Here is a 57,671-nt window from a genome sequence, read left to right as displayed (position 1 = left end):
ATATCAATACCGTGTAGTCGCTACAGGAAATTGCTCACCAAGCGTGACATCTAGCAGTGCTACATTGACAGTGAATGCTGCACCTGCAATCACATCTCAACCTTCTGCAAGCACAATTTGTGCAGGAGCAAACACAATATTCTCTGCGACTGCAAGCAATGCAACTGCTTACCAATGGCAGGTGAACGAAGGATCAGGATTTACAAACATCAGCAATAACAGCATTTATTCTGGTGCTACAACTGCTACTCTATCGATTACAGGCGCAACTGCCGGACTTAATGGATATCAATACCGTGTAGTCGCTACAGGGAATTGCTCACCAAGCGTGACATCTAACAGTGCTACATTATTAGTAAGTACAACTCAAGCACCGACCGGTGCTTCTGTTCAAAGCTTCGAAGCGGGCAATACTTTAAGCGTATTAGTCGTTACCGGTCAAAATATTAAATGGTATGCTACACAAAATAATGCATCTAACCATACAGGAGCGCTACCATTAACCACAATGATTGTTAATGATACAACTTATTATGCCACTCAAACAGTGGATGGGTGTGAATCATCAGAATCATTAGCCGTAAAAGCTTTCAATGAAACATTAAATGTTATGAATAGTAAGATATCAACGGTAAAAATTTATCCAAATCCTGTTAGAGAAACTTTGAATTTCAATAGTGAAATTAAAATTAATAAGATTGTTGTTGTTTCGATAGACGGTAAAAAGATTTTCGAGAAAAATCTGAATGGAGAAAAACAAGTAAATGTTCACAATCTAATTCAAGGCACTTATCTGGTTAATATTATAACAGAAAACGGAACTGAAACAATTAAATTTATTAAAAATTAATTATATCAAACTCTACATAATAAGGGAATAAGTAAAAAATAGAGCTCGGATTTTTATCCGAGCTCTTCTTTATAACAAAAATCAATTGGTTTAGATATGTGACAAAAAATCAACTTTTGTAAGTATTTTTGAAAAACTAGTATTAATTGAAAATTTTTCAAACGAAAATATATACAAGAGCAATACTGTAATACATAATTTTATTAGTATGTGTAAAGATATTGGTGCTCTCAAACGATGGACAGAATTAAAATAATTCTACCCATAACTATTCTTCAATTCTTTTTTTAATCTGTTTAATATCACTCTTAATCTCTGACATAAAATCTTGTATATTACGTTCAGAAAATTTATCAGGCTCATATTCTTTTGTATTAATGCTACAAGCAAACTCCCAAATCTCTTTGATTTCTGCTAATGGAATTTTATAAGGCTCATAAAAGCTATTATCTGCCTTAACCCAAATTGCATCTGCTTCATGAAACTGGAATCTTTTATAGCTGATGCCGTCATTAGTTGTTATGAAAACATAAGTTTTATCTGTTTTCAAATCTGAAAGATTTTCTACATATTTTCCTACAATGTAAGTTCCATCTTGATAGGGAGGCATTGAATCACCACCAGCTGGAAACGCTCTGAATTTCCCGCCTTTTAAGAAGGGTAAGGATATGATATCTAGGCTTTCTATATATTCGGGATCGCCATAACCATTTAAATAGCCCATTGAAGCCTTTTGTGGAATGATCTCAATTTGATCATTGCCGTCATTATCAACCCTAATGGGCAAAACAATCCTATTGTCTGGTAGCTCCATAATCTCATTGATGGAGTATTTACTGACATTGACAGTCAATAGCAAATCGATACTGACATTGTAATACTTGGAAATTTTAAGCAAGATCTCAAGGGGTGGCTCTGTTGCTCCGTCTTCGTACTTACCATACCTGCCTCTGGTAATTGATAAATCATCCGCAACTTTCTGTTGTGACAGATTACGCTTACTTCTTAAATACCTGATGTTTTCTGATAAAATTGACATTGCTATAATTTATAGCAACAAATATACAAAATATTGCTACAAAACGTAATAATTTTGATGCGTGGAAAAATCAATAGTTCATATGGATCTGGATACATTTTTTGTCTCTTGTGAGAGGCTGAAAAATTCCAGCTTGGATGGTATTCCTGTCATTATCGGTGGTGGTGACAGGGGTGTCGTGGCTTCCTGTTCCTATGAATCACGATATTTTGGGGTCAGAAGTGCAATGCCTATTAAAATGGCTTTGAGATTATGTCCTGATGCAAAAGTCATCAAAGGCGATATGGAATATTATTCCAATATGTCGCATACGGTTACAGAGATCATACAGGAAAAAGTACCTGTGTTGGAAAAGGCAAGTATAGATGAATTTTACATTGACCTTTCAGGAATGGATAAATTTTTCGGATGCTATAAATGGGCAAACGAAATTGCAGGTGCTGTCACAAAAAATACAGGATTACCGATCAGTTTTGCATTATCCATGAATAAAACCGTTTCTAAGATTGGAACTGGTGAATCCAAACCTACAGGAAGATTAGAAATCCCCCCACAGAATATTAAACCTTTTCTGAATCCATTGTCCATCAAAAAAATTCCAATGGTAGGGAATGTGACATTTCAATTGCTTTCAAGGCTCGGGGTGCGAACAATCCAGACCCTATCAGAAACACCTGTTGATGTGTTACATCAGCTAATTGGAAAAAATGGTACTGAACTTTGGAAGAAAGCTAATGGCATAGATGAAACACCAGTTATTCCTTATTCCGAAAGAAAGTCTATATCATCAGAAAATACCTTTTCTCAGGACACGATTGATATTCGAAGCATCAAAAGTATTTTATCTGGGATGGTTGAACAATTGTCATTTCAGCTGAGAAGTGAAAAATGGCTGACTTCAGTTGTAGTGGTTAAAATAAGATATTCCAACTTTGATACGGAAACCAAACAATGCAGAATACCTTACACATCTGCTGACCACACATTGCTCAAGTATGTTTTAGATTTATTCGACAAACTATATTCCCGAAGAATGAGAATCCGTTTGATTGGTATTAAGTTCACAGGATTGGTACACGGCTGTCATCAGATGAATTTGTTTGAAGACACCGAAGAATTAATCAGTCTCTATCAAACAATGGATCAACTGAAATTAAGGTTTGGAAGCACAAGTGTAGGAAGAGCATCTGGCTTATTATAAAAGTAATTATGTTTTTAAATTGTCACTCATACCATAGTTTACGCTATGGGACTATATCCGTGCAGGAATTGATTAAGCAGGCGGTTGAACTGAATGTTGGCGTATTGGCTTTAACAGATATCAATACGATTACAGGCATTTATGAATTTCACAAGCTTTGTAAAGCATGCAATATTAAATCGGTTGTTGGTGTAGAAATCAGGGAAGAAAACGAAATGTTATACATCTGTCTTGCCAAAGGCAATAAAGGCATCGGCGAGATCAACAAACTTCTGACAGAACATAATTGTGATGGTAAAGAACTTCAAAAATACCATCCTTTATTTTCTGATGTAACGGTTATTTATCCGCTTAGTGATTTTCCTGAAAAACTCAATCGTAATGAATATATAGGAATCCGACCTGAAGAGTTGAATCTTTTGGTAAAATCAGAATTGAAAGTATATATTCCGAAAATGATCATTTTACAGCCAGTTACGGTTAAAACCAAGACGGATTATAATCTGCATAAGATTTTAAGAGCCATTGACCTTAATACACTCGGGTCAAAGTTAAAACCAAACGATTATTGTAAAGATTCAGAGGTATTTATTCAGCCGGCAGAATTATTAAATAAATTCAAGGCATATCCTCAGATCATTAAAAATACAGAATGGATTTTGGAACAATGCCATTTTGAATTTGATTACTCAACACCGAAGAATAAAAAGTTTTTTACAGGCAGTAAGGAAAGTGATTTTGAGCTTTTGACAAAGCTCGCCTATGAAGGGTTAAAAAAGCGTTATCCTGACTGCAACCGTTTAGCCATTCAACGAGTAGAAAAAGAGTTAAAAGTCATTGATATGCTTAATTTCTCAGGTTATTTTCTGATTACCTGGGATATTGTTAAGTACAGTAACCGAATGGGATTTATGCACGTTGGACGAGGAAGCGGAGCAAACAGTATTATTGCCTATTGCCTTGGTATCACTGATATTTGTCCTTTAGAACTTGACCTATATTTTGAAAGGTTTCTTAACCTTAATCGGAAAACACCGCCTGATTTTGATTTAGATTGGAGCTGGCAGGACAGAGACACCATTTTGCAGTATATTTTTGATAAATACGGAAAAGATCATGTGGCTTTTTGTGGGACTAATGTTGAGTTTAAATACCGGTCAATATTCAGGGAAGTCGGAAAAGTATTTGGTCTGCCAAAAGAAGAACTGGACGAACTGGCGACAAAACCTATAGAGGCGTACGATATAAATTCGGTTTCGGCTATGGTTCACAAGTACGGAAAACTTTTGGAAAAATTCCCGAATCAAAGAAGTATGCACGCCTGTGGAATTATTATTTCAGAAGAGCCGATTACCAATTTTACCGCTTTGGAAATGCCACCCAAAGGATTTCCGATTGTCCAGTTTGATATGCATGTTGCTGAAGAAATTGGCTTTGAAAAATTTGATATTCTATCCCAACGTGGATTAGGAACAATCAATGATACGGTTAAGCTCATCGAAGAAAAGCGAGGTGTAACTATTAACATTAGAGATACGTCAATTTCAAAAGATGAAGCAAAATGCAATGAGTATTTAAGCAGAGGTAAAACGATTGGTTGCTTTTACATAGAAAGCCCTGCCATGCGTGGATTGCTGAGAAGGTTAAAATGTGATAATTATAAAGTTTTGGTTGCAGCTTCGTCTATTATCAGACCAGGTGTAGCACAAAGCGGAATGATGCGTGAGTATATCTTTAGACACAACAATCCAGATAAGTTCGAATATTTTCACGAGGTTTTTAAAAAGGAATTAGGAGAAACTTATGGCATTATGGTCTATCAGGAAGACGTCATTAAAATTGCACTACATTTTGGTGGATTAGCAGCATCGGATGGCGATGTCCTGAGGCGTGCTATGAGTGGCAAAGGTCGTTCACTATCAGCTTTACAGAAAGTTAAGGATCATTTCTTTGAATCCTGTAAAAAGCTTGGACATCCTGAACAGCTATCAAAAGAGGTTTATCGACAAATTGAATCCTTTGCAGGATACTCATTTTGTAAAGCGCATTCAGCATCTTACGCTGTAGAGAGTTATCAAAGCTTATATTTAAAAGTCAATTATCCCATCGAGTTTATGGTGTCTGCCATTAATAATGGCGGTGGTTTTTACAGGACTGAGGTCTATATTCACGAAGCCAGAATGTCTGGAGCTAAGATTCTAAATCCTTGTGTAAACAAGGGTGAATATAAAACCACAGTTTATGGGAAAGATGTCTATCTGGGATTAATGCACGTAGAAAGTTTAGATAGTAAAACAGCAGCTTTAATTCCTGAAGAAAGAAAAGCTAATGGAGATTATGCATCATTGGAAAACTTTGTCAAAAGAGTTTCTATTGGAATTGAAACACTGCAAACTTTGATATTCATCGGAGCTTTTAGATTTACAGGAAAACCAAAACACGAACTTTTAATAGAAGCCAGATTTTTGCTTGCAGGCGAAAAACAAAATTATAAACATTTAACTCTACTTGATGAGCCTAAAAAAGAATATAAATTACCAGAAGTTGCACGTCATCCCTATGAAGATGCGTTTGATGAAATAGAAATTTTAGGTTTTCCTGTTTCCGTAAGTCCATTTGATCTTTTGCAAACCAAGTACAGAGGAAACGTAATGGCAAAAGATTTAACCAAATACCACAAAAAAGAAGTCAAAATGCTGGCTTATCTTATTTCAAGAAAACACGTACCTACTAAAAAAGGAACGATGTTCTTTGGAACTTGGATCGATAATGAAGGGGAATATTTTGACACAGCTCATTTTCCAGATAATCTTAGTAAGTATCCATTTCAGGGAGGAGGGTGTTATCTTCTTTTTGGTACTGTAGAAGTAGATTTTCATTTTCCTACAATTACAATATTGAAAATGCAGAAAATGCCATTTATTCCTGATCCAAGATATGCGCTCGATAAAGACAAATCATACGAAGCTTATCAAAAAATAAAAGAAGATGTCAGTATGACACAGAGAAAACCATACCCACAGGAACAGGAAATTGGATTGCCCAGGAATCGGATGATTTGAAAGTATTAAATAACAATGACTTTTCATTGCGGCAGCAACAATATTAACTCCAAAAAATGGTCACTACAATTCGGAAATGATTAAAAAGTAAATTACAGATCACTGAATATATTACATTCTTAGTGCAAAGGAGAAAAGGCTTTATATTGTAAATCCATATTTAGTCAGATATGACATGGAAACCTGAAAACTATTGAGCTTTTCTCTATTTTCGGTGGAATTTATTGTCAGTCAGGACGCCTTATCATCGGAATCTCGCTGATTGAAGTTAATCCATCCGCATTTCCGGGATTGAGAAAAGGTAGAATATTTTTTAAGGACGCCCGCCAATTGGTAATATATCTTCCCGATGAGTTTTTCCAGCTACTCTCCTTCCAGCTGCGGTATTTTCCCAAAATCAGAGGATCCATTTCAGGTTTATATGATTCCAGACTTTTAGCATATTCTAAAAAATCAGCAAGTTCAGGCATATTTTTAGAAATATCTAAACACTCCATAACTATAACTGAATTCTCAGATATTACTTTATCATCTGTCAAAGATTCCTGCACTAAAGGCAACTTCACATTATCTTCCTTTTTAACCAATTCTGATGTCATTGGAAACTCCCCTACCAATTTCGATTTTTCTAATTCAAGTGGATAATCGACCAGAAGCCTATACCTGCAGGGTGAACCACTAACCATCTCAAAACTGATCAAGCCACAATCCCTAAGTTTCTCTTTGGCTTTTTTTATGGTCGCCCTGTTCAAGTTCAGCTGTTTACCAAGCTCAATATCGGATACTGCAAACTGGTAATGATTAAAATGCTGAGCCCTCTTCAGCAGGTAAAAGTATAAAGTGGTAGAAGATGGACTTAATTTAACGCTCTCATTAAAAGCCCAAAACCTATCAATCAGCTCAAGATAATACATATCTTATTTCTTGGCGAACAACTTCAGAGCTTTTTCTTTATCGATAATGATGATATTACGGTTCTGAATAATGGCATCATCCAGGATACCTGAAGATTTGACCTCCGAAGCCTTTGAAACGGAACAGCCCAGTATCTTCGCCAGACCTTTCAGACCATACTCATACTTTTTTTCAGGACCAAATCCTTTTGAAATAGTCATAAATTCTTCAACAGTAAGCTGCCATATCGGTGTTTTAGGATCAATGTTATTCATATTTTTTTGTGTTTAGGTTAACATAGAAAAGTTTGCGCATCGTACTACGACATTTCAGGCACAGCAAATCCTGGCCGTATACTCAACTGAACTTTACTGAACAAAATTGAACCATACGACCCGGACTTTTTCAATACCTCCGCGGTAGTACCGAAAGATTCCTTTATAAACCTTATGCGTAGAGCATTTCTAAAAACAATGTGGATAACCCACAATACATTTCGGCATTTTTTCACTCATCACTGTCCGTAAAATACTGATTCAGGTTCTTCTCCAGGAAATTCAAAAACTTTGTCCTGTTGTGTTTCCGGTATTTTATTTCAGTTAAGATCTTATGAAAATTATGGAGATCGACATTACACAGGTTTTCAAATACTCTGATCGTTTCCTTCAGTTCCAGCGTACCTGAATTAAAGCACCTGCTGATATGAATAGCATAGATCAGCTCAACCAGATTGACTTTTGAAGACGACCATTCCAGCTTTTTTGAAACGAACTGATGAATCTGCTGATTTTCCAGCCCTTCAATTTGTGTATTGATATAAGCCACTAGTTTTTCGTTGGCCATAAACCTGGCCACGTTAAAATCATGCGATGTGGTGAACTGATCATCAAAACTGTACAACAGTTGTGGTAACTGCATTTTCAGGTCATAGGAATACCGGACAAAATATTTCTGATCAAGATAGCTGGCACCCCTGATATAATAATTGTAAAAATGCCTGTCGTCATCGTATTGGGATTCCAGTTTTCTGACCGTCTCCATATAATATTTATACAGAAACTTTTTCCCCCGATGGGGCTTGCCGGACTCTAGATCCAGAATACCATGATAGAACAGAAATTCAGCAACAAAACAGGGCTTTAGTTTCTTAAAAAAGTAAACCTCGTCAGCCATCGAATCAAACCGGTGTTTCCTTACCTGCTCTTTCAGTTTCCTGATAGCTGCATCAATCTCCAACAGGCAGCTTTCAGCTTTTAACAGGATGTTGTCTTCACTCTGATTAATGCGTTCCAGGACCTCAAGAAGGTCTTTGTAATCTTTCTGCACATTTTTAAAAAAAATCTTACTTACCATGTCCTTTTCAGATAAGATACAAAAAATAGGTAAAATGCTACTTTCTGATCTCCTGTTTTCGCTGGCGGATGTAATCCTGGGGACGGATGCCGTTGATTTCCTGAAACAAATCTGAAAAGCTCTGCCGTGTAGCAACGCCACATTCTTCAGCGAGGGCTTCAGTCGTATAGTTCAGGTACTTTCTGTCATTATTAAGCAATTCTGTGATATAATCTATCCGAAGCCTGTTCAGATAGTTTTTGAAATTGACCCCTTTGATCTCATTAATGTAAATAGAAAGGTACTTGTAATTAGTACCTAACTGAGACGCCAGATCATGTTGTGTCAGGCCTGTTTTTGTGAATCCTCTGCTAGCCTCAAATTTCCTGATCTTTTCCGATAGTTCCCTGATAAGCTCCGGTGAAAGTGCAGTTATCTTTTTCGCTTCTTCTGCTTTATCCTTGATTTCAGGGCATTCAGAATGTCCGAGTAGCCGTTCCTGAAGCCTTTCATATCTAAGCCGGATGTTCCGCTCCCTATAATACCGCCAGGTCAGAAACATTATCAGAATAATGGCCAGCAAGGATATAACAATCAGCAGGTAAAGCCTTAAAGTACTTTTCCTTTTCAGGAATTCCTTTTTCTCCAAAAGATCTTTGGTATCATACTCCTTATGAATTCTGGAGGATAAATAAGTAAAATCTTTTGCTAATGCCTTATCGACCTTAAGCAGCTGATTCGTATAATACAATTCTTTGCCAATATCTGCTTTCTTCCTGTAATAATTAATCAGAATCTCAAAATTCTGTCTCAGTTCCGGGAGAATAAAGCCATGCTTCCGAAAAACGGAATCCACCTTCTGAAGCTTTTCAACGCCTTTTCTCTCGTCTGTTACCATCAGGCACTGACCAAGATAAAAATAAACAACAGAGGCATAAGAAAAATCTTTCTTCTCAAGTTCTGGCAAGGCCGTTTCAAAATCAATGACCGCACTGCGGTAATTGCGGTTCTTAAAACCGGAGATCCCACGGCATTTTAAAAGGTAACTTCGTTCCAAGGAAAACTCAGATTCCCTGTTAATTTTTTCTATACCTAGGGTGAGCAAACTGTCCGACAAATGCTGCCGGTTAAGATTCCTGTAGCAGATGATGATCTGATGCAGAGAATTGTAGTACCCCCTCTTGTAGTTATAAATTTCATTCTGATGCTTGCGTTTTTGACTTTCCTTTTCAAAAAAGCTAAGGCAATTGCTGAAGTGCTTAGCCGCATCCTGATAATAGCCGAGATAACTTTTAACCACTCCCAGGTGGTAAATCACCTTATATTTCAGATATAAGTCCTCGGTTTTCTTGGAATAATCATACGCTTTCAGGTACTGATCCAATGCCGGCTCAAATTTTTTATAATTAAAATAATAGATGATCCCCTTACCCAGATATGCTAAAGTAAGAAGTGAATTATCCCTTGACTTTTCGGCTGCATAGATCATACTGTCGGAATAAACCAGCTTCATTTTTTCATCGGGTATATAAAGGACAGCATCCCTGTAGCCCTGTGTCAAAGCTTTAAAGTCTGCTGCTTTTTTTGCTTTTCTGATGTAATCACTCACATAAGGAAGTGCACGGATATCATTTTTTGGAAGATTTTGATACTGTGACCGGATATCATCGAATGACGGACCGTCGATTTGCTGAGAAGACAGTCTGATGAAAAGCAGAAGAACCAGAACAATGAATTGCTTTTTAAACTTTTTCATAATCGTATCCTACCAAATTTAGCAAAAAAAACGTTTCAAAACCCCACTAAAAGGCAATAGCCAGTCCTTACATACTCATTACAGGCATACCTCTCATTAATAAAGCTTTTCCAAGAAATTGTATCTGTCGTAATTGATGAAATACGACGTCTTGGTTAATGAAGCCCTCCCACAAAGTTTTTTTTCATTATTCGCACACTTCTACTTTTGAATCACAGAATCGATTTGAACGGCCGGGATAATCACAAATGAAAAAACAATGAAAAAAGTTATCCTTTATCCATTTTTGGCTTTGAGTGCCATAATGCTTCAGCATTGCAGACCTCAGGATGAGGTTGAGAACGATCAGCGTAATCATGCCGTCAGTAAAAAGGCAGAGACTGATTCTGCCGGATCCCGATCGGTACAACCTGTCGACCCTGACCCTCCGGTAAAAGACGGACAGGATTGGAAACACCAATAACAATAATTATATTCCTATGATTCCTCATACAACTACCATCACGTGCAATTCAGACTTACCATGTCCTGTGAGCGGGATTTGGGAAAGTATGGGGAATTTTAAGACCACCTGCCCTATTAGTAAGGGAACAATAATGCCATTATACGGTAACCAAAAAACCATTTGGCGTCTGCTACAACCTGGATAAACGTTCAACTTACTATTACACTGATTCTATGAAAAAGCTATCCTCAAATATTCCGCTATTGTCAAGCTATTTTTTTATATTATTGTTTGTATATGCTGGCGTAAGCAAAATGCTGGATTTCGAAAATTTTCAGATTCAGATAGCACAGTCCCCATTACTTAGTGCATACGCCAATTACATCCCTTACGCCGTCATTATTTCGGAGATGGTCATTGCCATTCTGCTATCAGTACCAAAATTCAGATTAATCGGGCTATATGCTTCATTCGGAATTATGTCAGCCTTTACAGTGTATATCTATCTTATCCTCAATTTTAGTGATTTTATACCTTGCTCCTGTGGCGGCATCCTGGAAAAGATGGGCTGGACAGAACATTTGATTTTTAATATCGGGTCTGTAATACTGGCAGGATTTGCTATTTTAATTCAGAAAAAAGAACAAAGAGAAAAGAACAGAGATGAAAAAACTTTGTTAAAGCGGGGCTTTTTATTGATGGTTATGGGTGCAATCAGTTCCATATTGGTGATTTATCTTTTTTATTCCTCAGAATACATCATCAAAAAGGAGAACAATTTTACAAGACGTTTTATCCCCCACGCTATCAGAAATCCTCAAAAGATAGATCTAGGTGTCAATTCTTATTATTTTGCAGGACAGCATGGAGACACTATATTTTTAGGTAACAGAACTGCGCCTTTACTGATCGGGCAGGTCAATCCAGGCTTTGACAAGCTTTTAACAGATACACTCCATATTGACAATGCCTCGTTGCCGTTCAGGGAAGTTAAACTCCAAGTGCAATATCCCCATTACAACTTAAGTGACGGATACACACCCGTTATATTCGAAGGAATACTGCCCAATTTGACTGCCAGCCTCGCCATGTACAGGAAAGCCTATTTTTCAAAAGCAATTATGGTACGCCCACATCTTTATATTTTCCGAGCGCAAAGCAGTAAGACCAGGGAAACTGTAATGGGATCGCTATCTACTCGAAATAATAATGCGGTAAAACTCAACGACAGTTTTTTAGAAAAACAAATAGACGGGATCTTCGATACAGATGGTAATTTCATTATGGACAGTTTCAACCAGAACATCATTTATACCTATTTCTACCGTAATGAATACAGAATTATGGATTCTACCCTAAGATTAACCGGAAAAGGCCGAACTATTGACACCGTAAGCCACGCCAAACTAGATATTGTAACACTAAGAGACGGCAGCGTGAAATTAAAATCCCCGCCATTTAAGGTCAACCAAAATCAAGCTGCATATAAAAACCTGTTATATAATGAATCTAATCTCAGAGGGCAGCATGAATCTGTAAAAATGTGGCAAAACTCCAGTATTATAGATGTTTACCACTATCCTACTGCTACCTACCAATACAGCTTCTATATCAACCGTGAAGGGCAGGATAAAATGAGGAGTTTACTGGTAACATCCAAACATCTCTATATTCTTAGCGGTAACCAATTGATACGATATCAGCGTACGCGATAACTTCTGCAGGCCAGCAGAAGCAGGAAAAGCCGAAAACCTGTAAAAGAGAGTAGGCAAAACCAATTTATAAATCATTTTTATTATGAAAAAATCAATTTTACCTTTCTTCGTGATCCTGATCGGAGGAGGAAGTGCTTTTGCTATCCAAAACACAAAACATAACGATAGCAAAAAATTTGTAGATGACGGATACATCCACAATGTTCTGACCAATTCCTGCGAAAAGGTTTCAGAATGTAATGCCAGCTCCGGCGAAGTATGTACCATTGGCAATGTTGACCCAATGGAACCGGGAGCGGTCCAGGTATTCGGACTAGATGAAACGGGAACCTGCAATATCCCGTTGTACCAACAAAGAAATTAACAAAAAGACAGTCTCCAAAATGGAGACTGTTTCTTTTAAAGCATTGGACGAATCCAATCTGCAGGGGGATTATCTTTGAGAAAATAATCAAACCACTGCCAGACCTTGATATTAAGATCTTCTGCTGCTAAGGGGTCAGTAATGTTGTGTCCCTGCTTTGGATATTCTAACAAAACGGCCTTTTTCTGCAAGCGTTTTAGTCCAATAAAAAAAGACCTTCCCTGATCAGGATTTACATTATCGTCATCTTTTCCTATCCATATCAACATCGGCTCGTCTATATTTTTCATATGATACACCGGAGAATTCGATAGATAGGAATCCCAATTGTCAAAAAGGTTTTTGCCCATTCTCAATTGATGTTTTTCTACCCTCCAATATTCCGGTTGGTTCCGCATTTTCCCAAAAGTCAGATAAGAGCTCGGCAAGTCCACCACAGGAACCCCCGCTATTGCTGTTTTAAATAATTTGGTTTTCCCCATGAGCATCGTCACCTCATATCCACCAAATGAACCGCCAATCAAACCAATCCTATCCTTATCAATATCTTTTAGCTTCAGAACTTCCTGCATTACATTCGTCACAGAGGAGGTGACCGAATTTTCGAGATCTCCAACTTTAAAACCGACCTGTGGCAGTAACACGAAGTAATCCTGATGTACATAATGCATATGGTTGAAGCCCAGACCATCATTGAGTTTCGGGAGTTTATTATTAGTAATAGCCCTGCTCTTGTTCTCATATACCTCGACCACCATAGGAAATTTCTCTCCACTTTTATAGTTTTTGGGGTACAATAGTACAGCATCCAATAAAACACCATCCGCATCAGGGTATTGAAAGATGCTGTAGCGAAAGGCGTTTGTCTCAGCTTCCGTCGTATTTTCTCTAATCAACCCAGACCTGCCAGAATCTACCAAACTAATTTTAAGCGGTTTGTTATAAAAAGATGACGTGTAAAATACTTTGTTCTTAAGTCTCTTCGCATTTTTGATATAAGCCTCTTCCTTTACCTGCCATTTTTCTTTTCCATCAGCTGTAATCAGCGCAACACCCGAATAAAAATCTGACCTATCAAAAAACTGCACCATTAAACTTTGACCTTGGCATTTCCTTTTATTTGTGACCCAATCTGAAGCCTCTGAAAAGTCTTTTTCTTTTATCAGCCGGTATTGTCTGTTCTTTGCCCGTCCGTCTGTCAGTTTTTTTAAGACAGAGGTTCGCAGGTTAAAGCTGTACAAGTCATATTCCTCTGTAAGAATCACGGTCTCATCATTAATCAACTCCACTTTATCCCAAGGTTCATCTGTGAGACCGCTTTCCTTATCATTCAGAAAATTAGTACTTTCCGGCATCCTGACAGGAAGAACCATTCCCTTTTCCACATCTTCTATCATCCATCTGCCCTTATCAAAGAAAAGCAATCTTCCCAAGCCTTTGTGATAAAAGAAATGTGACCGCTCTGTGTTCGGGCTTTTCAAATGTTTTTCTCTCCTGCCCCAATCTATGTGTAACTGTATATCCACTTTAGGCGTGCCAATGGTATCATAATTCTTACTGACCACATCATAGCTTATAAAATCAGAATCGCTTATGAATTTTTGAGTTCTGTACCAATCCCCTTCTCTTGGCAGATATTGCCATTTTTTTTCCTGTATATCACAGACAGCCCATTGCTTCATCTTTTTGCGGTATTGGTAACTGAGTGATGTGTAGAATATGTCCGCCAGTTCTTTATTCTCTTTTTTTCTCTGAGCCACCGGCAAGAGCAAGTATCTATCTTCCCTAATATCTGCCTGCCAACCATCTTTCTGAAAAACCTCCAGATGCGGCGGTAATTCCAGATCTATTGTTTTGATCTTCGAATCCCCCTTATATCCCACAGAAAGCCTCAACCGATCATCTAATGTCCAAATCCTATTGTTTGAGCTTCTTATCCATGAGAATTTCTCTTTGACAGGCATCTCTTTTTTCCTCAATGTCAGAATATCGAGATCGATCAATGTATTGTTCTGTAAAAACACCATACTCTTATCCTGCTCATTCACATCATAGACCTCCACTGTACCGCTTTCCCATAATATGCTGAGACCACTGTCCAATATCATCATATTTCCTGATTTGTTATTGACCATCAATAATCTGTTATCCGATATCGCAAATCCTTTGAAACTACCATCCAACCGGCTTTCTTTGTTCGTCTCAAGATTCCGACAATAGGTCTTTCCATTCTTAAGCGGCGCTATCAGCCATCTTTTGCTCAAGAACTTAAACCAGAAGGCTTCCGGTAAAATCGTGGGGATGTCATTGTGTATTGAATATAATTCGGAACGTGAACGGCCTCCTTTTTCAGTATTCAATACGTACCATTCCAAATCCTCACTGATCTCCAAAACAGCCGAATGCCCATATGCCTTGTATTCCTCTTTTACCCTCGAAACAATGTCCGCTGTAATTTGTGAATCGTAAAGCGTCCCGGTCAAAAGCATTAACCATACTATCAAAAGTCTAAAAACCCTCATTTTGCGGACCTAGTTTAGGGTTTAACAGCAATTCACTTTCGGGGATGGGGAAGTTTTGAAATTTGGAAGTCCAGTTAGGTTTCGCATCAACCATAACAGCCTGTATTCTTCCCGTTCTTTTCAGATCAAAAAACCTCAATCCATATTCCGTAAAAAACTCCAGTTTTTTCTCTTTTGATATTTCATCCAATATCAGCTGCTTATCCAATGTGGTATAGAGTGGAATCCCCGCCCGTTGTCTGATCACATTAATATCCTGCAAGGCCTTAGCTTGTTCCCCTAATTGAGCGTAAGCCTCCGCCCTTATCAGATACTGTTCTTCTGCGCGAAGAACAACAGAACACTCTTTAGGCGTACCAGCCGGTTTGTTCTGTTTGTACTTGTAGGCATAGTAGTAAGGTCTATTGCCAGAATCTCTGATCGTCCCTATCCATGCTAATGCTCTTTTATCCCCTGTACTAAATGCAGCAACCAATGACGGCGATAAAGATATGGTGGATGGCGGTGCACCCAATAAAATGTAGGTGATCGCTTCTCTGGTATTGCCTAAAGCTACGGGCGGTTCAAATGCCCAAATCACACTCCTGCCCTCTTTGAGAAATACAGTTTTCACGTCCGGCTCCAAGGTATAAGCTGGATCAGCAATGATCTTTGAGGAATACAAGACGGCATTTTGCCAATCTTTCTGATAAAGTGCAACACGAGCCAATAATGCATAGGCCGCGGCTTTCGTTGGTCTTATCCTAAGTCCCCTTGCCGCATTATCCGGCAGAAGGGACAAGGCTTCTTCCACATCTTTTCTGGCTGCTGACAAGACAGCATCGATCGGCTGGCTAGAAATGGACTGATTGAGCTCATAACTGATGGATGTCACATATGGAATTCTATCGTAAGTGCCTGCAAGATAAAGATGCAGCAATGCCCTCAGGAAAAGTGCTTCGCCCCTCAGCTGTTTTTTAACGGCTGCTGAAACACCCGCAGAATTCTCCAGACCGTCTATAATACTGTTGATACTGTATATCTGGTTGAACGATGTCTGCCATAAATTTTTAACCATTGATGAGCGGGCGTTAACATCCATATTGTACAACTGATATTCTGACGAAGTCGTGTTATATGCTACCAGTTCATCCGAATAGCAGCCCAAATACACACCGCCTCCCGACGCTCCGCCGAATAAAAAACCACCGGTCTCCAATGATCTGTAAACACCCGCCATTGCAGACCTCGCCAGATTATCATCGTTGAACACCAGATCTTTTGTCAACTGATCCTTTGGAAGGTCGACATTTAAGAAATCACTGCAAGATGTTATGACACTTACAGAGATCAATAAAAATATTTTTTTTAACATCATTTAAAATTTTATGGTTGTACCTATTGAAATCACACGAAGCGGCGGAAGAAAATCTGCCAGAATATAATCCGGATCGGAGCCTTTGAAGTTGGAAACCGTGACTATGTTCTGCCCTTCCAGATATACAGAAGCCCGCAGTGTCCCTAATAAACCATTAGGGATGTTATACCTTAACGACACATTTTTGAGTTTCATGGCAAAAATATCAGACACTGAGGCATCGCTGTTCAAATAATTATTTGCCGCCGCAGTTGCGACAGGGTTAGCACCCGTGGTCGGCCTCTGGTATTTGGCGTTGGGATTATCCGGTGTCCAGTAATCCAAGAATTCAGCAGGAAGATTGCCCATATTACCCAGTAAGCGCGCCATTGACAACTGGTTGAACTGCGACTGCTTGCTGAATTGCAATAAAACACTCAGTTCGAAGCCCATGTACCTCAAATTGTTCGTGATCCCTCCAAACCATAAAGGTCCTATTTCTTTTATCACCGTCCTATCATTAACATCGAGTTTACCATCTCCGTTTTTATCCTCGAACTGGTATAATCCCGTTGTGGGATCTACCCCCAAGTAATGGTAGTATTTGCGGATATTGGTAGAATAACCCACCATCAGACTACTTGCGTATGTTGAAGTTTCCAAATTGGGGAACGAGATCAGCTTATTTTTAGGCAATGACAGATTAAACGAAGACTCCCAACTAAAGTCTTTGTTCTTGATATTCTGCGATTGCAGGGAGAACTCCCAACCTGAATTTTCCACCGTTGCCGCCATATTCCCCTGATAAGAGTTAAAACCAGTTACCGTTGATAGCGGAACTCCTACCAACTGATCCGAAGACCTGTTTCGGTATCTGTTAATCACAAGATTGATGCGGTCTTTGAACAAGCTCACTTCCAAAGCCGCTTCAAGCTTAAGGGTCTTTTCCCAACTGAAATTCGGATTGTAGAGCCTGCTTGGGTTCATGCCGGAAGTCCCGTCATATACCGTTGAAGCAATCAAGTACGTATCATAAAACTGATAGTTGCCAATGAGATCACTCCCTGCAGACCCGTAACTGAACCTCAACTTACCAAAGCTCAGCCAGCTGACATCCTTCAAGAAACCCTCCTTTGAAAACAGCCAAGCTGCTCCCAATGCCGAAAAGTTGGCATAACGCCTGTTGTCGCCGAACCTGCTGGAACCATCTCTCCTACCCGTTACATTCAGGATATATCTGGAATTGAACTGGTAGTTGAGCCTCCCATACACTGCCTGGTATCTATAATTCGAAGAACCTGAGCTCATCACTTTCAAAGCTGCAGCCGAAGAAATATCTTCTATGAGATCATCCGATGGAAAATTACTGGCATTCAGGACCTTATTTTCTGTGGACTGATCCTGAAAAGTCCCTCCTATCAGCACATCAATCTTATGCTTCCCCCATTTGGTATTATAATTAAGCTGAGGCTCCAATATCCAATTCGACTGCTGCGGTGTCGCAATGCTCAACGCCGACCGCTCGCTCCCTATATTGAACTCGGGATTATAAAATGTTTTGGGGTACAATCTTTTTTCTTCTGTTGTGTTTCTAGAATAACCGCCGTTAAGGCTTATCTGCAAATCTTTAGTAATGGCATAACTCAGGTTGAGATTGCTGAGGAGCTGCTCCCCTTTTGTCTTATACACCTGAGAGGCCTCTGCCATAGGGTTGGCAAACGTCTTGTTGGCCCAATTGATAGAGCCATCGGGAGAAAACAAGTCGGGCGCATTGGGTGCCAGCCTGTACACCCTGCTAAAATCTGTAGGCGGCAGAACATTGTTCTGCTGCGTATAATAAGCACTCCAACTGATCCTGAGTTTTTTGTTCTCCGTTTCGTGATTCAGGTTCGCTCCAAAGGTATTTCTCTTATATCGGTAAGACCCCGGAAAGGTTGTGGTCTCTTCATCATGACCACCACTTATCATAAAACGGGTATTTCTGCTGCCTCCGGAAATCTGTACTCTAGAAGTAGAACGTTCTGAGGTATTGCCAATAAAATATCTTTGCCAATCGGTCTCCTTCTTCAAATCCCAGGTGCCGTTGACATCGAATGACGTTGCGGGATACTGGGTGATGCCATCATTGGCAAACGCATCCCTGCGCACCTGCAGATACTGCGAGAGGTTCATCATCTTCGGCAGTCTGGGAGCTGAACCCAGCCCATAGGCATTATTGATCAGTACCTCCGTCTTGCCTGATCTTCCTTTCTTTGTGGTCACCAAGACCACCCCATTGGCTCCTTTACTCCCATAAATTGCTGTGGCATCTGCATCTTTGAGCACCTCTATGCTTTCTATATCATCAGGATTGATGGCATTGAGCGGATTACTGTCCTGATACGGCAAAATGGAAGTTGTCTGGTTGGATTTGAACTCGTTAACAGCCGACACCGGAACGCCATCAATAATATACAGAGGCACATTGGCATCTATGGCACCATTGGAATTGTTCCTCAGACTATTCCTGCCCCGAATCTGTATGTCGAAACCACCACCCGCAATGCCAGAACCCTGAATGATATTGACCCCCGCCAATCTCCCCTGCATTGCTGCAAGGGCATTATTGACCGGTTGGTTCTCAATTTCCTTCGATGTTATTTTAGCAATACTCCCGGTACTCTCCCGTTCCTTCACCTTATAATACCCTGCATTCAGAACCACCTCTTCAATTTCACTTTCCCCATTACCGAATGAGACATTAATCGTGATCTTACTTCCCAGAAAGACCGTCCGTTCCCCAAATTCAGGATGACGGAACACAAGGCTCGGGTTCTCCCCTGACACCTGTATCCGGTACACCCCAGATTCATTGGTCATTGTTACGGCATCACTGCCCTTTTGAAATACAGAAACCCCTAAAACAGGTTTCCCCTGATCGGTCACAGTGCCTGTCACAACACGCATCTGTGCCACTGCTACGCCGGAAGCGAGCAAGGTTAAGCCAAAAGCCATTTGGATATGACCCAGGCCGCAAAAGTTTTTTTTCATACTTTTGAAATAGATTTAATTCGTTAAATTCTAAGGCTCTCCAATGCATTGTGTCACTTCCAATAAACTCAAATGCAAGGAGGGCTCTTTTGTTTCCAATGGTTACGTTATGCTTTACGCTCTATTACCCTTAATTCATATTGTCAAAAGAGAATGAGAAGAGAAAGAGAAGAGAATGAAATAAAAAAGAAATAACTTAATATCTCAATTAATAAAGAATTAAAACATAAAATCCCCAACTCTAACAATTCCCGACATGCCAGGCAGAAAGCAAACTACAGACGTAGCAAAAGCCTTCTGCCACAACACATCTTGAATTAATATGAATGAAAAATAACGTTTCCCAAGTAAGCCTAAAAACAGCCGCAACAGGTTGTACACCCTATTGTATCCAACAGATACCCTATGTTGTAAGCGTCTTAGAATCTAACAAGACAATGTAGAAAAACAGAACTGCATAAAAAGAAAACGGCATGGAACTCTACATTATCCAATTCGGGGTACTGGTATACCTTGTATACAGATAAGAGAGCCCACGCCTAGGTCGTGAGCTTCTTGCTTACCATCTCGTATACTAAAATTACCAGTTTTCGAATTGAGATTCTAAGCAATAGCTTCTAATATTTCGTTGAAGTATCGCAAAGTTACATTGCAGTAACTTATTTTACAAATATAATAAAAAATAACAAAAGGATACCTATATGTATCCTAAAATTTAACTCCAAACTTGGAATTTTACACTTAATGAATGAAATTGAACTTAATAACTTTAAAAAAGCTCTCGGTTATAGAATTTCTGAATTAAGAAAGAAAGTTATAAATATTGAGACTAATAAACCTATCTCCCAAGAAGAATTGGGTTTAAGAACTGGACATGCAAAAAAGACAATTGGTGAATTAGAAAGAGGTCATACCAATCCTCGATATGATACCTTGCTTATAATATGTAAAGAACTTAATGTCACAATACAAGAACTCTTTGATTTTGATATGAAAAACTATATTAAACTATCAAATAAGCACTGAAAAAATATTTTTTCCGATTAAAAAAAACATTATTATTTTATTAAATATATTTATGTATATACATATTAATCTTTAATCATAATTTCAAACTAAAATTTACTATGTCGAAAGTCACGGAAGTGAGGTTAACGCTTGCTGCTTTAATTTATGGAATTGAAATCGATTTAAAATCTATAATAATTAAGAAAATAGTTCCATACAACTCAGATTTAACTTTTTTTCAAAATTCTGATTTAGTCCAGAAAGTGAATGAAAGATTTTTGAAAGAAAACCCTGGTGTCGACATTTTATTAAATCTGGAGGATGCTATAGATTATATTGACTTTAGCGATACATTTACAATTCTCAATAAAAACAAAGCTTTTCTAACTAAAGATGAATCAGACTATTTAAAAAAAATATTTTCAAATCTTTCAGATCTCACGCCTATTAGAAATAGAGTAATGCATACAAGACCACTTCTTGGCGGCGATTTTACCTCTCTATATAATTTTGTTTCGGAATTAAAATCTACAGATCCTTTTAATTGGCCTACTACAATAGAAACTAGAAAGAAAATTGAAAATGATCCATCGTATGTGTTAACATTATCATTACCATCTTTAGAATATCAAACACCCGAGACAAAAGTAATACATAACTTACCATTACCTGACTTCGACGAAACTGGTTTTATTGGTCGTAAGAATGATATAGATGATATAAAAAAATTAGTTTTTTCAAATAAAGTTGTCAGTATTATTGGTGATGGCGGGATAGGCAAAACTGCATTAGCATTAAAGATTGCTTATGATATTGTAGATATGGGAAATAGCAGCCCCTTTGAATTAGTTATTTGGACTTCAGCTAAAACAACAATGTTAACAGCAAAGGGTATACAAGAAATTTATGATGCTATTACAAACTATACTGGTTTAGTTGATGTTATATCTGATACCCTAAAACTCGAGAAAAATACAAAAGAACAACTCTCTGATATTTTAGAATATTTCACTTTATTTAAAACTCTTCTTATAATAGATAATTTAGAAACTATTCAAAGTGAAGAAGTTATTAGTTTTATCAGGGAAGCTCAAATGCGATGCAATATCATTATCACTTCTAGAATTGGATTAGGTGAGCTAGAATATAGAAGAAAACTGAAAGGTTTTTCGGATACAGAATCGGCAAGATTGATTAGAGAAATTGCAAGAATAAGAGACAGCGAGATACTACTAACATTACCTCAAGAAACTTTAATTGACATATCAACAAAGTTGTATCATAATCCATTGGCTATAAAATGGTTTGTAAATACAGTTGAAGCAGGCATTAGTCCATCTGAAGTACTAAATAATAAAGAAGATTTATTAAATTTTTGCCTTATAAATGTATATGATAAATTAAGTGATGGAGCTATAAAAATTTTAAATACTATAAGAGCGTCAAGAAAGACGCTTAGATTAGCCGAGATAATATACCTATCTGAATTAGAGCCTATAGATGTAAGAAAATATTTGTTAGAATTATTTAAAACCACATTGATTAGCTCCGAAATAACTGAGGGTGGTAATATAGAGGAAACAAATTATTACATCTCTGATTTTGCAAAAGATTTTCTTACTAAAAATTATACAATTGACATAAGATTTATAAAGAAAATCTCAACCAAGCTACGCGATTTGACATTAAGTGCTTCTCAGCTCAAAAAAATAAATAATTTTAATCCATTTGAAATTAATGCAATAACTTACAGAAATTCGAATGAAAAAATTGCTGCTAAATTTTTAGAAGAAGCTTTACATTTTTCGTGGAAAACTAATTATGAGGAAGCATTAAAAAAGGTTGCCGAAGCACGGAATATTGTACCTAGTCATTTTGAATCTTATAGGGTAGGTGCTTTTATAAAGGCTACTTCCGGAGATTTATTAGGTGCGGAAGATGACTACAAATTGGGTCTAGAAATCGATCCAAAAAATCATAAATTAATATATTTCTATTCGCAGTTTCTCTTATTCTCTATGGAAGATCCAGATTTGGCATTAGAATATGCAGAAAAGTTAAAAAATGATAATGTCGAAAATCCATCTGTATCATTTCTATTTGTCAGAATTTATAATTCTAAGAGAGAATATAACTTTGGAATTGCAAAATTAAAAGAGTTATTAGAAACTAAGCTTGATTCTAAAAGTGAAAGAATAGCTTACACGGAATTGATTTCAATGTACAATCATATGGGGCAAAGTTATGCAACAATTGAAAAGGATTATGATAATTCTCTACGACATTTCAAACGAGCAATCACAGTTTACACAGAATGTAACAATAAAAAAATTTTAGATCCCAAAATGATCAAAAATTTTTGCGAAACTATACTCGCATGTATTCAGATGATTCCTTTAACAACATTGCAAGAAAATCAAGAATATTTAAAAAATGTTATTATAGATAATGATAATAAAATTAGTTTAACAAATATCAAAGCAAAAATAATCCACAAATATTATGAAAAATTTGATGATTATTCTATCAGTAATCTTTTAGAGGAAACTTCAATTAATACTTCGAAGCACATTGGAACGATAAGTCGAAATCATGGTAATGCAACTAAACCATTCGTTTTCTTAGAAAAAGAAGACAGGACCAAATACTATGCTAATATGTATGATTTTATAGATGTGAGAAATAGAAATGATTGGAAATCGTTAAGACATGGTCAGTTAGTAAGCTTTGAAATCGGAACAAATCCATTAGGAGAATGTGCAAAGAACATCAAAATTATAGAATAGAAAAAGAATATGTTTCGATGATTTTAAAAATTATGCTTATGGCATGATGAAAAGTTATTATTAGCTATATAATTTCTTTGAGGTCTTTATACTCTAACAGTACAATACAATAAGAAACCTGACAAGATTAGGTTTTTTTGTTGATTATGGGAATAGTAAAAAATATCCTCAACTGAGTAAATTTTTTGGCTAAGTTAAGTGCCTGAAGTTTCAGATAATTTGAAAATTAATCTATTAGTGTTCCAGATGGATTGTAAATAGAGAAGGCAAAATAATTTGCCTTTTCTATTGATTTTACTTCGCAGATTGCTATCTGAGTTCATCTATTAACAACAAGTTTCCAAGGTTGTCTCTTGCTGTAGAATCTTTATCAGTTCTTAAATATAGCACTGAGCCTACTCTTACAGTTCCAATGTTTGCACCCTCAGACCACGAGCCACGAAGGTAATTATAAGTTGCTGTGGAATAAGTATGCCCTAGATGCATCGAAGCAATCACTTCGTTTTTAGTTAAAATGCGACCTTTAGTAAGTCTTCCTGTCGATAATGGAGAATGCACTAAAACGTGCGTAATAAATGATGGATAAATTCCTTCTCTGATTGCTGTAACATAAAATTTACTCATAATATAAAATATTTCTTCTGGCTTCTTTCATCCAGGCCGGTCACCTCTCATTTATTTTGTGTCCGGAGATATTAATGTGTTCATTGGACTTTCCATTACGGATATGAACTATCCGAAGCCATAACAAATAATATTCATCATTTTGTTTTTATAGCAATGGCTTAGTGCTATTGTAAAGTGACCTATATGCAACTGGTTGTTTAAGCCGTATTTTTTAGTTGAAAATATATCAAACTCCTTTTTTGTATTTGCAACTTATTCACTTTCACAATACAAAGATATTATTGAAGTGCGCAATCATTTTGCGTACTTTGATAATTTTAGATTATTTTTGAAAAAAGAATAATTGTTTTGATTACGGTAAACCTCATTTTTACAATTAATAAAATCACTATTATTGCTTGTCAACTTTTAATTAAAAATCCATGAAATTATTATCAATTAAGCTTGAGAACTGTTTTGGCATTGGAAAACTAGAATATGAATTTGATTTTGGTCACACATAAAGACACAGAAGACTTTACTAAAAAAATTAGCAATCTACTTACACCAATCTCATTACGTAATACTACGTTTTTCATTGATAAGAAAACTTTTTTAGAAAAATTTGAGACGTTGAGAAGTAAAAATCATGGTGATTAACCTAAAATGCTATTTGTACTTTTTTGTTACCAAATTATTATAAAAATACAGACAAAAGTTTGGATTTTAATAACTACTCTACTGATGATGAGAGAGATTTCACATTTAATTTAAATGGAGAAATTAATAGAGATGATCAAAAAAATGTCAATGAGTAGATATTTTTTAGAAGTACATACTTCATGAATAATTGGCCTATAAATCATTATATTTAAAAATTAAAAACTATATACTATGAATGAAATCAAAATTCTAACTAAATCTAAATTAGATAAAATTAAAAATAATTCTGAATCATCTGGATTAGCATATAAACTTTACGGAAAATCAAAAAACATTCTTGATTATACAGATAAAGAAATTTCCGAAATGGCATTTGGAATTTACTTACACAAAAAAACTTTACTAGTTGATGGTGATTATTTCATTTGTCTAAATGATGTAATTAAAATAGAATGTGAACTTCATGATGTTTCGTACATACAGAAACCTACTTTAGAAACTTGGAAAGATAATAGTTGCAATGCAATAAGTAATATTAGAACATTTTATGTTAAAGACTATTTCTTAATTACCGACAATAATAAAGATCCTAATTTCAATAGACATAAGATAACAAGATATCTGACCAGAATTGGTTTTCTAAGACATGGCAGAGGAAAATTCAGAGGATACTTCAGTGTTGCCAATGACTATAAGACCATTCAAAATGGATTATTTCCTAAAGATTTATACCATCCAATAAAGAGATATATTAATGGGCTTTTCTTTTATGATGACTATAAGATTTCAGATTTTGAAATAGTAAGTTCTATAAAATTCATCGCCCAGTAAGTAGAAGATTAGGTAGTCACCGTACCTTTGTAACTAACGTTACAAAGGTACGGTGACTACCAATAAACTCCAAATAACCCATTAATTTTGTCCAGTTTTTTTAGTAAATAACTGGACATTTTATTATATTTGTTAAAAATATTAATAGATGAAAACATCTGATATAGTTAAAGATAAGATTAACAGATTACCCACGGGATATATTTTCACCTATAAGGATTTTACCCTATCGGTGGAAAACAAAGAAGCTGCTATAAAAGCTTTGAATAGATTAGCAGAAAAGGGCAAAATAAAAAAAATATCAAAGGGGAAATTTTATAAACCAGAGTCAACTGTATTTGGAGAATTACTCCCAGATCAATATCAGATTGTAAAAGATTTACTAGAAGAAAATAATAAAATCACTGGATATCTCACCGGTTATAGCATCTACAATTCTTTGGGTCTGACGTCTCAAGTAAGCAACACCATACAAATTGGAAAAAATAATACAAGACCCTTTTTAAGAAGAGAGAGATATATAATTAATTTCATCAAACAACCGAATGTTATTAACAAAGAAAACATCCCCTACTTACAGTTTCTAGATTGTTTAAAATTCATTAAAAAAATTCCCGACACCTCAAATGAGAAAGCAATTGGACGTTTACTATCTATAGCTTCTGATTATAAAATAAAAGATATAGAACAATTGGTAAGACTGGTTCAAAAGTATCCACCTTCTACCCGAGCATTATTAGGAGCATTATTGGATGAACTTCATTTGGAAACCTATTCTAACAGTATTCTTAAAACCCTGAATCCAATCACAAAATATAATTTTATGGGAATTGGAAATATTTTAGAACAATCAAAAAAATGGAATCTAATATGAACTTACATCACAATAAAAAATTATTTGAACAAGCTATACGATTCACAGCTGATAAATTGAAGATACGCTCAATTTATGTAGAAAAGGATTACTGGGTCACATTGGCTTTATATAAAATCAATCTTAATAATATTGGAAAATATGTCGTATTCAAAGGTGGCACTGCACTTTCTAAATGCTACAAGTTAATAGAAAGATTTTCAGAAGATATAGATTTAGTTATCCTAAGAAACGAAAATGAAACAGATAGTAGAATGAAAGCTAAACTTAAAGAAGTCAGTCTAGCAATTGAGGATGAACTTCCAGAAATTGAAATTGATGGAATAACTAGAAAAATGGGAATGAATAGAAAAACAGCTCATTCCTATACTAAGCTATTTAAAGGCGACTTTGGACAAGTCAGAGATTTTATCGTATTAGAATCAAGCTGGTTGGGAAATCATGAACCCTTTAGCAAAAGGAAAATCCAATCACTTATCGGAGAAACACTAGAAAGAGAAAACCAGCTTGAGACTGTAAACAATTTTGAAATACAGGCATTCGAAATGAATGTACTTGAACCTTCAAGAACTATTTGTGAAAAAATCATGAGCCTGGTTAAATTTTCATATACAGAAAATCCTATTCAGGATTTTAAAAATAAAATAAGACATCCATATGATCTTCACCAGCTACTACAACAACCCTTTAACGGTAATTCCAAAAGTAAAGGCTAAAACGATATAAACAACATAATTTATCATCATTTTATAGTTATAATATCATCATTTCTAGCATTCAAAAATGATGATATGTTAATTTAGGATGTTATTATGAGAATTTTATATTAATTAGTTTTGTCAAAAAAACCGCTTTAAAGCCTCTTATTTGGGTATTTAAGTAGAAATGATGATTAGCGTTTCTGAGTGTGCTATTAAAATTTTTAATGGTAACTTTTTTTTACAGTTTTAAATTAGCCCCATTTAAAAATGATAACTTTTTTTCAACCTTTGGTTAAGTATCAAAAAAGTTATCATTGATGTTATCAAAAAAAATGATAACTTTTTTTATGCTTTTGGTTTTATAGCAATGATGTATTTGTATAACTTTTGCAGACGTGTATCGCTTAAATCTTTTATTGATTCCAAATTTGACTTTAAAGCGAGTTTCTGCTCGGCAAATATAAGCAAGTCTTCTTTAGTCATATTTAGCGATTTGATACGGGCATAAATGGCTGTATATTGCTTTTTTCTCCACTCATCTGTATTGCCTTGTCTTAGATTTTTTTTGCCGTGATATGCGGTTCTTTTGTTAAGCCACAAAATAGCATCGTCAAACTGTTCCGCTGGAAGTAAGTTATATTTAGGTATTTTAAACTGTTTTCCAAACGCTATGTATTCTCTTTTAAATGCAGAAGCTTTGTCGCTTTGATTTGTAGCAACCATTGAAGCAATATCCGTTATTTTCTGCTTTATTTCGTACGCCTGGTTAACTGTTATATGTGTACTTGGGTCGTGTACTACTTCTATAATGTTTTTAAACTGTTTTGTATTAACAATTTTCCCATTATTTACGGCTACTTGTAAATTGTTACTACCTGTAATATTTTGTTCTATTTCTTTCATTTTGAACTCATTAGATTTACTAATTGACTTATAGTCTTATCCTTTTCTTTTAACTCGCCCTCACATTTATCCAATTTCTTTTGTAATTCTTTTACAAGCTTTTTATTATCTCCTGTAATGATGCTACCGTAACCTGATTGTGTATTACCATCTCCTGTAATATTTTGGCTTATACTCCCTTTCTTATGTTCTTTAAGCATAGGACCTTTGTCGGAAAATAACCAATCAAGATTAACGTCTTTGTAGTACGAGAGAAATCTCAATAAATTTTCTTCAGATAAACCGCTTTTTTGTGACAAAACGCCATTTGAAACACCAGTGTTTTTATAAAATTCATATTTCGTAACTCCTTTATATTCAATATATTGTAAAATTTTTTCCTTTAAAATTGAAATTTCTCTCATAAAAATTTGTTTTAATAGAGATTTCTCTCATATATTTGCTTTAGAAATTTAACGAGACAAAGTAATGAAAAAAATATTACTACACCCCGAATTGAAACATAAAATCAAAGATGAATTTAATTGCACTTTACAAACAGTTACCATGAGTTTAGATTTTGTGTTCAATTCTGAAAAGGCAAAGAAAATCCGCCAGAGATCGGCAGAACTATTAAAGGAACAAATTGAAAATTGCAAACAATAGCATGGAAGAGCAAATTAAAAGTTTACAAAAAGATAAAGAATTCTGGAAAGGACAATCTGAATTTTATCAGAATCTTTTTGAACGTCAGTTAGATTTGATAAGTAAATTATTAAATAAATTATCAGACAGTACTTCTAAAAATGAACATCTACAATTAATTAAAAAATACTTAAGCCGTCAGGATGTTTCGGAAGTGGCAAAGAAGTTAAGAGTATCTTTTGCCTATGTCGAAAATATTTTAAATGATGAATGTTTTGACAATAATGTTCTTAATGAATTGTATAACAAAGCTTTAATTAATAAAAAATCTTTGTTAGCTGATTATGAAAAGATGGTAACAACACTCAAAAACTAAATAGATGACACAACTAATCAAAATCACAGAACAAAATGGCAAACGTGCCGTATCTGCAAGAGAATTGCACAATTTTTTAGGAAGCAAACAAGAGTTTGCTCATTGGATAAAAAACCGAATCAATGAATACGGATTTATTGAAAATCAAGACTTTGAGGTTTTTGATAAATTTATCAAAAACTCTAACGGAGGTCGTCCACTTAAAGAATTTGTGGTAAGTATCAGTATGGCAAAGGAGTTGGCAATGGTAGAAAAAACAGAACAGGGGCGACAGGCGAGACAATATTTTATCGAGATGGAGAAGGTAGCCATCGCTAAAGCCTTAGTAACGCCACAATTCAAAAGAACAAATATCAATAGCGTATCTGCAAAGCGTGTGGAACTTATCAATACGATAAGAAACTATTTAAGATGGGGCGATATGCACAAGGTAGCCAAAGAATTAAATCTTACTTCTGCGTATGTTAAAAGAGTAATGGTAAACAAAGAATTCAATACCGAACAAGCAGACACGGTAGTAAACGCCCTTTATCAAAAAGCCATGCAGAACAAAAATGAATTACTATTCGGCTATCAGGACATGATAGATATGCTTAGGAACTAAGATAAAAAAAAGACACCCCACCAGTGGGATGTCTATTCACAAAACTTAAAGATTGTACAAATATACATTTTTTTATATGTCCTACAATCGTAAAAACTATTTAGCAAGAGTAATTGAAATTCAAAACATAGTATTGGAGAAAAAAAATGAAGACCTTTTTTTAAAAAATATTTACTGGGAGCAGATAGAACCCAAATACAAAATATCTCAAAGGACTTTCCAATCTTACTTAGGAATCAATGCAAAAAAACAACTTAAAGAATTAAATACCAAACAAAATGAATAACGTAATAACACACAGCATCATCAGTGAACAAATCGATTTGATTCCTGAAAAGATTAATGCGCTAGTAAGCACAATCACAATGAAAAATGGAAAGAAAAGTAAAATACTTACTGTCTTTGACAATTATTGTGTTGATTTTGAAGCCATAGAAATAGGTGTACGCAGAGGATTGGAGTTTATGGACGATGTAGATAGCGTAGCAAGCGAATTGTTTTCTGTATCAGAGAACGGTATGAGAAGTAGCAGGATTTATTATAGAGAAACAAAAAATACTTCCATATACAAAACTAATTAAGTAGGATTTTCAAGGCGTTTATCTTCTTTCTGAGGTGTTAACTCGGGAAGAAGATAAAAACCGAAAACAAGAGAGTTTAAACGGTGTTTAAAGTATAAAGAAATGAATTTTGAAATCAAAGAAAATGTTTTAGAAGCATTCGGCGATATTTACGACGGTGACGGTTCTTTATTTGTATCGGCTCTTTCACAGCTGGAACAGAAAGAAAAACATATTAACATCAAACTGCATACCTATGGCGGTAGTGTGTTTGAGGGAAATATAATGTGTAATGCTATCAGTAATTGTAAATCTGAAATAACCATAGATATTATAGGGATAGCGGCAAGTATGGGAGCGGTCATTTGTGCTTCCGTGGAAGATGTCTATATGGTCGAAAATGGTTATTTGATGATACACGCCCCATCGGGTGGAGGGTTCGGAACTGCACAGCATTTGGAGAGTAACGCAAAACTATTACGTTCCATAGAAGCCAACTTTATAAAAAAACTAACATTAAAAACAGGCAAAAGTGCTGAATATGTTCAGAAATGGTTGGTCGGAGATAACTGGTTCAGTGCAGAACAGGCATTGGATGAGGGATTGATAAGCGGTGTTATTAATTCTGAAAATAATATAAATGCCAATTTCAATCCTCAAGAATTACCTACAAAAGAAGCATTTGCACGCTTCGATGCTTTGTACAATAAAAATTATTTTAACAGTAAAAATATGGACTTAAAGAAAGAATTAATCAAGAAATTTAATTTCAGTGCCAATACTTCCGACACTAAAATTATTCAGGAAATTGAGGATGCAAATAATTTAAAAACTTCAATAATTGAGTTGTTAGGACTGGCAGAAGACGTATCGAATGACGATATTTTGGAAGCAATCAAAAATCAGCTGAATGAACAGCAAACCTCAACTGATAGCGAAGCCAAAGACCTTACAACACAAGCAATCAGAAACGGACAAATAACGGCAAAGCAAGAAAAACACATATTGGGAATGTTCAAGAAAGATTTTGCAGGAACAAAAAGTTTTTTAGAAAGCAGTCCTAGGAAGAATCCAATGGTCATTGCGGAGCGTATCGTACAGGGAACAGTTAATAATTCCAATACAGTCGCAAAACCTAAAAGCGAGTGGGATTTGAATGATTACAGAAAGAACGCACCAAAGGAACTGGAGCAGAACCCCGAACTATATCAGAAATTGGTTAAGGCTAAATATAAATAGAAATCAAAGTAATTTAAAAAAAATAAAAAATGTCAACATTAAACAAGCAAGTTTGGACAGGTCAGATTATGGAGGGTTTTTACCCTGCAGTAACATTTTTACAGTATGCACGAGATTTTAATCCTTTTGTGGATAATGATGTTATCAATCTGCAAGAAGCTGGTTTTAGTCCTGATGTATTGGTAAATAATGAAACTTATCCAATCATCGTTAAAGAGCGTGAAGATCTTCCGTTATCACTGGAACTGGATTTATTTGAAACTGAAAATACATTAGTGAGAAATCCGGAATCAGTAGAACTTAGCTACGATAAACTGGAGAGCGTTATATATGGTCATAGAATGGCACTGCAAACGAGAACAGCACAAAAAGCGGCGCACGCCTATGCGCCACTGGAAGATAGTAGTGATACTCCTATTGTTCTGACAACAGGGGAGGATAATGGAGAAGGATTTAAAAGAATGGATGTGAAAAATATACTTACTTTAAAACGTAAGTTTGACCTACAAAATATTCCAATTGAGAAAAGGTTTTTGGTTTTAGACCCATATCACACAGAGGATTTGATTCTATATGATTTGAAAGCCTTTAAAGACCTTACCGATTTTGTTGACGGGAAGCCGAAAAGATTTGCAGGATTTAATATTTTGGAAAATACTCAGAATCCAAAATACAATTCTACAAACTATAAAAAAGTTTCTTGGGGTGCAGTTCCTGCCAATACTGACACTTATTGTTCATTCGCTTTTTCATCTGATGAGGTCATGAGAGCTGACGGAACAGTCGGAATGTATGAGACTGTAAGAGACCCAAAATTAAGGGCTACGATTGTAGGTTTTGACAAAAGATTTATTGCAATGCCTATCAGAAATAAAGGGATTGGGGCGATTGTTTCTACTAAAATATAATCCTTATAAATATATTATTTAAACAAAGAACCCACATTTTCATGTGGGTTTTATTACAAAAAAATTAACATTATGAAAATAGGCGAATCAATTGTAATCAATTTAGCACAACGTTACGCATCTGCATTTGGGATAATGGCGGTAAATAATGCCATCAATAAAGCGGTTGTTACCAGAGAGCCAAATAAGTATAATGTCGAGATGTACGATGATATAGATACAGTTTTTGAAGAAACCGAATTTATATATGAAGTTTTTAGAAATAATCAAACTCAAGTCATTAATAAGATTTTAAAATTTGGAAGTATGTTACTAAGCGATGGTGACGGCACAATTTACGCACCTCCTTTGATGATTGACTTCAGTAGGGAGAAGAATTTAATTGAAACAAGCGTCAGCGGTGGCGATGGTGTTGTAATTGAAAGATTCGGAGCAAGACCATGGAACATTGACATAAAAGGTATTTTAATAGATGTAGAAAATAGAAATTACCCAACTGAAAAAATCAAAGAATTAATTGATGTATTTGAGCATAATGATATTATAACAGTCGTAGGACAACAATTTTACGAAAAGAATATTGATAGCATCTATATAAAAAGTATTTCTATCAATCCAATTGAAGGATTTACAGACACTGTACATTTCTCATTAACAGCATCAAGTATAAGTTCTGTCTCATGGACACTTTTAAAGCCAAATGAGTAGTTTAAAATAGTGTTAGGCTTTTTATTCAGATTACGGAAAACCGTATTTTTTTTAAGTTTCTTATTTGTAACGTTGCTCTAATATAACGTATAAAATGGAAACAATTAAAATTACAGGTAAAAACGGAACTTTAAAAGAATTAATTCATGATATTACATTTAGTAAGATTATCACTAAATTTAATATGAGAGTGAGAGTGTTTCTAAGTGGTGTAACAATCATAACCATTGAAGAAAAATTAAAAAACAAACCAACTGAATTTGATATGAAAGAATTAGATAATATATTAAGAGTTCATAAAAAAAAGCTTAAATTTGAATAATTAAAAACGTCTCACGATTCCTACAGTAATACCCGATTTGAAAGTCGGGTATTTTGTTTAAATTGCTTATATTTGTAATTGTGAAGAACAAAGTGCTCGTGGTCTGTATGGCTATGAGCCTTTTATTTTTTTGAGAGCATCTGCAATTTGTGTTTGTGGTGCAATTCTAAAGTCGGGTATTTTGTTTAAATGGTCTTTAAATAGCTTCTAAAATTAGTCTGTTTTTCCAGCGTGAAACTGGCGGGCATAGTATTTATTTTTTAAACTTTTGGATTTGCCGATTATGAACCAGAATTTATAAAATTTGTTGAATCAGAAGATTTTACAAAAATGCTTTTAAAGGTAGCTGAAGATGACGTTATCAGTTTCCGTAATAATAATGAATGGCTTAATAACCATCCAAATGAAAGTTTCTTTTTCAAGGAGATTGACGACATCTGGAAAAAAGAGTTAGTCCCTACGTATGAAAATGATTTTGTCAACTTACTGTATGGACCGTTACCTGATGAAAATGAGGTGTTGGCTACCATAAAATTATTAAAGAAAAGAATGGAGAAGATAGAATGGAATATAAAAACTAAAGATTAATTACCATTTAGGATTTAATTTTCAATCATAAATGTATTGTACTCTATTTAATTGGTCAGTTGGTCTGTAAGCCCTTCCAGATTGTGTAGTTCTTCCAGTTTCTGAGAAGAGATGAAGTGCCCTTTTTGATCTTGAACATATAACATAAAGCAATTTTTTAGCTGCATTTTCTGTGTTTTCATTCCAATTAGGTAGTTTACCATGTAAGAGTCCAAATGCAATTACGGTATCAAACTCTTCACCTTTAATACCATGACAGGTATTTACAACAACCCCCTCTTCATTCTTAAACATCTTTTTAAAACTTTCAATATCTTTTGCTAATGCAAATTCTTCATTTTCTAATCTTTTATTAGCTCCATCAAAAAATGATTCCCATTGACTGTGGAGCTGCTCATTTTGATTTACCTCTACATTCAAGTAATTGAATAATTTAATAAAACATTCCCTTAAATACTTTAAACCTTCATTTTCATCAGAACTAATAGAATTTATAATTTTTAATAATTTTTTACTTCGAAATTCAACATTTTCAAGTACCAAGAGTCCGTAGCTATCTAATTCATTTAAAAGTTCCTTGCTCCATTTTTTTCTGGTTAAGAAAGCTTTGGGTGATGGTTCAACTAAAAATAGTCTAGCCACTTTAAACCAAATATTCTCCCTGTTTTTCAATAAAGGAGAAAGCCCAACAGCATCAAACTTAACATCTGGAAGTAAAGATTTTAGCTTTCTTCCCATAGGAATAACTAAAAACCAAGTAGGAGCTAAAACACAAATATCTTTTTCAGGAATTCCTTCTGAAATTTTGTTCTTAATAATTTCAGCTATTTGTTTAGCAATAGCATCTTTATGTGTTACTTTATCATAAGTTATAATTGCAGAATGACCTGCATTAAATCCCAAAGCTTCAATGTTTATATCAGTCGTTTGAAAATTTGTATTGAAATCTATAATTTGTTGATTAGATCTATAATTCCCAGATAGTTCCATACCTGACAGCATTATATCAAATTCTTTTTCGATAGCCAATTTCTCTTTTGCTACACCTCCCAACGAACTATAAATTGCTTGATCCGAATCACCTACAAGAAATATTTTGCAATTACCAGATTTCTGTTTCAGTATTTGTGCAATTATGGAATATTGAAGTTGTTGTGTGTCTTGATATTCATCAACACATATTAGATGAAATAAATTTTTAAGGGTTCTGGCTATCTTAGGATTTTCTAAAAGGAGTTTGTATGAATAATATAAGATTTGATCAAAATCAATTAGTTTTTCGTCTGCAAGAATCTCATGATATTCATCGATTAAATCACGATACTTAACTTCTTCCTTTTCTAGATTAGGTAAATATCTAGTAGATATAGAATCAAAAAATGATAACCCATATTGGCTTTTAAGGTCTCCTAATATTCTCTCAGAATTGTATTCGTCTGATATTGTAAATCCATTCTTCAATTCACTTAAGTAACAATAGTATGGTCTAATTATCCATTCTAAACAGAATGAGTGAATAGTTCCTGCCCAAAGATTAGAGTCATCCGCATTAAATTCTCTAATCCTTCTTATAATTTCATCTGCAGCCCTATTAGTAAATGTTACTGCAATAATTACTTTTTTTAAACTTGTGTTTCTTTCAAGCTCGTAAGCAATTTTGTGTGTCAAAGTTCTAGTTTTGCCACTTCCTGGACAAGCAGTCAAAAGTACATTACCTTCATTTTTCACTGCTTCTATTTGCTGATTATTTAACCCCTTAAGCATTTTTTAAATCTATTAATTGGGATAGCGTATCGCTCGGAAAATTTGATATGTAATAATCTAAGGCTTCGTTATAATCTTCAAAAGAATTAAAATCCTGAGAAAGTTTTTCATAATCATTTGTATCATTATTAAATGGCTTATTTACTAATTTTAGTAGTCGATATTTTGCGATATAGTATAAAACATTTTTGTTCAATGTCGGACAAGCATAGACCAAGGCTTGCAATATATATGTAGGAATTTCGGTCAAATGATCAATATTCTCACTTACCATAATTGCAAACCAACCTTTACCAAATTTATTTGCAAGCCTTAGTATTTCTTTCCCTGAAATTGCTACATCACTATTTTCCAATTGTTCACTAATAGCTACAATATCTTTTTGCCTTTTGTATACTTTTTCGATTGTTTTTTTAATTTCAAAAATATTATTAGCTCGAAGGAACTCTATTTCAAAAGTATAGTTGGCATAAAAAGCTTCAACAAAATCATTATTTTCGCAAAATTCATCTAATAATAATTTTCGTGCCTCTCCTGCAATTTGAGAATTACGGCAATCCCTTTCGTAATTATTATCATCATGATGGTCCTCTGGTAGTGGAACAAAGGAAATATCATTATCTGTTAAAATACTGCATTTCCTACGAACTCTATCTTTATCAAATAATTGTGCAATATTAGTGAAACCTGTACTTCCGATATTTATTATGGAAACTCCTAATTCGTCAAGACTTACTCCGAAGACCTTTTTTATCATTTCAGGAATTAAAATATGCTCTGCATCACCTTCAACCAAAATAACACCCTTCGCAAATAATAGATTTGTTCTGTTAGCATCAAGATACCTCTCCAGTTTCATAATTTCGCCCCTTTCGAGATTATTTGATGGGCTATATACTTCAGCTTTCTTATTTCCACGTGCTAAAATATTCATGGAACCGATTGCTGACACTGAAGAAATATGTGTTGAGTGAGTTGTTATAAATACTTGAGTACTTTCTTTGTTCAGCTTATTGAACAAAGTTTTTTGAATATGATTGTGTATATGAGCTTCTGGTTCTTCAATCAATATGAAATTTGCTATTTTATCATCTTTCTTTATTTTTTCAAATTCCAATAGTTTTAAAGTGAGATAAATGAGATTTGCTCCTCCTAAGCTTAGTTCCCAAAGTCTCCCTTCGTAACCTTCTTCATCAGGATCACCTACCCATAACTTCAATGATTGCAGTAACCTTTCCATATTTGACGGTAGTTCAGATTTAATACTAATGTTAGGGGCATATGTTTCACCAACAGCTTCTTTCATTGTTTTTGCTATGCCTTGTGAAACACTTTTAACTTCTTGCAAGCTAGAAATCGAATCATTTAATTCATCAACCTTTTCCTCTATATCACTTTTTTTATCAACTGGAATATTTTTCTCCCTATCTCTTAATAAATTTAGTAAAGGATTATCTTTGTATGATTTTAAGTCTGATTCAACGTCTCTAAGTGCTTTTGCAAATGTGCAAGCGAATTCGTTCGGAATTGATATTCCGTACATTTTTATACCGTAGCTATCTGTTTGTTCTTCGTCTGGATCTGGAAATAAAATATCATCAAAATCTCCCACATAATTAGAATAGTTTAAGTCTTCTGAAAAATCAATATTTCCTCGTCCTGTAAATACTGTTTCATATTCATTTAAAGAAATAGAATGTAATAATAGTTGTAAATCTTCTTGTGTCTTATTCTCATCTTCAGAAAGCTTATATAAATTACGTCTTATATCAATCTTTGGACGAAAAAATAAGTTGTATGTCCCTCTGGTACTATCGTAATCATTAGCCTCACCAATTTTATGTATTGCTATTGATTGAGCTTCCTCGCCCGAATCTAAATCTTGAAATTCTAATTGAATTATGATCCAATGTCCTGCCCAATCCCCTAAGGAACGATTAAAATCATTTTCATAAAACCTTATTGAACGTGGCATGCTATCATCAATTAAGATTCGTATAGCTTGAAAAAGATTTGATTTTCCAGATCCATTCTCTCCAATAATTGTGTTAACACCTTTTTCAAATTTTAGAGAGACATTTCTAAAATTTCTAAAATTTCTTATAGATAGTTTTGAGATATACATAGTTTAATTGGTTTTCAGGTTATAACAAAAATAAATAAATTGTATGAGTCTACTATATATTTATAAACAATAAAAATCCCTTTTAATCAATTTAAATCGTTCAAAAAAATTTCGCAACCTTTTTTCAAATACATATGCCTTGCCGCACCAGGAATATTTTAGAAATAGGGTTTTTCCAAATCCCGCAAAAATGCGTTTCCGACCGCAGAGAGGAATTGCATTTTTGCCCCAAAATCTTCCCTATATCCACCACAAAAACCTGCAAAGCCTAAGACTCTACAGGTTAATATACACTATCAAAATCACTAAAAACAAGCCTTTTAGCACATTTCAGCAGGCAACAAAATTCTTATTCATCAACAAGGCTTCTTAAACGAAAAATCAATACTACCAGATTTCTTATCAAAACGAATATAGCCCTGATACTTCTTGCCATTTCTGCTAATTATACCTCTGATGTACGCACCCTCCCCAGCTTTCAGTTTCTCGAGCTGCCACCTGCGAAGCGTAACACCTCTGAAAGTTGGAGGAACACAAAATTCAAAACCATTGCCTTCCAACTTCCGGTTAAAGAAAAATTCAAATCCCTGCCGCTCGGCATTAAACTGCAATGTTGCATTAAAAAGATGGTTTCGTTTCGATACAAGATTTTCAACAAAGAGAGCTTTACCCGAAGCAAGAATTTCCCGCTGTTCCTTATTGAATGCTACCCCGCAAACCAATTCTGGAATCCTCACAAATTCCATCCGTAACGAAAATAACTCATTGGTCAATTTATCCAGGCTCACAAGCGACGGAACAACTTCACCCGTGACAGGATTCACAAGTTCTACCTCTCTCCCCATATTTCCGGTAGTTAGAAGGTTCATCCTATCCTCTTTAGAAAAGCGATGCCCGAGGAACTTCTTCCTGAAATCCACTTTATTCTGAACCTTATGGACATGCAGCACCACTTCCCCATTATCATCCATCCTAAATTGCAACCTGGCATCAATAATAGCATTTCCATCCCTAACCGAAATCAACATCGGTGTCTTATAGCCTTTCAGCAATAAGTCCAATATATCCAGTTCCTGTAATCCGGCTTTGTCCAGTCCCAGCTCTGCCATTTCAGTCCAATTGATGTCCTCAATACTGAAACGGTAATTGCTGGCATCATCCGCCGAAGCATTTCCAGAAACTAAATCCTTCCCAATCGTGTTATCAATCTCATTTGTTTTTCGAAGAGATTCGATTGTGTCTATTGAAACCTCAAAATCCTTTAATTCTAGTTTTTCAGAAGGCGTGGAAACATCCCAGTAAGCCTGAAGAACTTTAGCCGATTCGACGGCTTCAAATTCCCTGACCTTGAAAAACGAATAGTGTTCAGGATTTTTCAGCTGGTTATAGAATTCAGAAAAGCAATCCATAAATTCTTCCGGTGAAGATCCGATGCGCATCACCGTACAAGGTGCACTTTCATCAGGTTTCACATCAATAAGATTTCCTGAAGGGTCAACAGACTGGACTATACCAAAATTACCGCTGTTTTGTCGAAGAACCAGTAAGGTGCTATTTTCTGATACCGATGGATTAAAAGCGTGGTTTATCATAATAATGGAATTTTAAATATATAAAGGTGAATAGAGTTAAGATTTGACAGGCTAAAAACTGAAAGCCTAATTTTTTTATGGTTGAAACTTTAGAACAAACTTTGAAAATTGGAATTCTAACTGCCAGTTTCCTTGGAAGATTCAACCATTCACTAATGGCTAACAAAAAAGTGAAGAAGCAAGAATTTGAAGAAGGAAACATTTTCAAATGCTTTGATAATTCCAGCTCAAACGAATGAACATAAAATATGATTGGGTCTTATCACTGTATATTATCCATCCCAAAACTGCTTTACAAAATCGTACTAAGTTCAGGGATTATTCATCCTAAAGTTTGTTACTTAAATCAGCCCTTCATCGGCAAATGACAAGTAAGAATCAGAAGTCAGAATCACGTGATCCAACAGGGAAATATTGAGAATCTTAGCCGCTTCTTTAATCTGGGACGTCATTTTAATATCACAGGCGGAAGGTTTCAAATTTCCGGAAGGATGATTATGCGCAACAATCATCGCAGTCGCATTGCAAAGCAGCCCTGCCTGCATTACAATCCGCACATCCACCAGTGTAGAAGAAATTCCGCATTCCGAAATTTTCTTGATGCCCAATACCTTATTCGCCTGATTAAGATACAGCGCAAAGAACGATTCCCTGTAATCCATTTCATCCGCATCAAAATGTTCCCTGAAAACTTCCCCCGCATCCCTTGATGACGATATCGATCTTTCACAATTTCCCTTTCTTGAATAGCTCAGTTTAATTTCGTTGACAATATTGAATTTCATCTGATTTGCTCCGTGTGCGGCGGAGACCTGTTTTTCCCGCACCTGCTGTTAAAAAACCTGTACATTGCAGCTTGAAGGAAATCTTGACCTTTCTTTTTTACCTTATCATATCATTCATTTTACGAATGGGTATTTTATATTTTACAGATGGCAGCATCCATTTTACAAATAGAATATTATGATATAACTTGTATAATATATCTGATGATGAATACTCTATCCTAATTTCAGATATACGGATTGATACCAAGGGTAATCATAAGGATCAAAATTTCAATGAACTGCTTTTGCATCTTGTGAGGTTTCTGACTTTTCTATGCTGATACACCATTCAGGCAGGCACAAGGAAAACTGGAATCAATTCCAAAAAACAATAAGTAACAATTGATGAAAGCCAGAAATCTTTTTGCGGAGGCTTCGGGATCTCCGATCACGGATACCCAAAAAGATTTTTTTCCGCAGGGACAACGGAATACATTTGCTATAGAAAATGAGACAGCCTCACAGGCATAGCGGGTATTTGGAATGACATCCCCTTAATTCCATGTAATCCTATAAGAAAGAATGTGTGTCAGGAAGTTTATCAACTTTATATCTGCGATAATATGATTTTTCGGAGCCCGATACAATTATTAAAAAAAAAAGATAATCGGAGGTACTGATCTTTAAAATTAAAGTAAAACAGAGTACTATTTTATTAGTATACCATGATAAATCATGTAATAAAAGGTAACTTGTAATTGTCTAATTATTATGAGAATCTACTTTTTACTTCTATTTGTTTCAGCACAGTTTTTTGCTCAGCAAATTAAAACCAATGTTGATGAGATCATTCAAAGGGAAATGAAGGAACGGAAAATACCGGGATTGCAGATCGCCGTTGTAAAAAATGGAAAAATTGTTTTAAGCCAATCCTATGGAATGGCCAATCTACAAAATAATATACCTGTTACGAATACAACTGTTTTCCCAATCAACTCCAATACAAAGGTTTTTACAGGTGTTGCCGTGATGCAATTGGTTGAGCAGAACAAAATCAAATTGAATGATCCGATCAGTAAGTATTTGAATGATTTACCTAATGAATGGCAGAAGATCACCGTTGACCAGCTGTTGACCCATATTTCAGGATTGCCTGACATTCTGCAACTCCTTGATCCAATGACAGGAAATATCGGACCGTTGAAGACAGAATCAGCCATTTGGGAAAAACTTAAAACACTCCCTTTGGAATTTAAAACAGGGGAACAGTTCAGCTATAATCAAACCAATTATTATCTGCTAGGTAAAATTATTGAAAAGTTAACCAAAGAACCTTTTGCCAAAAATTTCGAGGAAAATCAACTTAAAATTGTTCATCTTAAAAATACGGTATTCGGAGATTCAAGGGACATTATTCAAAATTACGCGCCATCCTACCGTTACAACAGTTACTATGACGGAAAACAAGGTGAAGCAAAACTGACTAATACCTATACAGAATTTCCAGATTTCGTTCGGACCGGATCTGGTCTCAACAGCACTGCTGAGGATATGGCCAATTGGCTCATCGCCTTACAAGCTGGTCGTTTATTGAAGAACCAGGCCACTTTAGATATGATGTGGACACCTGGTCATTTCAATAACGGAACAGCTACCAATTGGGCAAGAGGCTGGGGAATTACAAAGCCACGAAAAAAACACAGCGCAGTAGGAATGTCAGGAGGAAACAGATCTGTCATAATGGTATATCCCGATGATAATCTAGCCATCATCGTGCTAACCAATCTCGCTGGATGTAGCCCGGAAGATTTTGTTGAAGAAATTGCAGGATGCTATAATCAGGATATAGTCAAGGCCGACCCGCTGACTTATTTGAGAAAAAATCTGCGGGAGAAAGGATTTAGTAATGCTATTGACTTTGTAGAAAAAGAACAAAAAACAAATCCTTCATTTAATCCCAACGAGTCCGAGCTAAACGACTGGGCATACCGAATGATGGCCAACAAAAAAGAAAAAGAAGCCTTAGAAATTTTCAAACTAAATGTCTATCTATTCCCAAATAGCTGGAATGTGTATGACAGCTACGGAGAGATCTTATTAAAGATAGGAGATAAAAACAAGGCCATTGAGATGTACAAAAAATCCATAGAACTAAATCCGGAAAATGAAAACGGGAAAAAGATTTTGGAAAAATTATCTTCTTTATCAAATTGATATTGTAATTTATAATTACATCAAGCTCTTTTTATAGCTTTACAGAATGGATCCGATCTATAACGAATACTATGTCACTGGGATACTCACAAATTTCGTTAAAAAGTTATGGATTTTAGATAACCTAAGCAGCCGCTCTCCCATATTACAAAAAGGAGTTCCTCCTAATGGATGTTTCACAATGGCTATAGTACAGGGAAATGGATTGCATATAAGGCATAAAGACCAGGCCAGACATTTACCTGAAGGAATCTACTTTTGCGGTCAGATCACTAAGACTTTATCTCTTGATATTCTTTCCTCAACAAAGGCAGCAATGATCCAGCTTTTTCCCTGGACTCCTGCCTGTTTCGGTGTCTCAGACGCACACTTATTTACAGACAAGATTTGCTCTGCAAGTGAGTTGACCTATTTTAAAGAATTGAATTTAGATATTATGATCGGTTTAAACAATGAAATGGTCTGCAATCATCTTGTAAAAATTTTCTCTCCTTCGTTTACTACGAATGCTAAGGTTCAAATAATTACTAAAAGCACGCAATTAATTTTGGGAAAAAGAAGCGACATCACCGTTGCTTCACTGGCAAAATCAATGAAATGTTCTGAGCGCCATCTGCAAAAGCTATTTAAAAATTTTATAGGCATTAGCCCAAAACTTTTTATCAATATAATACAATTACGGGAAGCTCTTGATGATGTCGTCTATCCAAATGACAAACTTACTACAGTGATCCAAGTTGCCTTATCCAATGGCTATTATGACCAGCCTCACTTCAACAATACTTTTGCCTCTTTTATAGGAACAACACCTAAAAATTTTAAAGAAAAAGAGTTTTATCTTACAATAAAAAAATAACAGCGTGTTCGCATTTTTACAAGGTCAGCTTCACACATTGTAGTAAATTCGTCACATTACAATTGATAAAATATGAATCTACCGATCTCAAATCATAATTCATTTATATTATTCCACAGAGAAAGAGGCTATTCTGAAAAAATTGGAGGGCTCAAGATAACAGTTTTTCTTTTCGTTTTAATGTCTTCGGTATTTAGCATTAAAGCGCAGAACCCTGAATCTAATAAAGTAAAGGCATCCTTTGGAGATTGGGGCGTACAAACTCAGTTCATCAGTAAGACGGTACAACCCGGCAATGATTTTTATACCTATGTTAATGAAGGTTGGCTGAGATCAGCAAAAATCCCAGCCGGATCTTCGGGATTTAACAGTTATACAGAAGCTAAAGATAAAATCAATCTGCGAATCAACGAGATGATCCGTGATGGAGCTAAAACAGGTCATTCTACAAACCGGTCTATAGAACAGATCAGTTCGGTGTATTTAGGATATCTGGATACGGACCATATGGACGAAGCTGGCATTAAGCCCATTGAGGAAGATCTTAAAAAAATCCTCGCAATTAAAAGTCATGAAGAGGTTGCGAAATGGATGGCAAGCCCAAAATCTTTCTCGATCATCGCTATCCATACCGGACCTGATGTTAAGGACAGAAGCCAATTTTTAGTGTCATTGAATGAAAGTGGTATCGGATTACCTTCTCCTGATTATTACACAAAGAATGACGAAGACAAAATACAGCTCCGAGAAGATTACAAACAATACATTATTCATACCTTCCAATTAGCCCATGTCAATAACGCTGAACGATTGGCTGATGATATCCTTAAGATTGAAACTGAATTGGCCACCTCACAGTGGTCACCAGCTCAGATGCGGGACAGCAAAATCAACTCACATTTGATAAGCCCTTTAGATCTCGAATCGTATGCTCCCGGTTTCCCCTGGAACGCTTTCCTTAGAGAAAGACAGGTTGATAACGTAAACCGGGTGATCCTACAGGCAGATACTGCGATCAAGGCAAAAGCGAAGTTATTTGCCGAAACACCAACAGAGGTCTGGTCGGCCTATCTTGCATTTCATTGGATCGTCAACCACTCCACCCTGTTATCAAAAGACTTCCGTCAGAATTATTTCGACTTTTATGGAACACGCTTGAGTGGTATAAAAAGCGATGCTCCGAGAGAGCAGAAATCAATTCAATATGTCAACAATCGACTTGGACAACTTGTCGGAAAACTATATGTCGAAGAATATTTTCCAGAATCCCATCTCAGAAGTATCAAAGATCTTGTTGGATACATTCACCGGGCATTTCTCGAAAGGCTTGAAAAACTGGAGTGGCTTGATGAAAAAAGCAGACAGCAAGCTATTGACAAGCTAAATGCAGTAACAGTCAGAATAGGATATCCGGATGTCTGGCGTGACTATTCATCTTTTATGTTTGATCCAAAAAACCCGGTTTCCAATGAACAGCTCATCGCAAAAGCAAATTGGGATTATGAAAGATCACTTCTTGATAAAAAATTCACCAGTAAGGAATGGTATCAAATGCCGCAGACTGTTGATGCGACGAGCAGCAAATTATATAATTCAATAGAGTTTCCAGCAGGCATTTTACAACCTATCTTCTTTGATCCCTATGCAGATGCAGCGGTTAATTTCGGTGCAATAGGTGCGATCATCGGTCACGAGCTGGGGCATTGTTTCGACGATCAGGGATCACAGTTCGACGGCAATGGTGTGATGAGAGATTGGTGGAGTCCCCAAACCAGAAAACAATTCGAAAACCGCGCCCATCGCCTTATTGAACAATACAGCAGCTTTTCGCCACTAGAGGGAATTCATCTGAATGGAAAGCAAACGCTTGGAGAAAACATCGGTGATCTAACAGGAGTGGTCGTTGCTCACGAAGCCTACAGGCTTTATCTGAAAGATAAACCTGCCGAAAACAAAAACCTCGATGGTTTTACACCCGATCAAAGATACTTTCTGTCTTTTGCACAAGTCAACAGAAGTCTTTATACACCCGAAGCATATCGAGTTAGTGCAGAAAAGGATTATCACGCCCCAGCTCAATACCGTGTCAATGGTGTTGTCAGGAACATTGATGAGTGGTATAGAGCTTTTAATATCAAGAGAGATAATAAACTTTATCTTAAAGCGCAAGACAGAGTGAGGATCTGGTAGCAAAAATAATATACTTAAATTTACCTGATAGCATTTTTATCTAAAATATAACACAAGTAAAACTAATTGATCATAGGGGTTTTAAAAGTTTATATTTTTGAGATGATGGGTTGAAATACCTTGTTTCCAAACACAATAGGTTTCTGGTTTTCTTATCCGGACATTCCATTTTTACAATTTTTCAACCAGTACAATCAATTTCTTTGTGTAAAATTTACTCCAGACAAAACTTTATCAAATATTGTGTTTTATCGTTGCCTTAATAAAGTTTTTAGCTGATAATGGATCTTATAAATAATGATGGATTAATCTCCATATTCTTACGTTAAAAATCATTTAATGACGAATTACACATTATCAACTTCATTGATAAGATTACCCAAACTTGTTCGGTAATAATCTAATCATTTTAGTATTATTTCACAACCAATTTCTGGTGCAGAGTTCTCAGTCATAGTTTAAAAATTTCAAGTAAAAATGACAAAAAAAATAAAAATCACTATCTGTTCCTTTATATTACTTTCATACAATGGTCTATTTGCTCAAAAAATAGCTGATTCTTTGACAGGCATCTGGAAAAGCAGAGGTTACGGAAAAATTATAGACATTCAAGACACTTTAATTAATAGCTACGAGGTAACAGCCATCTCATGTACATTGAGCTCTCAATTAAAAAGATCTGATATTTCCAAGTTGGGAACTGTAAAGCGAGTAAGTCAAGATATACTTACGATCACTGAAGGCATTAAAGTCTACACGCTGGACAAAATAGAAGAACTGCCAAAGAGCGTGGAGTACAGCATAACAAAATCCGAAGATCCCAATTTTAATTTTAATGTTTTCTGGAATATGATGAATGAAAATTATCCTTTTTTTAAAGAGCGGAAAATGAATTGGGCCAGTACAAAGGAAAAATATCAAAAACAAAACATCAGAAACAAAGGTGAACTAAGTCGTATTATAAAGCGTATTATACGAGAGTTGAATGATGGGCATACCAGCCTTATAATACCAAAAAAAAATGGCGAATTCCCCCATTACAGAGCTAACAATAAAACGGCCATACTTGAAGATAAAATTTTACAATATTATGTCAAGAATCCTGTCAGATTTGGTACAAGCATCAAAGGAAGTGGACTTTTAAATTACGGAATTACCGGCAATAACGTCGGCTATATACAGATCAATAATATGATGTTCTTCTCTTACAAGTATAAAAATCCTCGCTCTTTGACAGGATATGATTATTTATTCGATTATTTGAAGATGTCCGAAGGTAACCCCAAACATTTTGAAGATGAAAAAAGAGGAATTAACGTATTAATGGGTAAAATCATAGAAGAATTACAAGGGACAAAAGCAATCATTTTGGATCTGCGCTTTAATCTAGGTGGATATGATATGGTTTCATTAGAGATCCTAAGGCATTTTATTGCAGAAGAAACTAAATTATTTTCTAAAAAAGCTAAATTGATAGATGGCTATACTGAACAACAGTTCTTCTCTGTTGCACCAGCAAAAAGGACATATAACAAACCTGTTTTCCTGCTCATAAGTCACCAAACAGCCAGCGCGCCAGAAATACTAGCTCTCAGCTCTATGTCAGTAAAAACATGACAAGGATAGGTTCCAGTACTGAAGGTATATTTTCTGATATTCTGGAAAAAAAGTTACCTAACGGTTGGATATTAAACCTTTCCAATGAAGTGTATCAGGATATAAATGGAATTTGTTATGAAAGCGTAGGAATCTCTCCAAATGTAAAAATTGATTATTCACATAATGAAAATGTTTTTATCAGAAAATTGAAAGAAAAAACAGATGGTGGAGATGAGGCTATTGAGATGGTTTTTAAATTATTGAACAATAAATAATATTTGTTATCAATTGTATCGATGGAAATGAGATATGTCACCAAATTAAATATTAAATTGATAATTTTGTAGACGATCTACAACTATTGTTCAACAAAATTATTCAGACATTCATCTTATAAATTATAATAACTGATGACTTCAGTAGTCTGGTACATCCAAGTTTAAATTTACTGTAATTTAAATAATTAATGCAATTTCATCGATGGAAGTTAAATTTTATAAACCAAAAAATAATATATTAAAAAAATATATTGAAGGTTATTATTTTTTTGTGGAAGATAAAGATTCAAAAATTTTTAGCTATCTCACCTTTCCTAACAATTACTGCATACTTTCTTTCTACAGAAATGCTTTAGGAGAATTTTCCGAAAACAGGTACGTTATCAGGGCATCAGAGCAAGAAAATATCTGGTCAAGCCTTGTAACAAAATATTCGCAACCTATTGAGATTATATATGAAAATCTCGTTCATGAGGTTACCATCTACTTCAAACCAGCAGCAATCAATCATTTCATTGATAGTTCATTACTTTTTAAAGATTATGCTATCCCAGAATTTGCTCCTTTTACTGATTATAAAGAAAAAATATCAGAAGTATTGAACGAGATAGACAGAGATAGACAGATTGAACTGTTAGAGGATCATCTACTATCACATTTTAAAAAAAAAGATTTAGGAATCACAGAACAGATTATTGAAGATATTGAAAATGATTTAAGACAAGAAGAAATTGCTAAAAAATATGATTTTACAAGACAACGTATCAATATCATTTTTTCAAAGAATGTTGGAAAATCACCTTCGGAATACAGGAAGATTCATCGGTTTAGAAATGCATTAGCAAACCAAAAAAAGAGCACAAACCTTTCAACCCTTTCTTATCAAAGTTTATTTTTCGACCAATCCCATTTTATTAAAGATTTCAAAAAATTAACTGGTTCTAAGCCCAAAGACTTCTTTAAAAAAGTAGATACGGAACAAGAAAACATCTGGTTTTTTATCTAAAGATTCCGTTTTTACAATTTGTATAATATCTGCGATTAATTCAGGAGCTATAAAAGTTGATATCTCACTGATAATAGTACAATGACATATTGAAAAAAGATTTCCTACAATAATATCTTGGTTTACTGCAACGGTTCAGAAAGAAGGTGTGTAATGAACTATTTTTTTTATATTTATAAAATATTGGTCTAAGATAGTACACCATTCATCAGAACAGATGCTGCATTAACCATTCATTTTATAGTTAAAAAATTTAAAAAATATTAAACAGAGAAGCCACTGCAAATTGCAGTGGCTTCTCTGTTTAATAATGGATTGAAATCAGTTCTTTATAAATTTGATAGTTTGTACACCCCTATCTGTGAAAATGTTGATAAGATATGCACCTTGAATTAATGAATGTAAATTGATTGTTCTCTCCCCAACCATCATCTTTTCAGATACTTTTTTGCCATCAATAGACATTATAATAACCTTGGTAATTTTCTCATTGCCACTTAAATTCAAAATATCTTTCACAGGATTCGGGTAGATCATAATTTTGGATTCACCACTAATAGTGCCAGTTCCCAAAGTCTCATTAAACGCTTTGACAGGTAAAGATGATTTAGATTCGCAAATACCAATTGTTTGAGTATCATAATAGGTCGTATCATTTGTAATTACAGTGTTGGCAGATAACTGGTTTACATGATTTGTAGCATCGTTCGACGTCGCGTACCATTTGATGTTTTGCCCATTAACTGTCAATACTGCTAATGTATCACCATTATTGAATGTTTGTGTACTTGCGCCTGTTGGAGCGGAGACAGGAGCCGCTTGCGTAATCGTAAATGTTCTCGATAACGTGCATCCGTTAGCATCGGTCACAGCCACAGTATAAGTTCCGGCCGATAAGCCATTCGCCGTTGCAGCTGTACCGCCTGATGGAAACCAAGAATATGTATAAGGAGTCGTTCCTCCCAAAACGTTAATAGTTGCTATCCCGGTAGATCCGCCATTACATGCAATATTTTTCTGTGATGCAGTGGCACTGAGAGCAGTCGGTTGTGTTATTGTTTCAGTAACAGTTGCAGTACATCCGTTGGCATCAGTGATGATTACAGTATAAGTTCCTGCAGCTAATCCTGTTCTATCTTCTGTTGTAATACCACCGCCCCAATTGAAAGTGTAAGGCGCTGTTCCGCCGGCAGGTGTCATGTTGATGGCTCCATTAGCATCCCCGTTGCAGGCAACATTAGTTACCACTGTTGTTCCGGATACTACTGAGTCAGGTTGAGCAATAGTGATAGACCTAGATATTTGTGTTGATTCACTATCCGTTATAGTGCAAACATAGGTTCCCTGAGTTAATCCAGTGGCTTTAGATGTAGTTCCGCCAAAAGGAGACCACGAGTAGTTATATGGAGCAGAGCCGCCTGTTATGTTAACTTCAGCAGTACCATTTGAACTGCCAAAACAGGATATATCAGTTTTACTGATCGTCCCTGACAAAGCCGCATTGGTTGTGAAAGTCAAATCAGATCCATAACTGGTTCCTGTCGAATTAGTGGCAAATGCTCTGAAATGTATTACACTTCCTGGTGGCAAAGATGAAACAGTTGAGCTAAAAATACCGTTTCCGTTTCCATTGCTTACTTTATTATCAGAAGTTTTAGGATCTACAGTAGTTGCCCAGACAATTCCTCTATCATTCACAGTTGCTCCACCATCGGCACTGACATTTCCACCCAATACTGCTTTTGTCGCACCTATACTGGCAGCTGCAGATGTACTGACTCTTGGTGCTGTAGAGTTACCCGCAATAGTAAATTTAAAATATTTTGTATCACCTGAACCAAAACCTAAACTGAAGTCGTATGCTACACCCCCAGGTAAAACTGTATTAATCCATTTGGCAGTATTGGCAATATCCGCTAAAATTGCCGCTTTCGTACCAGTTGCAGAACTGGGATTATATTTCACATCAGAATAGCGTGAATCAGTCATAGGGGTAAGAAAACCGACAGAATAAGTTGTACCCAAGTCATATGGTAATTCACAATAAATTGGAAGTTGTGTGGAGGGTTCAACACCGCTGGGATTTACAAACCATCCATTTGAAATGTTAGTACTATTATTCCTCAAATTATTGAAGGCGTAAATAAACGAAGGACTGCTCTCATTTCCTTGATAGATGATTAATTGGTCACCAGTCCCGGCAGGCCAGGGGTTGGCAGAAAGGTTGGTGTTGGTCCATGAGTCCGGAAGTATTGAAAAATCTCCCGCAGGAAGTGCAACGCCATCTCCTTTTGTGGGTTACTACATCATTAGTTATCTTTTCTAAAGCATTTTGATCATAGTTATCCTTACAATAAAGTACAAAACGCCGTAGGTCATATATTCATTAAAAAGATTTAACCGATGAGTTCTTTATTTTCCTCCGTTGGGCACCTATATAATTGTGATCAATTTCAGTAAGCATAACCCTTGTGCTTAATAATTCATTTTCAAGCGGGGAAAGTTTCGGGTACTTGTCAACAGGCGGCAGATTCATGTAGATCAGAGAGAAGTGAATAAATAGAAATTACAAATAGTAAGATTGAGAATATTTTTTTACTCATGGTTATGTTTAAGTTGTTTATATTTTAGAATGTTATCTGTGATAAGGGAAAATATTTGAAATGTTACCACATCATTTTTTTGCTTTATCTCGCTTTTGATTGGCAAAGCAGCTTTTATTAAAATTTAAAGATTTACATTTAGCAAATATCTATACTGTATGCAAATGTGTCAATTTTTCACAATATTGTGACATATTAAGTAAAGGTTAATAGTCTATTTTGACAATAACTTAAAGTGAATAATTCACCTTAGTTCAATACCACTCTGAATACAGATAGAACATCTCCTCCATTAATTTGGATTGGAACACGCATTATATAGCAATTCTTATAGCTCAGTACTGTGCTGCTTCATTTTGCAACAACGATCAAGCGGGTCTTTACAAAATTCTTGTTGACTTCTTCCAGGGCTCCAATAAATCGATGAATACAATCAGAAATAACATTAACTATTTGCTATCATTAAAGATGAAAGCCGTCGCAATGCGACGGCCTTCACTTTTACAAATAATAATTTAACTTAAATTATTTCTTAATAAACTTTGTGGTTTGTACACCCTTTTCAGTGACTATACTAATAATATAATTTCCTTGAATCAAATTGCGAACATTCACAGTTTTGTCATTATTAATTACCTTCTCCATTACTTTTTTACCCTCTAGCGTGAAAATAGTGACATTACTGATCTTTTCATTACCGGCAAATCTCAGTATATCATTTACCGGATTAGGATATATCATCATTTTAGCAAACTTGCCCTCATTTATAACACCTAATGTAATATCAGTAGCTTTAACTGCGAGTGATGTTTTTGATTCGCAACCTCCTATTGTTTGTGTCGCATAATAGGTAGTACCTGTCACCAGTAAAGTACTCGTAGGCAATGCGTTAGTATGATTAGTTGCATCTGTTGCAGATGCATACCATTTGATATTCTGCCCGTTAACTACTAAAGCATTTAGATTATCCCCAGAATTAAAAGTCTGTTCCGTAGCGCCCGTAGGTGCAGAAATAGGAGCCGATTGCGTAATCGTGAATGTCCTTGATAATGTACATGTATTAGCATCAGTAACAGTCACTGTATATGTTCCGGCAGATAAACCCGATGCTGTTGCAGCAGTACCTCCTGAAGGAGACCATGAGTAGGTGTATGGTCCGGTTCCTCCTGAAACGTTAATGGTTGCTATTCCTGAAGATCCACCGTTACATGCGATATTTGTTTGGGAAGTAGTAGCAGTAAGAGCTGTAGGCTGTGTTACCGTTGCATTTACAGTGGCTGTACATCCGTTAGCATCAGTGATAACTACTGTGTAAGTCCCGGCTGTAAGACCTGTTCTGTCTTCCGTCGTAACGCCGCCACCCCAGTTGAATGTGTAAGGTGCTGTTCCGCCTGCTGGTGTCAAGTTGATCGCGCCATTGGAAGCACCGTTACAAGCAACATTCGTCACTACTGTGGTTCCGCTTACTGCACTGGCAGGTTGGGTTACCGTAGCATTTACAGTGGCTGTACATCCGTTAGCATCAGTGATAACTACTGTGTAAGTCCCGGCTGTAAGACCTGTTCTGTCTTCCGTCGTAACACCCCCACCCCAGTTGAATGTGTAAGGTGCTGTTCCACCTGCTGGTGTCAAGTTGATCGCGCCATTGGAAGCACCGTTACAAGCAACATTCGTTACTACTGTGGTTCCGCTTACTGCACTGGCAGGTTGGGTTACCGTAGCATTTACAGTGGCTGTACATCCGTTAGCATCAGTGATAACTACTGTGTAAGTCCCGGCTGCAAGACCTGTTCTGTCTTCCGTCGTAACACCCCCACCCCAGTTGAATGTGTAAGGTGCTGTTCCACCTGCTGGTGTCAAGTTGATCGCGCCATTGGAAGCACCGTTACAAGCAACATTCGTTACTACTGTGGTTCCGCTTACTGCACTGGCAGGTTGGGTGATGGTAAAACTTTGTGTTTTTGTCGCGTTAGTTGCATCTGTTACAGTAACTGTATAAGTTCCAGCTGCAAGACCTGTAGCAGTTGCTGTAGTCTGAACTGGTGAAGTATTCCAGCTATAGGTATACGGAGTTGTTCCACCTGAGGCGGTTACTGTTGCTGTTCCATTAGAACCTCCGTTACAAGATACATTGGTTTGGCTAGGAGCCAATGATAGTGAACCTAAAACAATTCCCGAATCTTTTACCCACGTAAAGGCATCTAGTGCCAGATATTGAAAATTTCCTCCGGCAGTGATTTGAATCTGATCGATGACAATATTACTGTAATTCTGACCGTTAAGATTGGTCAAATCGATTAAAGTGTAACCATTGGCAGTTCCAGTCGTTGTAGTAAAGCCTGTTGTTTTGGTCTGAGCAAACTTAGTCACTCCCGAAAGTTTGCCGGTAATAGTTAGTGTACCGGCAACGCCAAGAGTTGTGTTTGCGGCTCCAGCATAGACCCAGAACCTGTTTACCTTAAAAAGATTGGAAGTTGTTTTAATGCTGAACGATGTGCCGGCAGACTGATTGCCAGCTCCTGAATTATCAATATACCTGTTATCGGCTGAAGTACCGTTCCACCCGGTACCAGGATAGGCAGCCTGAATGTCATAGGTGTTTACATTCGATATAATGTTAAATATAACACCATTGTCTGTGAAGCTTGTGCTTCCATTGGATTCCGTCTCAAACTGTTCAGTACTAGTTTGTGCAGAGACAGCATTGGTCATTGCTACTAAAAGCAACACCAACATCAAATAGAACTTTCTCATTGAATAATAGTTTTTATGATTAATAATGTTTAAAATTAACATTATTTTTAATATTTTAGACAAAATAATCACTTATTATTAAAAATCACGAAATTAATTTATTTTATCAATAAGCTTTATACAAAATCGAAATTTTATTAATAATATTCATTTTTTTTTAAGAATCATTATATTAGAAAAAAGTTAAAACTTCGTTTCGAAAAGCATCGTTTATTTATTAAGAAGCAAATGTTAACAACAAAATTTTTACAAATTGTATGAGCCATCTCAAATTATAACATAGATAAATTGTGCCTTGTTAATTAAAATGGTTTACATAAAGGCTTACACTAGCAAACTGTTTCTTCAGTATATGGGTATTTTGTATTAGACCGACTTACTTGATTGCATTTTGTAAAAAGCTCGCCCCTCAACAATGATGTTGTATTTTTTTATAATAAGTTATGCTAGTACTTTCCTGTAAAGATTTCTTAAAGATTCTTACATCTGGAAATAAAAATTGAGGACACGGAAATGCAATATTGGAATTTAATGGCATCCGTATTTTGTGATAATGCTAGCTTACCATGTTAAAATAAGAAAGAAATTAAGGTCTATCTCTGACATGGTCTAAAAACGCTTATGATTTAAAAAAAAGAACAATCAAAATATTTAATATACAAACTTTAAAACCTGACAGTCAGAAAAATAACACCTATAAAGATTGATATTTCGACACCTGAATCAAAATCACAGTAAATTTTGTACGTTTGTCATTTTTATGAGTTTTCATGGATATTAATTTTTAGTAAAAAATTTTGTCGGGGACTTGCTTATGATCCATTTTTGAACCGTTCATTTTTGCTAAAGGATGTGCTAGATCATTAGAAATTCAATTTAAAATCCACATTGTAATAAAATAATCTCGTTGGTTCGTGCCTCCAGTAAAACTCTACCAAGATGCAAAGCGCCCAATATAAGACGACGAAAAGGATTGGATTGTCATAGGCTTGCTTCAGTAGTCCAAAAATTCTTCTCTTACTATAAATATGCTTTGGTCTTCGTCCACTCGATTATCTTGATTGTCTAATAAATTGTTATCTTTACGTTGTAAACTTTATTAAGTTTGGGGTAATATATCAACTGTATAACTAGTACAATGTTCAAATAAACCTTTTGTTAGTAATGAATGAAGATAGAACATCAAAGAAACTACTTCAACTGTTGGAAAATGATCTCGCAGTAAGGGCAAGATTAGTGAACGAAAATAATTTAACAGGCGTTTACCATCCCGAGATGGAAGAGGTTCATAAGGACAATGCAGACGAACTCAGGCAAATTATAAAGGAAATTGGTTTCCCTGGTATATCCAAAGTGGGAAAAGAGGCCAGTGAAGCAGCATGTCTTATCATTCAGCATTCCATAGCGGAACCGGCATTCATGAAGGCCTGCTATCAACTGATGTTAGAAAATGAATCGGATATCAACAAGAAGTATCTGGCATATCTCCATGATTGTATCCTTTATTTTGAAGGAATGCCACAGAGGTATGGAACACAGCTTAATTCTGATGGGACAATATATCCGGTCATTGACGTAGAGCAGCTAAACGACCTGCGGTTACAATATGGTCTGACGCCGGTATCTCAGGAAGACATGGGACATATTTTACCAACAGAAGATATCGAATGGCTTGAAGCTCAGAATTCTGGTTACACTCAATGGAGAAATAAAGTGGGTTGGAAATCACGACCTTAAGTTTTACGACAATTGTCATTGGTTTTAAGAAACTTTTCGGGATTAGACTATATCAATGCACATCTTTATAGCTCATATTCTGCATGACATTAGCCTAAAAAATCTTGTTAGCATCGTCTTTAACATAGTTTCTAAAATCAGTTTAGATTCAATTAAATCTATTTATCTTAGGAAATATAATTATATCCTATTTCTTTTGAAGAAGTTATTAATGGCAAATCCCCAAGTGTTTAGAAGTCAAGCTTTCTAATTGTTCAATACTGAATGGTTTCGAAATATAATCATCAGCTAAAGCCTGCCTAGCAAGATTTTCAATATCTTTATTGGTTGTCATATAAATCACGGGGATGGTTTTGAATTGTAAATGTGACTTTAACAGCCTTGTGGCTTGGATGCCTCCAATAGTTGGTATCCAATTATCCATAAAAATAATATCGGGACGAATCTCCTCAACCTTCTGAATGACGTTTTGTGTGGAAGAACAAACCTCAACAGAATAATATTGCTCTTCGAAAAGAAACTGAGCAAAATCGAGCAAAGCTAAGTCATCGTCAAATATTAAGATTGTTTTCTTTGTCATAACGTTGGTCAATTGATGGGACTGGGGTGATAAAAAAGTTTAATTATCAACTATAGAGAATTGGGTTTGAGAGTATAGAATGTTCTATCCGTAAAAAATATAAAACCCTACATAATACCAAGAGGATGTCTAATATCATGATGTCAAAACAATTTGTAATTGGTGGTAAAGATAAATATTAAAATCGGCTATTGCCTAAAAAACAAGACTAATAAAAAAAGAAAAGGACATTCTACTCCATGACATTGAACTCAAACATTAAGATACATTAATATGATAACAATTAAATTACGCTTCATTATAACTTAATTTCCAAAAACTTATCTTTCTTCTCAGTAAAAATCCCAATTTCTCATAAAGCCTGATGGCATTAGCATTATTTTCAGCGACATGCAGTTATGGAATTTTCGACTCATTGAATATTTGCTCACAGGCATGAGCGATCAACTGCTTTGCATATCCTCTGCCTGCATGGTTGGGATGAGTCACGATCGCACTTAATTCAGTGTATCCGTCCATCTTCATTCTTTCGCCAGTCGCTGCAACCAACTGATTATGTATATAAATACCATAATAACTTCCTAAAGAAGCAGTTTTCTCTTTGAAATATCCCGGCTGTACAAAGTTAACAAGCTTAAACAACTGCTCTCTTTGCTCCTCAGTATGAAGTTCAATTATATTTTCGGTAATTTCAGTGTCAATCCTTTGATCAAGTATTATCTGATCGCACGCAATTCACCTTCTAATCTTACATTTTGATTGATTGGAGGTCGATTCCCGATTACAAAAAAACGATCTGCAAGTGATGCGTATGTTGCAATTCCCAACTCAGCATTTTCAATGGTCAAAGCACCAGCGAAAGAGCAATAATCAGGATTGTAAAACTATATTACTTCATAGTCGATTCCGAAATCTTTATGGGTTTCATTTAAAGAGTGCCATGCTGGATTGTCCAGTTTAAAAATTCGCATATAAAAAATAGTTCTTGATCTTTAGAGCATAATATACTAGGGGTACTATACCTCTATCTGATAAATCCTGGATTGTTCTTCCCACGGATGGTAACCTTGTCCGATATATTTGAAGCCATATGTTTTATACAGACCAATGTGACTCGTACAGAGATTCAGATATTTGAATCCGCCTTTTTTGGTAATGATTTCAGCCTGATTAATCAACAGCTCGCCATAGGAATTCCCTCTATGCTCCTTATCGATAAAAAGGACGCAGACCATGGATATAGATTCATTCTGCTTATAAAATCATCCGTGATCAGCCCAGCGCATGCGATGAACTCACCTTCCCTTTCAAGAAGATACCATTGGGGTAAAGATTGTTCGCCCCCAATGCTGTTTGAAATAAAATCTTCATAGATTACAAGGGAAATTTCAGACCAGTTTTTTTGGAAATAGTGGATGGCCTTGTCTTCATATTCAGGATTTTGTCTTACAGATATTATCTTCATTTTCTCTCGATCGCTCTCATTAATGCTATAATCGTAAATATACAAAATTTTTAATTTTTGAGAGATTACTTAATCCACTCGACACGTTTATGATAAATCATGAATCCCTTTTCCCTAGGATCGCAAGAATTACTTTTATAAAGACAGATCATATCTTTATAGAGGTTATAATATTTAATTTGACATCTTTTGTCCATACTCATAAAGATTGATTATTTTTCAATACTTTTGCTTAACGCTTTAGGGGTATTCTGAAAAGAATTGAGAGAGTCCCTTTGAACCTGATACGGCTTA

At 35.6% G+C, this 57,671-nt stretch carries 48 protein-coding genes and 1 pseudogene (1 of these 49 running past the window's edge); 29 read left to right on the top strand and 20 right to left on the bottom strand.

Features of this window, described 5'->3' with window-relative positions:
- On the top strand, positions 1 to 850 hold the final stretch of the coding sequence (locus tag BUA97_RS16585; protein ID WP_175546229.1) for a T9SS type A sorting domain-containing protein. The gene continues 998 nt to the left of window position 1, outside the view; only the last 850 of its 1,848 coding nucleotides appear in the window; its start codon lies beyond the left edge, outside the window; it ends in the stop codon at positions 848 to 850.
- 268 nt (positions 851 to 1,118) lie between these two features.
- On the opposite strand, the gene BUA97_RS16580 is transcribed toward BUA97_RS16585, so the two are convergent.
- Positions 1,119 to 1,889, bottom strand: coding sequence for an XRE family transcriptional regulator (locus tag BUA97_RS16580; RefSeq protein WP_073000510.1), 771 nt, complete (start codon positions 1,887 to 1,889; stop codon positions 1,119 to 1,121).
- A gap of 61 nt (positions 1,890 to 1,950) precedes the next feature.
- Between BUA97_RS16580 and dinB the strand changes: the two genes are divergently transcribed.
- The gene (gene dinB / locus BUA97_RS16575; RefSeq protein WP_073000507.1) at positions 1,951 to 3,090 is read left to right on the top strand and encodes a DNA polymerase IV; all 1,140 of its coding nucleotides are present in this window, start codon (positions 1,951 to 1,953) and stop codon (positions 3,088 to 3,090) included.
- A gap of 8 nt (positions 3,091 to 3,098) precedes the next feature.
- Positions 3,099 to 6,152 (top strand): DNA polymerase III subunit alpha, encoded by a 3,054-nt coding sequence (locus tag BUA97_RS16570; protein ID WP_073000504.1) that lies wholly within the window; start codon positions 3,099 to 3,101, stop codon positions 6,150 to 6,152.
- 227 nt (positions 6,153 to 6,379) lie between these two features.
- Here BUA97_RS16570 and BUA97_RS16565 read toward each other — a convergent pair whose 3' ends face one another.
- From BUA97_RS16565 to BUA97_RS16550, 4 genes are all read right to left on the bottom strand, one after another.
- A complete protein-coding gene (locus tag BUA97_RS16565) occupies positions 6,380 to 7,066 on the bottom strand; it encodes a helix-turn-helix domain-containing protein (RefSeq protein WP_073000501.1) in 687 nt (228 codons plus the stop codon).
- 3 nt (positions 7,067 to 7,069) lie between these two features.
- Positions 7,070 to 7,321 carry a DUF3853 family protein gene (locus BUA97_RS16560; RefSeq protein WP_073000498.1) on the bottom strand — a complete coding sequence of 84 codons (252 nt, stop codon included), beginning with the start codon at positions 7,319 to 7,321 and terminating at the stop codon, positions 7,070 to 7,072.
- 232 nt (positions 7,322 to 7,553) lie between these two features.
- The gene (locus BUA97_RS16555) at positions 7,554 to 8,372 is read right to left on the bottom strand and encodes an RteC domain-containing protein (protein WP_175546228.1); all 819 of its coding nucleotides are present in this window, start codon (positions 8,370 to 8,372) and stop codon (positions 7,554 to 7,556) included.
- Between the two features lie 64 nt (positions 8,373 to 8,436).
- Positions 8,437 to 10,134 (bottom strand): helix-turn-helix domain-containing protein, encoded by a 1,698-nt coding sequence (locus tag BUA97_RS16550; RefSeq protein ID WP_073000492.1) that lies wholly within the window; start codon positions 10,132 to 10,134, stop codon positions 8,437 to 8,439.
- A 259-nt stretch (positions 10,135 to 10,393) separates the two neighbouring features.
- On the opposite strand from BUA97_RS16550, the gene BUA97_RS16545 reads away from it, so the two are divergent.
- From BUA97_RS16545 to BUA97_RS16535, 3 genes are all read left to right on the top strand, one after another.
- Positions 10,394 to 10,597, top strand: coding sequence for a hypothetical protein (locus BUA97_RS16545; protein WP_073000489.1), 204 nt, complete (start codon positions 10,394 to 10,396; stop codon positions 10,595 to 10,597).
- Positions 10,598 to 10,812: 215 nt separating this feature from the next.
- Positions 10,813 to 12,294 carry a MauE/DoxX family redox-associated membrane protein gene (locus BUA97_RS16540; protein ID WP_073000473.1) on the top strand — a complete coding sequence of 494 codons (1,482 nt, stop codon included), beginning with the start codon at positions 10,813 to 10,815 and terminating at the stop codon, positions 12,292 to 12,294.
- Positions 12,295 to 12,376: 82 nt separating this feature from the next.
- Positions 12,377 to 12,658: a DUF6520 family protein gene (locus BUA97_RS16535; RefSeq protein ID WP_073000472.1), complete on the top strand. Its 282-nt coding sequence runs from the start codon at positions 12,377 to 12,379 to the stop codon at positions 12,656 to 12,658.
- Positions 12,659 to 12,693: 35 nt separating this feature from the next.
- Here BUA97_RS16535 and BUA97_RS16530 read toward each other — a convergent pair whose 3' ends face one another.
- The 3 genes from BUA97_RS16530 to BUA97_RS16520 are packed head-to-tail and all read right to left on the bottom strand — an operon-like array spanning position 12,694 to position 19,546.
- Positions 12,694 to 15,180 (bottom strand): alpha/beta hydrolase family protein, encoded by a 2,487-nt coding sequence (locus tag BUA97_RS16530; protein ID WP_084081380.1) that lies wholly within the window; start codon positions 15,178 to 15,180, stop codon positions 12,694 to 12,696.
- Positions 15,167 to 16,534, bottom strand: coding sequence for a RagB/SusD family nutrient uptake outer membrane protein (locus tag BUA97_RS16525; protein ID WP_175546227.1), 1,368 nt, complete (start codon positions 16,532 to 16,534; stop codon positions 15,167 to 15,169). The genes BUA97_RS16530 and BUA97_RS16525 overlap by 14 nt, the downstream gene beginning before the upstream one ends.
- A gap of 3 nt (positions 16,535 to 16,537) precedes the next feature.
- A complete protein-coding gene (locus tag BUA97_RS16520) occupies positions 16,538 to 19,546 on the bottom strand; it encodes a SusC/RagA family TonB-linked outer membrane protein (protein WP_073000468.1) in 3,009 nt (1,002 codons plus the stop codon).
- Between the two features lie 744 nt (positions 19,547 to 20,290).
- Between BUA97_RS16520 and BUA97_RS16515 the strand changes: the two genes are divergently transcribed.
- Both BUA97_RS16515 and BUA97_RS16510 read left to right on the top strand, forming a co-directional pair.
- A complete protein-coding gene (locus BUA97_RS16515) occupies positions 20,291 to 20,572 on the top strand; it encodes a helix-turn-helix domain-containing protein (RefSeq protein ID WP_073000464.1) in 282 nt (93 codons plus the stop codon).
- 101 nt (positions 20,573 to 20,673) lie between these two features.
- Positions 20,674 to 23,340 carry an NB-ARC domain-containing protein gene (locus BUA97_RS16510; protein ID WP_073000463.1) on the top strand — a complete coding sequence of 889 codons (2,667 nt, stop codon included), beginning with the start codon at positions 20,674 to 20,676 and terminating at the stop codon, positions 23,338 to 23,340.
- 309 nt (positions 23,341 to 23,649) lie between these two features.
- Here BUA97_RS16510 and BUA97_RS16505 read toward each other — a convergent pair whose 3' ends face one another.
- A complete protein-coding gene (locus BUA97_RS16505) occupies positions 23,650 to 23,898 on the bottom strand; it encodes a DUF3892 domain-containing protein (protein ID WP_175546226.1) in 249 nt (82 codons plus the stop codon).
- A gap of 942 nt (positions 23,899 to 24,840) precedes the next feature.
- Here BUA97_RS16505 and BUA97_RS16500 point away from each other — a divergent pair.
- From BUA97_RS16500 to BUA97_RS16490, 3 genes are all read left to right on the top strand, one after another.
- Complete coding sequence (locus tag BUA97_RS16500) at positions 24,841 to 25,440, top strand: hypothetical protein (protein ID WP_073000456.1); 600 nt, start codon at positions 24,841 to 24,843, stop codon at positions 25,438 to 25,440.
- A 148-nt stretch (positions 25,441 to 25,588) separates the two neighbouring features.
- Complete coding sequence (locus tag BUA97_RS16495; RefSeq protein ID WP_073000446.1) at positions 25,589 to 26,314, top strand: DUF6088 family protein; 726 nt, start codon at positions 25,589 to 25,591, stop codon at positions 26,312 to 26,314.
- A complete protein-coding gene (locus BUA97_RS16490; RefSeq protein ID WP_084081384.1) occupies positions 26,311 to 27,030 on the top strand; it encodes a nucleotidyl transferase AbiEii/AbiGii toxin family protein in 720 nt (239 codons plus the stop codon). Before BUA97_RS16495 ends, BUA97_RS16490 begins: the two co-directional genes overlap by 4 nt.
- A 330-nt stretch (positions 27,031 to 27,360) precedes the next feature.
- Here the strand turns inward: BUA97_RS16490 and BUA97_RS16485 are convergent, their stop codons facing one another.
- Both BUA97_RS16485 and BUA97_RS16480 read right to left on the bottom strand, forming a co-directional pair.
- Entirely contained in the window at positions 27,361 to 27,918 is a 558-nt protein-coding gene (locus BUA97_RS16485) for a hypothetical protein (RefSeq protein ID WP_073000442.1), read from the bottom strand.
- Positions 27,915 to 28,322, bottom strand: a complete 408-nt coding sequence (locus tag BUA97_RS16480; protein WP_073000440.1) for a hypothetical protein — start codon at positions 28,320 to 28,322, stop codon at positions 27,915 to 27,917. The genes BUA97_RS16485 and BUA97_RS16480 overlap by 4 nt, the downstream gene beginning before the upstream one ends.
- Positions 28,323 to 28,543: 221 nt before the next feature.
- Between BUA97_RS16480 and BUA97_RS16475 the strand changes: the two genes are divergently transcribed.
- The 9 genes from BUA97_RS16475 to BUA97_RS16435 all read left to right on the top strand — a co-directional run bounded on the left by BUA97_RS16475 (position 28,544) and on the right by BUA97_RS16435 (position 33,847).
- Positions 28,544 to 28,918, top strand: a complete 375-nt coding sequence (locus BUA97_RS16475; RefSeq protein ID WP_175546225.1) for a hypothetical protein — start codon at positions 28,544 to 28,546, stop codon at positions 28,916 to 28,918.
- Positions 28,919 to 28,922: 4 nt separating this feature from the next.
- Positions 28,923 to 29,522, top strand: a complete 600-nt coding sequence (locus BUA97_RS16470) for an antA/AntB antirepressor family protein (protein WP_073000436.1) — start codon at positions 28,923 to 28,925, stop codon at positions 29,520 to 29,522.
- 76 nt (positions 29,523 to 29,598) lie between these two features.
- Positions 29,599 to 29,808: a hypothetical protein gene (locus BUA97_RS16465; protein WP_073000430.1), complete on the top strand. Its 210-nt coding sequence runs from the start codon at positions 29,599 to 29,601 to the stop codon at positions 29,806 to 29,808.
- Positions 29,801 to 30,103, top strand: coding sequence for a hypothetical protein (locus BUA97_RS16460; RefSeq protein WP_073000428.1), 303 nt, complete (start codon positions 29,801 to 29,803; stop codon positions 30,101 to 30,103). The genes BUA97_RS16465 and BUA97_RS16460 overlap by 8 nt, the downstream gene beginning before the upstream one ends.
- 102 nt (positions 30,104 to 30,205) lie before the next feature.
- Positions 30,206 to 31,321: a Clp protease ClpP gene (locus BUA97_RS16455; protein ID WP_073000426.1), complete on the top strand. Its 1,116-nt coding sequence runs from the start codon at positions 30,206 to 30,208 to the stop codon at positions 31,319 to 31,321.
- Positions 31,322 to 31,350: 29 nt separating this feature from the next.
- Positions 31,351 to 32,229: a hypothetical protein gene (locus tag BUA97_RS16450; protein WP_073000424.1), complete on the top strand. Its 879-nt coding sequence runs from the start codon at positions 31,351 to 31,353 to the stop codon at positions 32,227 to 32,229.
- 72 nt (positions 32,230 to 32,301) lie between these two features.
- Positions 32,302 to 32,937 (top strand): DUF6046 domain-containing protein, encoded by a 636-nt coding sequence (locus BUA97_RS16445; protein WP_073000422.1) that lies wholly within the window; start codon positions 32,302 to 32,304, stop codon positions 32,935 to 32,937.
- A 94-nt stretch (positions 32,938 to 33,031) separates the two neighbouring features.
- Positions 33,032 to 33,259, top strand: coding sequence for a hypothetical protein (locus BUA97_RS16440; RefSeq protein ID WP_073000420.1), 228 nt, complete (start codon positions 33,032 to 33,034; stop codon positions 33,257 to 33,259).
- Between the two features lie 330 nt (positions 33,260 to 33,589).
- Complete coding sequence (locus BUA97_RS16435) at positions 33,590 to 33,847, top strand: hypothetical protein (protein WP_073000418.1); 258 nt, start codon at positions 33,590 to 33,592, stop codon at positions 33,845 to 33,847.
- Between the two features lie 21 nt (positions 33,848 to 33,868).
- On the opposite strand, the gene BUA97_RS16430 is transcribed toward BUA97_RS16435, so the two are convergent.
- The 4 genes from BUA97_RS16430 to BUA97_RS16415 form a co-directional block, all read right to left on the bottom strand.
- Positions 33,869 to 35,611, bottom strand: coding sequence for a UvrD-helicase domain-containing protein (locus BUA97_RS16430; protein ID WP_073000415.1), 1,743 nt, complete (start codon positions 35,609 to 35,611; stop codon positions 33,869 to 33,871).
- Positions 35,604 to 37,736, bottom strand: a complete 2,133-nt coding sequence (locus tag BUA97_RS16425; RefSeq protein WP_073000413.1) for an ATP-dependent nuclease — start codon at positions 37,734 to 37,736, stop codon at positions 35,604 to 35,606. Before BUA97_RS16425 ends, BUA97_RS16430 begins: the two co-directional genes overlap by 8 nt.
- Positions 37,737 to 38,092: 356 nt before the next feature.
- Positions 38,093 to 39,328: a DUF3945 domain-containing protein gene (locus tag BUA97_RS16420; protein ID WP_073000411.1), complete on the bottom strand. Its 1,236-nt coding sequence runs from the start codon at positions 39,326 to 39,328 to the stop codon at positions 38,093 to 38,095.
- Positions 39,329 to 39,669: 341 nt separating this feature from the next.
- Positions 39,670 to 40,113, bottom strand: coding sequence for a JAB domain-containing protein (locus BUA97_RS16415; protein WP_073000519.1), 444 nt, complete (start codon positions 40,111 to 40,113; stop codon positions 39,670 to 39,672).
- A gap of 387 nt (positions 40,114 to 40,500) precedes the next feature.
- Here BUA97_RS16415 and BUA97_RS17415 point away from each other — a divergent pair, with 387 nt between their 5' ends.
- The 7 genes from BUA97_RS17415 (at position 40,501) to BUA97_RS16385 (ending at position 48,238) form a co-directional block, all read left to right on the top strand.
- Positions 40,501 to 40,626, top strand: a complete 126-nt coding sequence (locus tag BUA97_RS17415; protein ID WP_262494355.1) for a hypothetical protein — start codon at positions 40,501 to 40,503, stop codon at positions 40,624 to 40,626.
- Between the two features lie 240 nt (positions 40,627 to 40,866).
- Positions 40,867 to 42,309 (top strand): serine hydrolase domain-containing protein, encoded by a 1,443-nt coding sequence (locus BUA97_RS16410; protein ID WP_073000408.1) that lies wholly within the window; start codon positions 40,867 to 40,869, stop codon positions 42,307 to 42,309.
- A 46-nt stretch (positions 42,310 to 42,355) separates the two neighbouring features.
- Complete coding sequence (locus tag BUA97_RS16405; protein WP_073000406.1) at positions 42,356 to 43,165, top strand: helix-turn-helix transcriptional regulator; 810 nt, start codon at positions 42,356 to 42,358, stop codon at positions 43,163 to 43,165.
- 72 nt (positions 43,166 to 43,237) lie between these two features.
- Entirely contained in the window at positions 43,238 to 45,355 is a 2,118-nt protein-coding gene (locus BUA97_RS16400; protein WP_073000403.1) for a M13 family metallopeptidase, read from the top strand.
- 477 nt (positions 45,356 to 45,832) lie between these two features.
- A complete protein-coding gene (locus tag BUA97_RS16395; protein WP_073000400.1) occupies positions 45,833 to 46,972 on the top strand; it encodes a S41 family peptidase in 1,140 nt (379 codons plus the stop codon).
- A complete protein-coding gene (locus tag BUA97_RS16390; protein ID WP_073000398.1) occupies positions 46,969 to 47,229 on the top strand; it encodes a S41 family peptidase in 261 nt (86 codons plus the stop codon). Before BUA97_RS16395 ends, BUA97_RS16390 begins: the two co-directional genes overlap by 4 nt.
- Before the next feature lie 205 nt (positions 47,230 to 47,434).
- Positions 47,435 to 48,238: a helix-turn-helix domain-containing protein gene (locus BUA97_RS16385; protein WP_073000396.1), complete on the top strand. Its 804-nt coding sequence runs from the start codon at positions 47,435 to 47,437 to the stop codon at positions 48,236 to 48,238.
- A 321-nt stretch (positions 48,239 to 48,559) separates the two neighbouring features.
- Here the strand turns inward: BUA97_RS16385 and BUA97_RS16380 are convergent, their stop codons facing one another.
- Positions 48,560 to 50,365, bottom strand: a complete 1,806-nt coding sequence (locus BUA97_RS16380; protein WP_139258378.1) for a T9SS type A sorting domain-containing protein — start codon at positions 50,363 to 50,365, stop codon at positions 48,560 to 48,562.
- Between the two features lie 49 nt (positions 50,366 to 50,414).
- Here BUA97_RS16380 and BUA97_RS17210 point away from each other — a divergent pair, with 49 nt between their 5' ends.
- Entirely contained in the window at positions 50,415 to 50,564 is a 150-nt protein-coding gene (locus BUA97_RS17210; RefSeq protein WP_175546224.1) for a hypothetical protein, read from the top strand.
- A gap of 802 nt (positions 50,565 to 51,366) precedes the next feature.
- On the opposite strand, the gene BUA97_RS16375 is transcribed toward BUA97_RS17210, so the two are convergent.
- On the bottom strand, positions 51,367 to 53,595 hold the full coding sequence (locus tag BUA97_RS16375; protein ID WP_139258376.1) for a T9SS type A sorting domain-containing protein: 2,229 nt from the start codon (positions 53,593 to 53,595) through the stop codon (positions 51,367 to 51,369).
- 1,164 nt (positions 53,596 to 54,759) lie between these two features.
- Between BUA97_RS16375 and BUA97_RS16370 the strand changes: the two genes are divergently transcribed.
- The gene (locus BUA97_RS16370; RefSeq protein WP_073000390.1) at positions 54,760 to 55,332 is read left to right on the top strand and encodes a DUF6624 domain-containing protein; all 573 of its coding nucleotides are present in this window, start codon (positions 54,760 to 54,762) and stop codon (positions 55,330 to 55,332) included.
- Positions 55,333 to 55,540: 208 nt separating this feature from the next.
- Here BUA97_RS16370 and BUA97_RS16365 read toward each other — a convergent pair whose 3' ends face one another.
- The 3 genes and pseudogenes from BUA97_RS16365 to BUA97_RS17360 all read right to left on the bottom strand — a co-directional run bounded on the left by BUA97_RS16365 (position 55,541) and on the right by BUA97_RS17360 (position 57,147).
- Positions 55,541 to 55,912 (bottom strand): response regulator, encoded by a 372-nt coding sequence (locus BUA97_RS16365; protein WP_073000387.1) that lies wholly within the window; start codon positions 55,910 to 55,912, stop codon positions 55,541 to 55,543.
- A gap of 288 nt (positions 55,913 to 56,200) precedes the next feature.
- Positions 56,201 to 56,554: pseudogene (locus BUA97_RS17365) on the bottom strand (GNAT family N-acetyltransferase).
- 374 nt (positions 56,555 to 56,928) lie between these two features.
- Entirely contained in the window at positions 56,929 to 57,147 is a 219-nt protein-coding gene (locus BUA97_RS17360; protein ID WP_245795963.1) for a GNAT family N-acetyltransferase, read from the bottom strand.
- Positions 57,148 to 57,671: the final 524 nt, after the last annotated feature.

This window comes from Epilithonimonas mollis, from assembly GCF_900142325.1.
Classification (GTDB): domain Bacteria; phylum Bacteroidota; class Bacteroidia; order Flavobacteriales; family Weeksellaceae; genus Epilithonimonas; species Epilithonimonas mollis.
This window is presented reverse-complemented; position numbering and strand designations above follow the sequence as displayed.

What these genes read in the sequence shown, in the direction of transcription:
- BUA97_RS17210 (WP_175546224.1), top strand. Translation starts at nt 50,415, where the DNA reads ATGATTAATTGGTCACCAGTCCCGGCAGGCCAGGGGTTGGCAGAAAGG.
- BUA97_RS16415 (WP_073000519.1), bottom strand. Translation starts at nt 40,113, where the DNA reads ATGAAATTCAATATTGTCAACGAAATTAAACTGAGCTATTCAAGAAAG.
- BUA97_RS17415 (WP_262494355.1), top strand. Translation starts at nt 40,501, where the DNA reads ATGAAAGCCAGAAATCTTTTTGCGGAGGCTTCGGGATCTCCGATCACG.
- BUA97_RS16490 (WP_084081384.1), top strand. Translation starts at nt 26,311, where the DNA reads ATGAACTTACATCACAATAAAAAATTATTTGAACAAGCTATACGATTC.
- BUA97_RS16410 (WP_073000408.1), top strand. Translation starts at nt 40,867, where the DNA reads ATGAGAATCTACTTTTTACTTCTATTTGTTTCAGCACAGTTTTTTGCT.
- BUA97_RS16420 (WP_073000411.1), bottom strand. Translation starts at nt 39,328, where the DNA reads ATGATAAACCACGCTTTTAATCCATCGGTATCAGAAAATAGCACCTTA.
- BUA97_RS16435 (WP_073000418.1), top strand. Translation starts at nt 33,590, where the DNA reads ATGCTTTTAAAGGTAGCTGAAGATGACGTTATCAGTTTCCGTAATAAT.
- BUA97_RS16390 (WP_073000398.1), top strand. Translation starts at nt 46,969, where the DNA reads ATGACAAGGATAGGTTCCAGTACTGAAGGTATATTTTCTGATATTCTG.
- BUA97_RS16570 (WP_073000504.1), top strand. Translation starts at nt 3,099, where the DNA reads ATGTTTTTAAATTGTCACTCATACCATAGTTTACGCTATGGGACTATA.
- BUA97_RS16460 (WP_073000428.1), top strand. Translation starts at nt 29,801, where the DNA reads ATGAATAACGTAATAACACACAGCATCATCAGTGAACAAATCGATTTG.
- BUA97_RS16510 (WP_073000463.1), top strand. Translation starts at nt 20,674, where the DNA reads ATGTCGAAAGTCACGGAAGTGAGGTTAACGCTTGCTGCTTTAATTTAT.
- BUA97_RS16525 (WP_175546227.1), bottom strand. Translation starts at nt 16,534, where the DNA reads ATGTTAAAAAAAATATTTTTATTGATCTCTGTAAGTGTCATAACATCT.
- BUA97_RS16440 (WP_073000420.1), top strand. Translation starts at nt 33,032, where the DNA reads ATGGAAACAATTAAAATTACAGGTAAAAACGGAACTTTAAAAGAATTA.
- BUA97_RS16425 (WP_073000413.1), bottom strand. Translation starts at nt 37,736, where the DNA reads ATGTATATCTCAAAACTATCTATAAGAAATTTTAGAAATTTTAGAAAT.
- BUA97_RS16545 (WP_073000489.1), top strand. Translation starts at nt 10,394, where the DNA reads ATGAAAAAAGTTATCCTTTATCCATTTTTGGCTTTGAGTGCCATAATG.
- BUA97_RS16430 (WP_073000415.1), bottom strand. Translation starts at nt 35,611, where the DNA reads ATGCTTAAGGGGTTAAATAATCAGCAAATAGAAGCAGTGAAAAATGAA.
- BUA97_RS16365 (WP_073000387.1), bottom strand. Translation starts at nt 55,912, where the DNA reads ATGACAAAGAAAACAATCTTAATATTTGACGATGACTTAGCTTTGCTC.
- BUA97_RS16465 (WP_073000430.1), top strand. Translation starts at nt 29,599, where the DNA reads ATGTCCTACAATCGTAAAAACTATTTAGCAAGAGTAATTGAAATTCAA.
- BUA97_RS16560 (WP_073000498.1), bottom strand. Translation starts at nt 7,321, where the DNA reads ATGAATAACATTGATCCTAAAACACCGATATGGCAGCTTACTGTTGAA.
- BUA97_RS16470 (WP_073000436.1), top strand. Translation starts at nt 28,923, where the DNA reads ATGACACAACTAATCAAAATCACAGAACAAAATGGCAAACGTGCCGTA.
- BUA97_RS16400 (WP_073000403.1), top strand. Translation starts at nt 43,238, where the DNA reads ATGAATCTACCGATCTCAAATCATAATTCATTTATATTATTCCACAGA.
- BUA97_RS16405 (WP_073000406.1), top strand. Translation starts at nt 42,356, where the DNA reads ATGGATCCGATCTATAACGAATACTATGTCACTGGGATACTCACAAAT.
- BUA97_RS16375 (WP_139258376.1), bottom strand. Translation starts at nt 53,595, where the DNA reads ATGAGAAAGTTCTATTTGATGTTGGTGTTGCTTTTAGTAGCAATGACC.
- BUA97_RS16455 (WP_073000426.1), top strand. Translation starts at nt 30,206, where the DNA reads ATGAATTTTGAAATCAAAGAAAATGTTTTAGAAGCATTCGGCGATATT.
- BUA97_RS16450 (WP_073000424.1), top strand. Translation starts at nt 31,351, where the DNA reads ATGTCAACATTAAACAAGCAAGTTTGGACAGGTCAGATTATGGAGGGT.
- BUA97_RS16395 (WP_073000400.1), top strand. Translation starts at nt 45,833, where the DNA reads ATGACAAAAAAAATAAAAATCACTATCTGTTCCTTTATATTACTTTCA.
- BUA97_RS16535 (WP_073000472.1), top strand. Translation starts at nt 12,377, where the DNA reads ATGAAAAAATCAATTTTACCTTTCTTCGTGATCCTGATCGGAGGAGGA.
- BUA97_RS16480 (WP_073000440.1), bottom strand. Translation starts at nt 28,322, where the DNA reads ATGAGAGAAATTTCAATTTTAAAGGAAAAAATTTTACAATATATTGAA.
- BUA97_RS16370 (WP_073000390.1), top strand. Translation starts at nt 54,760, where the DNA reads ATGAATGAAGATAGAACATCAAAGAAACTACTTCAACTGTTGGAAAAT.
- BUA97_RS17360 (WP_245795963.1), bottom strand. Translation starts at nt 57,147, where the DNA reads ATGGTCTGCGTCCTTTTTATCGATAAGGAGCATAGAGGGAATTCCTAT.
- BUA97_RS16565 (WP_073000501.1), bottom strand. Translation starts at nt 7,066, where the DNA reads ATGTATTATCTTGAGCTGATTGATAGGTTTTGGGCTTTTAATGAGAGC.
- BUA97_RS16520 (WP_073000468.1), bottom strand. Translation starts at nt 19,546, where the DNA reads ATGAAAAAAAACTTTTGCGGCCTGGGTCATATCCAAATGGCTTTTGGC.
- BUA97_RS16500 (WP_073000456.1), top strand. Translation starts at nt 24,841, where the DNA reads ATGAATGAAATCAAAATTCTAACTAAATCTAAATTAGATAAAATTAAA.
- BUA97_RS16495 (WP_073000446.1), top strand. Translation starts at nt 25,589, where the DNA reads ATGAAAACATCTGATATAGTTAAAGATAAGATTAACAGATTACCCACG.
- BUA97_RS16515 (WP_073000464.1), top strand. Translation starts at nt 20,291, where the DNA reads ATGAATGAAATTGAACTTAATAACTTTAAAAAAGCTCTCGGTTATAGA.
- BUA97_RS16385 (WP_073000396.1), top strand. Translation starts at nt 47,435, where the DNA reads ATGGAAGTTAAATTTTATAAACCAAAAAATAATATATTAAAAAAATAT.
- BUA97_RS16530 (WP_084081380.1), bottom strand. Translation starts at nt 15,180, where the DNA reads ATGAGGGTTTTTAGACTTTTGATAGTATGGTTAATGCTTTTGACCGGG.
- BUA97_RS16580 (WP_073000510.1), bottom strand. Translation starts at nt 1,889, where the DNA reads ATGTCAATTTTATCAGAAAACATCAGGTATTTAAGAAGTAAGCGTAAT.
- BUA97_RS16445 (WP_073000422.1), top strand. Translation starts at nt 32,302, where the DNA reads ATGAAAATAGGCGAATCAATTGTAATCAATTTAGCACAACGTTACGCA.
- BUA97_RS16540 (WP_073000473.1), top strand. Translation starts at nt 10,813, where the DNA reads ATGAAAAAGCTATCCTCAAATATTCCGCTATTGTCAAGCTATTTTTTT.
- BUA97_RS16485 (WP_073000442.1), bottom strand. Translation starts at nt 27,918, where the DNA reads ATGAAAGAAATAGAACAAAATATTACAGGTAGTAACAATTTACAAGTA.
- BUA97_RS16550 (WP_073000492.1), bottom strand. Translation starts at nt 10,134, where the DNA reads ATGAAAAAGTTTAAAAAGCAATTCATTGTTCTGGTTCTTCTGCTTTTC.